The sequence below is a fragment of the Streptomyces sp. NPDC022910 genome, from assembly GCF_055561075.1.
In genome coordinates this window covers 1-57,671 of sequence record NZ_JBVHHL010000027.1, presented here as the reverse complement: position 1 = coordinate 57,671, position 57,671 = coordinate 1, and the positions used below count along the sequence as shown (strand labels likewise).

Here is a 57,671-nt window from a genome sequence, read left to right as displayed (position 1 = left end):
TGGCGAAGAAGAAGCCCGGTGGGCGTCGTCGATCCGAACGAGACGGCGCGGGTCTTCAGCGTCCCCGTGGCGGATCTCACGGACCCGGCCAACCGAGCCACCACCGTCCACCCCAGCGGCCACCGGGGCCCGGCATTCCTGGTCGAATCGGCCCTTGTCTGGGGTTTTACGGCCGGTGTCATCGACCGCCTGCTGCACTACGCGGGCTGGGAGCGCCCCTGGGACCGCGACAAGCAGGTCCCGCTCGACTGGCGCGCATGACAAGGTGGCCCCCGTGCTGTCTGTTCCCGGGGGACGCCGTGCCCCGTTGCCGCTGCGTGACGGGCCGGATCCCCGGCCGGACGAGGGCGACCCGAACGTGATGAGGCGAGGCTTGAAGCAGTGAACGTGCTGGACATCCTGTTGCTGGTCGCCGCCGTGTGGTTCGCGATCGTCGGCTACCGCCAGGGTTTCGTCGTCGGCATCCTGTCGGTGATCGGCTTCCTGGGCGGCGGACTCGTCGCGGTCTATCTGCTGCCCTTCCTCTGGGACAGGGCGACGGGCGACCACAAGGTGAGCACGACCGTCGCCGTCGTAGCCGTCGTCGTGGTGATCGTCTGTGCCTCCGTCGGACAGGCCCTGACCACCCACCTCGGCAACAAACTGCGCCGGTACATCACTTGGTCCCCGGCCCGCGCCCTGGACGCCACGGGCGGCGCCCTCGTCAACGTGGTGGCGATGCTCCTGGTCGCCTGGTTGATCGGTTCGGCCCTTGCCGGTACGACGCTGCCGACGCTCGGCAAGGAGGTCCGCGGATCCAAGGTGCTTCTCGGTGTCTCCCGCGCCCTGCCCGCGCAGGCGGACACCTGGTTCGCCGACTTCTCCTCCGTCCTCGCGCAGAACGGCTTCCCGCAGGTCTTCAGCCCGTTCGCGAACGAACCCATCACCGAGGTCCAGCCCCCCGACCCGGCCCTCGCCAACAGCACGGTGGCCACGCGCGCACAGCGGTCCATCGTCAAGGTCATGGGCACCGCACAGAGCTGCGGCAAGGTCCTCGAAGGCACCGGCTTCGTCTTCGGCAACCACCGTGTGATGACCAACGCGCACGTGGTCGGCGGAGTCGACGAACCCACCGTCCAGATAGGCGGTGAGGGCAGGAAGTACGACGCGAAGGTCGTTCTCTACGACTGGCGGCGCGACATCGCCGTACTCGACGTGCCCGACCTGAACGCGCCGGCACTGCAGTTCACGCCCAGGGACGCGGCCGGGGGCGGCAGTGCGATCGTCGCCGGCTTCCCGGAGAACGGGTCGTACAACGTTCAGCCCGCGCGTGTCCGCGGTCGCATCACGGCCAACGGTCCGGACATCTACCACCATGGCACCGTCCGCCGTGACGTGTACTCGCTGTACGCGACCGTCCGCCAGGGCAACTCCGGCGGCCCGCTGCTCACGCCCGAGGGAAGGGTCTACGGGGTGGTCTTCGCCAAGTCCCTCGACGACCCCAACACGGGCTACGCGCTCACCGCGGACGAGATCCGTGAGGACGTCACCAAGGGTCGTACGGCCAACCAGCAGGTGGACAGCGACAACTGTGCGCTCTGATTCCGCAGAGCGGGGGCAGCCGCTTTCCGGAAGGCGGGGTCAGCCGCGCGGGTGACGCAGAAGTACCGAGACCCAGCGAGCCCGGCGGCGCAGAATATGCGGGATGCCCACTCGGGGGTCCGTACCCGGCAGCTGCGGGGTACCCCTCTGGTGGGAGCTCGGAACGGTGGCCGAGCGGCGGTTGCGTGCTGCGTCACTGTAGTCGTGCGTCCAGCCCATACCCCGACGTCTGCCCCTGCCCCAAGGTCGATAACCGCCCTCGCGCCCCCCAATTGGCTTATGCGGCAGGCATGTGGCTGTTCGGGGAACAGGCGTTCCCGTTCGGATACCGGTCGCATCCGTGAGGTCACCGACCGGGGTCGAATTCTTCCGGCCCACCGGCCGGTTCCGGGGAGCCCGGGCGTCGGGTCAGCCGTGGAGGGTCAGCGGTCGGGCTCGGGATCCTTGAGCCAGTTGATCAGCTCCGAGGAGAACGCCACCGGGTCCTCCTCGTGGGGGAAGTGTCCCAGCCCGTCGAACAGCCGCCAGCGGTACGGTGCCTCGACGTACTCGCCCGATCCGGCCGCGCTCCTCGTCCGCATCACGGGATCCAGCGAGCCGTGCAGATGCAGCGTGGGCACCCGTACGGGCCGTTTCATGCGCCGGTTGAACTGGATGCCGTCGGGCCGGGCCAGGGAGCGCACCATCCAGCGGTACGGCTCGATCGAGCAGTGTGCCGTGGAGGGGATGCTCATGGCGCGCCGGTACATCTCCACGGCCTCGTCGTCCGGCAGTCGCGGCCCCGACCAGTCCCGGATCAGCCGTCCCACCAGGGCGGCGTTGTCGGCGGTGAGTCTGCGCTCGGGAATCCAGGGTCGCTGGAACCCCCAGATATAGGAGCCCGCGGCCGTCTGTTTGACGTCGCCGAGCATCGCCGAGCGCCAGCGCCGCGGGTGCGGCATCGAGGCGACCACGAGCCGCCGGACGAGCTTGGGGCGCATGACAGCGGCCGTCCAGGCGAGGTATCCGCCCAGGTCGTGGCCGACGAGCGCGGCGTCGGGCTCGCCCAGGGACCGTACGACCCCTGTGATGTCGAGCGCCAGGTTCGCGGGGTCGTACCCGCGCGGCGTACGGTCGCTGCCGCCGACCCCGCGCAGGTCCATCGCCACGGCCCTGAATCCCGCGTCGGCGAGCGCCACCACCTGGTGCCGCCAGGTCCACCAGAACTGCGGGAAGCCGTGCAGCAGCAGCACCAGCGGCCCGTCGCCCAGCTCCGCGATGTGGAAGCGTGCGCCGTTGGCCGCGACGTCCCGGTGCGTCACCTTTTTCCCGCCGGGCACGTCGAGCCGTACGACCGAGGTGGGTTGGGCCGAAGGGGTGGCGGGGTCCGTCATGAGGACGAGCGTGCCACAGCCTCGGCAGCCTTGTCGGTCGGACTCGGCTGACGGGGGTGCGGCTTGGCGTGCTGCAGGACGCCTGCGGTCTCCTTCATCGACGCGGCGACCTTCTGCGGGCCCTTGCTCTTCTTGGCCTTCTTCGCGAAGACCATGCCGATGAGCGCGAGCAGCCCGGCGACGAGCACATTGGCGGCGAAGGACAGCAGGAAACAGACGGCCATGTTCCAGCCGCTCCAGGTCCGGATCCCGTACGCCAGCGCGAAGTTGAGCATGGGCAGGGAGAACAGCAGCACGGCCCCCGCGGCCGAGAACGCCCCGCCGCTCGTGGCGCCACGCTTGACGTCCTGCTTGAGCTGGGCCTTGGCCAGCGCGATCTCGTCGTGCACCAGCGCGGACAATTCGGTCGTCGCCGAGGCGAACAGCTGGCCGATGCTGCGTTCGGCGCCGACCGGGCTGCCGTCGGGTGCGCTCATCGCGGTCTCCCTGCTCTCTGCGTACGTGCTCCGCGGACGCTGCGGAGTTTTGTGGACGTGTCAGATCATGCCGGACGGTCGTTCTCCTCGCTTGCCCTGCCCACTACTTCGGCAAGCGTGCCGTTTCGGACCACGGGCAGGCGGGCGGTTCCTGCGTCCGTCGGGTGCGTCGTTGCCGGAGCCGGGTGGGCGTGCCGTCCTGGACTCCGGTCGGTGGGCCGTCCTGGTCTCCGGCGCGTGTGCAGTTGCCGGAGTCCGGCGGGTGGGACGTCCTAGCCTCCGGCGGGTCTGCCGTTCCCGGCGTCGGTCCGCGTCCCGCTCTCGGCGGCCCTCAGTGCGGCGAGCCTGCGGTGCTCGGCTGCCTTGCGCTCGAGGATCTCGGCCATGCGCAGGTGGTACGCCGGGTCGTCCTCCTCATAGACGTCGGGGACGCCGTCCAGGTCCTCGTCGCGCTCCTCGTCCGCGCACAGGGCGCGGTACTTGGCGTTGCGTACCTTGAGCAGAACGGTCGCGCACGCGGCCGCGATCAGCGAGGCGGTGAGGACCGCGGCCTTGACCCCGTCGGTGAGTACGGCGTTGCCCTCGAACGCGAGTTCGCCGATGAGCAGTGAGACGGTGAAGCCGATTCCCGCCAGGGTCGCGACCGCGACCACGTCCGCCCAGGCGAGGCCCTCGCTGAGCGAGGCCCGGGTGAAGCGGACCGTCAGCCACGTACCGCCGAAGATGCCGACGGCCTTGCCGACGACGAGGCCGAGCACGACGCCGAGCGTCTCCGGCTTGGTGAACACGTCCCCGAGCGCCCCGCCCGAGATCGCGACGCCCGCGTTGAACAGGGCGAACAGCGGTACCGCGAGACCCGCCGAGAGGGGCCGTACGAGATGTTCGATGTGCTCACCGGGGGAGTGTTCCTCGCCCTCGTGGCGGTGGCAGCGCAGCATCAGCCCCATGGTCACGCCGGCGATGGTGGCGTGGACGCCGCTGTTGCGCATCAGGCCCCAGATGACGAGCGCGAGCGGGATGTACACGTACCAACCGCGGACGCCCTTGCGCAGCAGCACCCAGAACACCGCGAGCCCCGCGACGGCGCCGCCGAGGGCCACGAAGTTCAGATCGGCCGTGAAGAAGACGGCGATGATCAGGATCGCGAACAGGTCGTCGACGACGGCGAGGGTGAGCAGGAAGGCGCGCAGGGCGGAGGGCAGGGAGGTGCCGATGACCGCGAGGACCGCGAGTGCGAAGGCGATGTCCGTGGCCGTGGGGACCGCCCAGCCGGCGAGAGAGCCGCCGCCGACGGTGCTGGTGAGGACGTAGACGGCCGCAGGTGCGGCCATGCCGCAGAGCGCGGCGACGACGGGGAGCATGGCGGCGCGGGGATCCCGGAGATAGCCCGCGACCAGTTCGCGCTTGAGCTCGATCCCGGCGACGAAGAAGAAGATCGCGAGGAGCCCGTCGGCGGCCAGGTGCTGGACGGACAGATGGAGGCCGAGCGCGGCGGGCCCGAGGTGGTAGTGACTGACGCTCTCGTAGCCGGTGTGCAATGCGGGTATGTTCGCCCAGATCAGCGCGGCGACTGCGGCGAGCAGAAGCAGCACACCACCGACGGTCTCCATGCGCAGCGCATCCGCGATGAAGGTCCGCTCGGGCAGGGAAAGGCGTCCGAGGAACGTGCGGTTACGGGTGGTGCGGTGCGCGGCCACGGTGGAGACCTCCGGGTCGGTTCGACATGCTCACGACCGTCACGAGAACTCGCGGACGGCTTGCCGACCAGACTTCCCGGCACACCTTGAGCTCACCACTTTACCCGAGCCTTACGATCGGGGAATTCGCTTGTCGGGCGAACGGGGTGCGGGCGAAAGGGGTGAGGTGCGCGCAGGGCGGGAGGGGCGCGGGACCCGAAGGGCACGAGCATGAAGGAGCCACGAACGCGAAAGCGGGGCGCCCGGCGTGCTGCCAGGCGCCCCGTCGGGGACCAGCGGGCTTCTCAGTCTTCGCTCGGCGCCTCCGGCAGCTTCGCCTGGATCAGGTCCATCACGGTCGAGTCCGTCAGCGTCGTGACATCCCCGAGCTGGCGGTTCTCTGCGACGTCGCGCAGCAGGCGTCGCATGATCTTCCCGGAGCGGGTCTTCGGCAGTTCGGCCACCGGAAGGATCCGCTTGGGCTTGGCGATCGGGCCGAGCGTCGCGCCGACGTGGTTGCGCAGCTCGCCGACCAGGCCCTCGTCCTCGGACGCCGTGCCCCGCAGGATCACGAACGCCACGATCGCCTGCCCCGTGGTCTCGTCCGCGGCACCCACCACCGCCGCCTCGGCGACCGACGGGTGCGACACCAGCGCCGACTCGACCTCGGTGGTGGAGATGTTGTGCCCGGACACGAGCATCACGTCGTCGACGCGTCCGAGGAGCCAGATGTCCCCGTCGTCGTCCTTCTTCGCGCCGTCCCCGGCGAAGTACTTGCCCTCGAACCGCGACCAGTACGTGTCGATGAACCGCTGGTCGTCGCCCCAGATGGTGCGCAGCATCGACGGCCACGGCTCGGTGAGCACGAGGTAGCCGCCGCCTCCGTTCGGCACCTCGTTCCCCTCGTCGTCGACCACGGTCGCCGAGATGCCCGGCAGCGGCGTCTGGGCCGACCCCGGCTTGGTCTCGGTCACGCCCGGCAGCGGCGAGATCATCATCGCGCCGGTCTCGGTCTGCCACCAGGTGTCCACGATCGGCGTGCGGTCGGCGCCGATGTGTTTGCGGTACCAGATCCACGCCTCGGGGTTGATCGGCTCACCGACCGACCCGAGCACGCGCAGGCTGCTCACGTCGAACTTGGCAGGGATGTCGTCGCCCCACTTCATGAACGTACGGATGGCCGTCGGCGCCGTGTAGAGGATCGTCACGCCGTACTTCTGCACGATCTCCCAGAACCGGCCCTGGTGCGGGGTGTCCGGCGTGCCCTCGTACATGACCTGGGTCCCGCCGTTGGCCAGCGGTCCGTACACGATGTACGAGTGCCCGGTGACCCAGCCGACGTCCGCGGTGCACCAGTACACGTCGGTTTCCGGCTTGAGGTCGAAGACGGCGTGGTGCGTGTACGCCGCCTGCGTGAGGTAGCCGCCGGAGGTGTGCAGGATGCCCTTCGGCTTCCCCGTCGTCCCGGACGTGTACAGGATGAACAGCGGGTGCTCCGCGTCGAACGCCTCGGGGGTGTGCTCGGCCGGCTGCCGCTCGACGATCTCGTGCCACCACACGTCCCGGCCCTCGGTCCAGGCGACTTCCTGGCCCGTGCGGCGCACGACGAGCACGTGCTCGACGTTGTCCACACGTTCGATCGCGTCGTCGACGGCCGGCTTGAGCGCGGACGGCTTGCCACGCCGGTAGCCGCCGTCGGAGGTGATGACGACCTTGGCGTCGGCGTCCTGGATACGGGTGGCGAGGGCGTCGGCCGAGAAGCCACCGAAGACCACGGAATGCGCGGCGCCGATGCGGGCGCAGGCCAGCATCGCGATCGCGGTCTCGGGGATCATCGGCATGTAGACCGCGACCCGGTCGCCCTTGCGGACGCCCAGCTCCAGCAGAGCGTTCGCGGCCTTGGAGACCTCGTCCTTGAGCTCGGCGTAGGTGATGGCGCGGCTGTCGCCGGGCTCGCCTTCGAAGTGGATGGCGACGCGGTCGCCGTGGCCCGCCTCGACGTGCCGGTCGACGCAGTTGTAGGCGACGTTGAGCTTGCCGTCCTTGAACCACTTGGCGAAGGGCGGGTTCGACCAGTCGAGGGTCTCGGTGGGCTCCACGGCCCAGGTCAGCCGCCGGGCCTGCTCGGCCCAGAAGCCGAGCCTGTCAGCCTTGGCCTGTTCGTACGCCTCTGCCGTGACGTTGGCGCCCGCGGCCAGGTCGGCGGGGGGCGCGAACCTGCGCTCTTCCTTGAGCAGGTTGGCCAGGCTTTCGTTGCTCACGACATCTCCCTTTCCCGGGGTGTCCGTTGTGTCCCAAGCCACAGCTCATCAGACCGGGGGGCTCGGTGACAAGGGTCGGCCGAAAATTGGTTTAGACCTGTTCGGGCTGTCGCCGGCCGGCTCTACTGAGGTCACGTATGCGTCGCCACCCCGGTTCATCCAGCGATGCTGCTCACACCCAGCCGAGTGTGCGTGAGACGTCGCGCCCGTCGACGGCGCGTCCCCCGAAGAGCCGGCGCGACTTCGGCCCGGCCTCCTGCCGACAGGCGATGCGCGGTCCGGCCGACCGGACCGCGCACCGCCGCTGGGTCACGCCGGGCTGCGCAGATCCCCGGCCGCCGCCACCCGTCCGAAGACGTGGCCCTCGTCGGACGGGTCGAGCAGGTACGCCTGCGCCTCGCCGACGTGGAAGTACATCCCGTGCAGTTCGAGCGCGTCCTCGCCGAGCGCCCGGACCACGGACTCGTGCGCCCGCAGATGCTCCAACTGCTGCACCACATTGGTCAGACAGAGCTGTTCGACCGTGTCGGCCGGCTGCCGTCCGGTGATTCGCGGCCGGGGCCGCTCCTCGTCGGCCATCCGCTCAACGCTCGGCAGCCCGTGCCGCAGCCACCGCTCGAGCGGGGTCTGCGCCTTGCCCTCCGAAGTGATCAGGGCCTGCATCGCACCGCACCCGGAATGCCCGCATACGGTGATCGACCGCACCTTCAGGACTTCGACCGCGTACTCGATGGCGGCCGCCACCGAGTCGTCCCCGCTCTCCGCGCCGGGCAGCGGGACCAGGTTGCCGACGTTGCGGACGACGAACAGGTCGCCCGGACCGCTGGAGGTGATCATCGAGGTGACGAGCCGCGAGTCGGCGCAGGTCAGGAAGAGCTGCGATGGCCGCTGCCCCTCGCGCGCCAGACGGGCCAGCTCAGCGCGTACCAGCGGAGCCGTGTTCCGCTGGAAGGCGCTGATACCGCGAGCGAGTTGCTGCCCACTCGCTCCGGACCCGTCGGCCCGCCCCGCCTGGCGACTGCCGGTCGGCGCGGTCGGCGGACGCTCGCACTGGTGGTTGCGCCACGGTGTCCAGGGCCGGCACCGGCACGCGGACGCCTCCGCGGACTCCCGGTCTCCCTCGAGCGTGGGAACGCCGAGCGCCGACATCGCGATGCGGGTTCCGGCCCGGCCGGTGAGGTCGATCTTGCCGCCGTGCGCGAGGTGCGTCTTCTGCCAGTGCTGCAGGGACTCGTACGCCGCGTGGTCCATGAACGACCCGTCCAGCTCCACGACGGCGTCCGACCCTGCGGGCACCAGGTGCAGCGCCCGGCTGAGCCGGGGCACCGCGAGGAAGGTCAACTGCCCTCGCACTCGTACGTAATGGACTTCCCCCTTCTCTTCGTGCGTGATGCGGGTGCGGGCGAGGCGGTGCAGGGCGACGGCGACGGCCACGCCGACCCCCAGCATCACGCCCTCCAGGACGCCCAGGAAGACGACGCCGAGCGCGGTGACGGCATACACCAGCACCTCTCGGTGGCGGGTGACCGTGCGGATGTGGTGCAGGGACACCATCTGGATGCCGACGGCCATCACCAGGGCGGCGAGCGAGGCGAGGGGAATCAGCTCGAGCACCTGGACCATCAGCAGCGCGGCTACCACTACCCAAACGCCGTGCAGCATCGTGGAGTTCCGGCTGACGGCACCGGATTGCACGTTCGCCGAACTACGCACCGCGACTCCGGTGATCGGCAGTCCGCCGAGGGCGCCGGAGACCACATTGGCGGCGCCCTGGCCGCGCAGCTCCCGGTCGAGGTCCGGGCGAGGGAGGTGTACATCGCCGCGGGCGGTGGCGAGTTTGTCGACGGCTACAGCGGAGAGCAGGGACTCGATGCTGCCGACCAGGGTGATGGTGAGCACAGCGGTCGCGATGCCCAGCACGGGCCCGTCGGGCAGCTGTGGCAGAGCATGGCTGGACCAGGAGGGCAGATTCACCCTGGCCAAGTGCAGCCCGGTGAGCGAGGCCGCCACCGTGGCCCCCACGACGGCAACCAGGGCGGCAGGGACCCTGCGCAGGAGGCGCCCGGGCCGCCCCGGAATCCGCGGCCAGGCCAGCAGGAGGGCCAGGGTCAGCGCGCTGATCGACACGGCGGCCGGGTGCAGGTTCGCCAACTGGGCAGGCAGCGCATGGAGATTTTCGAGGACGGCGCTCTGTGGCGTGCCGCCGAGCACGATGTGCAGCTGGGCGACGGCGATGGTGACGCCGATGCCGGCGAGCATGCCGTGCACGATCGCGGGGCTGACGGCGAGCGCCGTACGCGCCACGCGTAGCCAGCCGAGGCCGAGTTGGGTGAGGCCGGCGAGGACGGTGATGGCGCACGTCGTACGCCATCCGTAGCGGTGGATGAGGTCGGCGGTGACCACGGTGAGTCCGGCGGCGGGGCCGCTGACCTGGAGCGGGGAGCCGCCGAGCCGGCCGGCGACGATGCCGCCGACGGCCGCGGCGACGAGGCCCGACTGGAGCGGGGCCCCGGTGGCGAGCGCGATGCCGAGGGACAGGGGGAGGGCGATCAGGAAGACCGCGATCGAGGCCGACAGGTCGGCGCCCGCGACGTGGAAGCGGCGGGGCGGGGTCGGCGGGGGGCTGTGGGGCTGGTGTACGCGCTTCGTCCGAGTCGAGTCGGCGGCGCGTGCGGGGACGCAGGCGGGCATGGTTCCCGTCTCCTCCGGTGTGGCGCGGTCGCGGAACTGGTGGTCCCCGGCGGGGCCGGGGTCGGGCGCGGCCGTGGGTCACGGCGTACAGCGGCGGGATCTCAACACTTGGTAAATGGATCGTAATGCTGAGTAAAGGAGGTGTATCTGATATGAGGGCAAATAGGGCAACAAATCACTCGGTGGGGTGAACGGTTAGTTTCATCGGCTTGTCCTACAAATTCCATCGACGCTCCATGCGACCTTGGCCGGGCTGCGCGTGGCTGCGGGCTTCACCCGCACGGCACCGCAGAGCACCTGATCAGCGTGGCCCCGACTGAAGGAAGAAGGTGGGCCGAGATGGCCACCACCCAGAGGATCACTGCGGGCGTCGCACTAGCCGTGGCCTGCGCCACCGCGCTCGCCGGCTGCTCGATGGGCCGGAGCCGCTCCGAGGAAGGCGCGAGGAAGGTCCCCGGTGCTCACGCGCCGGGGAGTGCGGTCCGCCTGATCGGCGACGGCTCCACCGCGTACACCGGCGCCCAGCCCCATCTGCCCAGACCCCAACGGCTCAAGCCCGGTCAGCGGCCCCCTCAGTTCGTGGTCTTCTCCTGGGACGGGGCCGGCGAGGACAGTCAGGGGCTGTTCTCGCACTTCCGCAAGGTCGCCAAGGCCAACAACGCGACGATGACGTACTTCCTGAGCGGTGTGTACATGCTGCCCGAGGAGAAGCGCGAGTTGTACAAGCCGCCGGAACACTCCCCGGGCCGCTCGGACATCGGCTTCAACGACGAGAAGGGCATCAAGGACACCGTCGAGCAGTTGCGTCTGGCGTGGTTGGAAGGCAACGAGATCGGCACCCACTTCAACGGCCACTTCTGCGGCAACGAGGGCGGGGTCGGCCAGTGGTCGGTCGAGGAGTGGAAGGACGAGATCGCCCAGGCGAAGGCGTTCGTGAAGTCCTGGAGGAGCAATTCCGGTCTGAAGCAGGAGCCGCCGCTGCCCTTCGACTACGACAAGGAACTCATCGGCGCCCGCACGCCCTGCCTGCAGGGACAGAAGAACTTCGTGAAGGCTGCTCGGGAACTGGGCTTCCGCTACGACACCTCCGGCGTCAACGAGCAGGTCTGGCCCAAGAAGAAGGAAGGCCTGTGGGACCTGTCGCTGCAGCTCGTACCCTTCCCCGGGCACACCTATGAGCAGTTGACCATGGACTACAACTTCATGGCCGACCAGTCGGGCACCAAGACCCAGGGCGACCCCGACAAGTTCGGGGAGTGGGGCGATCAGGTGCGTGACGGCCTGCTGCAGGGTTTCCAGCGGGCGTACGACGGAAACCGGGCGCCCCTGGTCATCGGCAGCCACTTCGAGTCCTGGAACGGCGGTACCTATATGCGTGCCCTCCAGGAGGTGATCGAGCACGTCTGCACCCAGCCCGAGGTGCGCTGCGTCTCCTTCCACCAGCTCGTCAACTGGCTGGACGCGCAGGACCCGCAGGCCCTGGAGAAACTGCGCACACTCAAGGTCGGCCAAGCCCCGGCGGAGGGCTGGGAGTCCTTCCTTCGCGCCGCGCCCGCCCCGGCACCGCACGGCCCCCCGGGGGCGCCATCGGTCAGGCCATAGGCGCTGCGCGGTCGTCGCTCACACGGCGGCCGCCAGACCTTCGCCGAGGACGAATCCGGGGTCGATCTGCGCCGCCAGGTCGGCTCCGGTGCGCTCGTTGCCCCAACTGGTCGCATTCTTCAGGTGGAAGTGCACCATCTGGTGCGTGTAGCGCTTCCAGTCACGCAGTTCGTACGCGGCGTCGGCGGCGTCCTGAAGAGCACGCAGAGAGTGACGGTTGGCGTTCTCCAGGAGCTCGAACCGGGGCGGGCGGCCCTTCTCCATGGAACGCACCCAGTCCGAGTGCCCGACCGTCACCAGCAGGTCGTCACCGACCTCGGTGCGCAGGAAGTCGATGTCGTCGGGGCCCTGCACCTTGTTGCCGACGACCTTCAGGACGACCCCGAAGTCGCGGGCGTACTCCTTGTACTGCCGGTAGACGGAAACCCCCTTCCGGGTCGGCTCGGCGACGAGGAATGTGATGTCGAAGCGGGTGAACATCCCGGAGGCGAAGGAGTCCGAGCCCGCCGTCATGTCGACCACCACGTACTCGTCGCGGCCGTCCACCAGGTGGTTGAGACACAACTCCACCGCTCCCGTCTTGGAGTGGTAGCAGGCGACGCCCAGGTCGGCGTCCGTGAAGGGGCCGGTGACCATCAAACGCACGGAGCCGCCGTCGAGTTCCACCGGACGCGCGCAGGCGTCGTACACCGGGTTGTCCTCCCGCAGGCGCAGCAGCCGTGAGCCCGCTCCGGGCGGGGTGGTCTTGATCATCGTCTCGGCGGAGGTGATCCGCGGATTGGAGCCGCGCAGATAGTCCTTGATCAGGCGAAGCCGCTCGCCCATGGCGGGCAGTGCCGCGGCCTCGTCCTCGTCGAGCCCGAGCGCGGCTGCGAGGTGCTGGTTGATGTCGGCGTCGATGGCGACGACGGGCGCACCGACGGCGGCGAGGTGGCGGATGAACAGGGAGGACAGGGTCGTCTTGCCGCTGCCGCCCTTCCCGACGAAAGCAATTTTCATGTTCACAAAGCGTAGTGTCGACATTGCTGTACGTGACAGTCGGGCGTGAGGAAGACCACTCCATCGAAGGAGGGGGCGCGGGGGTGCGTAGTGTCGTACTCATGAGTACGACAGGTGCGACCGCTGATCCGCTCGCGGCCCTGGGGGCGCTGCCCGGGGTGTCCGAGTCCGTGGAGTCCGTACGCAAGGCCGTGGACCGGGTCTACGGGCACCGGATCATGCGACGCCGCAGCAACGAGATCACCTCGGAGGCGGCGCTGCGCGGCGCGCGCGGTTCGGCGTCGCTGTCAGGCGCCGACTGGGCTCTCGAGGAGGTGCGCCGACGCACCGACTTCAGCGGTGACGACGACGCCCGTACGGTCGGCGCGGCTCTCAGGCTGACCGCCGAGGCGGGGCAACTGCTGTCCATCTGGCGGCAGTCGCCGCTGCGGGTGCTGGCGCGGTTGCATCTGGTGGCGGCCGCGGAAGCCGACCCCCGCGTGGGACGCCCGCGGCAGGCCGGCGAGCCGGTCCACGAGCCGCTCGTGGAGCTGCCGCTGCCGGACGCGGCCGAGGTCTCCGGCCGCCTCGAAGGGCTCTCCCAGCTGATCATCGTCGGTGGTTCGGCCCCTGCCCTCGTGACCGCTGCTGTCGTGCACGGCGAGTTGCTCGCGTTGCGTCCCTTCGGCTCTCACAACGGCCTTGTCGCCCGCGCGGCCCAGCGCATCGTCCTGGTGGGCAGCGGTCTCGATCCGAAGGCCGTCTGCCCTGCTGAGGTCGGCCACGCGGAACTGGGCCGTGCGGCCTACGTCGCCGCCCTCGACGGTTATGTGTCCGGCACCCCGGAGGGTATGGCGGCGTGGATCGCCCACTGCGGGAAGGCGGTCGAACTGGGGGTCCGTGAGTCGACGGCGGTCTGCGAGGCGCTGCAGCGCGGGGCGGCGTAGCTCCCGGGTGGGTGGTGCTCGGGCGGGTGTGCTCGGGCGCGAGAAAAGGCCTCTCTGAGGGCCTGTCACATAGTTGCGGCGGTACGAGGGCTCGTACCGCCGCTGGCATGCCCGCAGAGTTACCAGGCGTCCTCGAAGTGTCGCCCATCAGGTCGGGAACTCTTGCCCGTCACCTGGTGCGGCTGGCCCGTAATCGACGGGTCGACGTTGCGTGGGTGCCCTGTGTTCATGCTCGGTCCGTGGGGCCAATTGCGTTCTTAAAGGCGATCCTTTCGGATGATTTCCTTTGGTCTCGCGGGCCTTACTCCTTTTGTACTCCAGGGCCGTGCCAAGCGGAAGCCCTGTATGCAGTTCTTTACTTTTGGGTTCAAAGGGGCGTGAAACAGCGCAAGTGCCTCGGGTGCGCCAGGATTCAGACGGCTGATGTGCGGCGGCGGCTGGCGTACCAGACGAGCCCCGCCGTGGCGGCTGCCGCACCTATCGCGGCCGCCGCGATGAGCGCCGGCCGGGGCGGCACGGACAGTCGTTGCTTCAGCCGGACCGGACGGTGGAAGTCCAGAATCGGCCAGCCACGTGCGAGGGCCTCGCGCCGCAGTACCCGGTCCGGATTCACGGCGTGCGGGTGGCCGACGGCCTCCAGCATCGGCAGGTCGGTGGCCGAGTCGCTGTAGGCGTAGCAGCGTGCGAGGTCGTACCCCTCGGACTCGGCGAGCTCTTTGATCGCCGCGGCCTTCGTGGGCCCGTACGCGTAGTACTCCACCTCGCCCGTGAAGCAACCGTCCTCGCCCACGACCATGCGGGTGGCGATCACCCGGTCCGCGCCGAGCAGCTCGCCGATCGGCTCGACCACCTCGGCGCCCGACGTGGACACGATCACAACGTCGCGCCCGGCGGTGTGGTGCTCCTCGATGAGGGAGGCGGCCTCGTCGTAGATGATCGGGTCGATCAGGTCGTGCAGGGTCTCGGCGACGATCTCCTTGACCTGCTGGACGTTCCAGCCTCGGCACATCGCGGACAGGTACTCGCGCATCCGCTCCATCTGGTCGTGGTCCGCGCCGCCTGCCAGGAACACGAACTGGGCGTATGCGGTGCGCAACGCGGCCCTGCGGTTGATCAGTCCGCCTTGGTAGAAGGACTTGCTGAAGGTGAGCGTGCTGGACTTCGCAATGACCGTCTTGTCCAGGTCAAAGAAGGCCGCTGTGCGGGGCAAGGGGTGGTTTTCCACGGGCCAGAGCATATGCGCCCACCATTCGGCGTAAGGTGGGGCGCGTGGGTTTGCCTGAGAGGGCTCTCGGGTACACCATGGAAGTCACGGATCGTTCGCGACCGTGCTAACCCGGTCCGACTCCTCCCCCCCCGAGTCGGCCGTGGGGACGACCCCCGCTCTCCCCCCCGGCGGGGGTCGTCGCATGTCCGGGTGGGTTTTCCTCAGTTTCCGTGCGCTCCCGGGGCCTTGCCGCGACCTCGTGGGCGTCGCTTCGGTATGCCCACGCTTCATCACTCTGCGTAGCTGAAGCGCTGCTCTGAGGAAGTCGCCGAGGCCTCGCCCGTATGGGTGAAGGCGATATTCACAACCACTGAGTTGTCCACAGTTATCGACCAAGATCCACACGATTTCCGGGATCGCCGCACCGTGATTCCAGCGCGTCCGGCCTGAGGCGAGTTCACGGCCGGTTCCGTTTCTCGGACGCGCATGGCCGGTTCGTATCGGCCGTTCATATGGAGACCGGTTGCCGGTTCTTCACACGAGCGGGAAGCGCGGGGCCGCAGTGGGCCCCGCGGACCGTGCGGAAGAAGCAGCGAAGGGGGCTGGAGACCGTGGCGGGAGCCATCACACACCACGGGCCGGCCGTCGCCGAGGGGCGACGGAGCGGCCCGCTGATCGTCACCGAGGACGCCGAACTCCTCGACGACCTGCTACGCCTGTGCGCGGCAGCAGGCGCCAGACCGGAGGTCCACCCCGGGGTGCCGCAGCACCGGGGCAGCTGGGAGGCGGCGCCGCTCGTCCTCGTCGGCGACGACGCGGCGCGTCGAGTACGGGGAGCCACGCGCAGGCGCGGAGTGGTGCTGGTCGGGCGGGATCAGGACGATTCCGGTGTCTGGCGCCGCGCCGTGAAAATCGGTGCCGACCACGTCCTGCTGCTGCCCGACGGAGAGCAGTGGCTGGTCGACCGCATCGCCGACGTGGCCGAGGGGGTCGGTCGGCCGGCGCTCACGGTGGGCGTCATCGGCGGCCGCGGCGGGGCGGGCGCGTCCACGCTCGCCTGCGCCCTGGCCGTCACCTCCGCGCGTGAGGGCAGGCGCACGCTCCTCGTGGACGCGGATCCTCTGGGCGGCGGACTCGGCGTACTCCTCGGCGGAGAGACGACCGACGGGCTGCGCTGGCCGGCGTTCGCCGCCTCCCGAGGCCGGGTCGGCGGCAGTGCCTTGGAGGAGTCCCTGCCCGAGCTGCACGCCCTGCGGGTGCTGAGCTGGGACCGCGGCGACACCGTGGCGGTGCCGCCCCAGGCGGTCCGCGCGGTGCTCGCCGCGGCCCGCCGACGCGGCGGCGCGGTCGTCGTCGACCTCCCACGCCGTGTCGACGAGGGTGTGGCCGAAGCCCTCGCGCAGGTGGACGTCGGGGTCCTGGTGGTCCCTGCCGAGCTGCGCGCCGTGGCGGCCGCTCGGCGGGTGGCGTCGGCCGTCGGCATGGTCCTCGGCGACCTGCGGATCGCGGTACGGGGGCCGTACGCGCCCGGTCTCGACGACCGTGGGGTGGCTCGTCTGCTGGGGCTGCCACTGGTCGGCGAAGTGCCCTCCGAGACACCACCCCCGGACGGCTCAGTACCGCCCGGGGGAGCGGCGCGGGGGCCGCTCGCCCGGTTCTGCTCGGCCTTCTGGGAGCGGGCGTTGGCCGAGGCGGGTGACTGACCCATGAACACGGTCTGGGGTCCGGCGGCAAGGACGGACCACGGCGCGGCACTTGGTTCGGGGGCGAGCGGAGCGCCCGATCGCACGGCCGGGCTCGGCGAACGTACGGGGCTGCTGGACGGAGTGCGCCAGTGGCTGGCCGAGAGCGGGGCCGAGCCGACTCCCGCGCGCGTGGCACAGGCGCTGAGGGAGCAGGGGCGGGTGCTCGGGGATGCGGAAGTGCTGGGCGCGGCGCGGCAATTGCGCTCCGAACTGGTCGGCAGTGGCCCCTTGGAGCCCTTGCTCGTCGATCCGTCGGTGACCGATGTCCTGGTGTCGGCGCCCGACCGGGTGTGGGTGGACCGGGGTGGAGGACTGGAGCTGACGGCCGTGTCCTTTCCGGATGCGGCGGCCGTACGACGCCTCGCGCAGCGACTGGCGGCCGTGGCCGGGCGGCGGCTCGACGACGCCAGACCGTGGGCCGACGCCCGCCTGCCGGACGGCACCCGGCTGCACGCGGTGCTGCCGCCGGTCGCGGTCGGCTCCACGTGTCTGTCTCTTCGGGTCGTGCGGCCGCGGGCGTTCACGCTCGACGAGCTGGTGGCGGCGGGGACGGTGCCCCCGGGTGGGGACCGGGTGCTGCGGGCGCTGATCGCCTCCCGGCTCTCCTATGTGATCAGCGGCGGGACCGGCTCGGGAAAGACCACGCTGCTGAGCGCGCTGCTGGGCGTGGTGGGGCCGTCGGAGCGGATCGTGCTGGCCGAGGACTCGGCGGAGCTGCGGCCCGATCATCCCCATGTGGTGCGCCTGGAGGGACGGCCCGCCAACCAGGAAGGCGTGGGGCTTGTCGAGCTCCAGGACCTGGTGCGGCAGGCACTGCGGATGAGGCCCGACCGGCTCGTCGTCGGCGAGGTGCGCGGCCCAGAGGTCGTGTCCCTGCTGGCCGCGCTCAACACTGGCCACGAGGGCGGGTGCGGCACCCTCCACGCCAATGCGGCGGGCCAGGTGCCCGCCCGGCTGGAGGCGCTGGGCACCGCGGCGGGCCTGGACCGGGCAGCGCTGCACAGCCAGCTGGCGGCCGCGCTCTCGGTGGTCTTGCACCTCGTGCGCGACCGGACCGGGCGGCGCCGGATCGCGGAGGTGCACGTGCTGGAGCGGGACGCGTCCGGGCTCGTGGTGACGGTGCCCGCGCTGCGATGGGGCCCGGAGGCGTTCACGCGGGAGCGGGGCTGGGAGCGGCTGCGGGAGCTGCTGGTGCACGGAAGCGGTGACTGCGACGGAAGCGACACAAGCGATGGGGGTGAGGTGCTGTGACGGGGATCGGCCAGGCGTCGGTCGGTGTGGGACTGGCGTGTGCCGGCGCGGCGGCCTGGATGATGAGCGGCTCGAACACGGGGGCACGCCGCGTCCGGTTGCTGTTCGCGGGCGGCGGCACGGCGGCGGGAGGAGGGCCGCCCTCGTGGGAACGGGCGCTCGTACGGGTGCGGCGGTTGCCGGCCGAGTGGTGGTCGGTCGCCGTGGGCGCGTTGATCGCGGTGCTCGGCGCATCCGTCCTGCCCTTGGTGGCCGGCGCCATCGGCGTGCCCGCGCTGCGCCGGATGCGGCAGGCACGGGAGGCACGGCGGGCGCGGGAAGTGCGTGGTGAGGCGGTGATCGCGCTGTGCGGGGCGCTCGCCGGGGAGGTGCGTGCTGGCCGCCAGCCGGGCGAGGCGCTGCTCCGTGCGGCGCGAGACTCGGGCGGGCTCGGCGAGGTCCACGCGGCGGTGGTCGCGGCGGCACGGTTCGGCGGGGACGTGCCGGGTGCGCTGGCGGACGCGGCACGGCAGCCCGGAGCCGACGGCTTGTCGGGACTCGCCGCGTGCTGGCGGGTGGCCGTGGACCGGGGCGCGGGCCTGGCGGCTGGGCTCGATCGGCTGGAGGCGGCCCTGCGGGCCGAGCGCGACCAGCGGGCAGACCTGCGCGCCCAGTTGGCGGGCGCCCGTTCGACGGCGGTGCTGCTCGCGGGGCTGCCGGTCCTCGGCCTGCTGCTGGGCACCGCGCTCGGCGCCCACCCGCTGCACGTTCTGCTGCACACCGGCGCGGGACTGGCCTGCCTCGTGGTCGGCGGTGTGCTGGAGGGGGCGGGCCTGTGGTGGGCCATGCGGATCGTGCGAGGAGCGGAGGCGGCATGAGCGCCGACGTTGTCCACAGGCTGGGGATGTTGTGCGGGGCGCTGGGGCTGTGGTGGCCGGCGTGGGCGCTCGCCGCCGCGCGGCGCGAGCGCAGGGTGCGGCGGCGGATGGGCGCTGTGCTGGGCCGGAACGGTGTGCCCGAGGAGCGGAGGGCTCGGGCGTTCGAGATACGGCCTGGGCAGCAATTCGCTGCGGCCGCCGAGCCGGACGGGCGGCTGCGCGGCGCGCGGGGTGTCGCACCGGAGGAGCGCCTGAACGGAGTGCCGGGTGCCGTGTGGCGGCGTGCCGGGGCGCGGGACGCCGGGCGGCGGTGGCTGTCGGTCGCGGGGGCGCTGTGTGCCGGTTGGGTGATGATCGGGGGGCTCGGTGGGATGGGAGTCGGGCTGATCATCGGGCTCGGCGTGGCCCGATGGAGAGCCCGGCAGGAGCGCGACCGCCTCGCCGAGGAGTACGACCCCGATGTAGCGGTTCGTCAGCTTCCGCTGGCGGCCGACCTGCTGGCGGCGTGCATCGCGGCGGGCGCAAGTCCCGTCTCCGCCGCACAGGCGGTGGGCGAGGCACTGGAGGGGCCGGTCGGGGAGCGGCTGGCACGGGGCGCGGCCGAGGTGCGGCTCGGGGCGGAACCGTCCGACGCATGGCGGCGGCTCGCCTCTCTCCCCGGTGCCGGAGCACTGGCGCGGCTCCTGGAGCGGGCGGGCTGTTCCGGCGCACCGGCGGCTGCACCGGTCGGGCACCTGGCGACGGAGGCCCGCGCCGAGTGGGGCCGGGCGGCGACGGCACGGGCACGCCGCGCGGGGGTCATGGTCACCGCACCGGTGGGGCTGTGCTTTCTGCCCGCGTTCATCGCGGTCGGGGTGCTGCCCGTCGTGATCGGGCTCGCGGGAGGGCTGCTGGGAGGGGGTGGCGGATGACGGCGCGCGGCACGCGGTGAACAGACCGGAATGCACCGAACAGATCGAACAGATCAACAGGACGAGAACCTCACGGGGGTTGGCATGAGCAAGGTGGTACGAGTACGAGCCCGGGTGCATGCGCTGGTACGCCGGGTACGGGCGGCGGTACGGGGGGACGCGGGCATGGTCACGTCCGAGTACGCGGTGGGAATCATCGCCGCGGTGGCCTTCGCGGCGGTTCTCTACAAGGTGCTGACGAGCGGGCAGGTCAGTGCCGAACTGCAGGACATCGTGAAACAGGCGCTCCATGTCCGGATGTGACGGGGCCGGGTGGCGCCAGGGAACCGGACCCGGCCGGGACCGCGGGTTCGTGACGGCGGAGACCGCGGTCGTCCTGCCCGCCTTGGTGCTCTTCGCGATGGCCCTTGTCTGGGCCCTGCTGGCCGCGTCCGCGCAGATCCAGTGCGTGGACGCGGCCCGGGCCGGGGCTCGGGCCGCGGCCCGGCAGGAGCCACCGGGTGTGGTGCAGGAGGTGGCCCGGCAGGCGGCCCCGGACGGCGCGAGAGTCAGGGTGAGCCGACAGGGCGACTTGGTGCATGTGCTGGTCGTCGCGTATCCGCCGGGTCCCGATGCGCTGCCACTTGAACTGCGCCACGAGGCCGTGGCGTTGGCCGAGGACACCGTGGGGGTGAATCGGTGAGCAGACGTGAACCGGCGGACCGGGCCGGACCGATGAAGGGGTGTGGGCCGAAGGAGGCGTACGGGCGAAAAGGGTGTACGGGCTGGGCAGGAGGTGGGGCGGTGAGGTTCCGTCAGCTGATGGAGAGATCGGTGTCGCGTCGTCAGCTGGCGGGTGACCGAGGCTCGGCGACGGTCTGGGTCGTCTGGGTGATGGGCGCCCTCTGCGCCGTGTTCGGGGTGCTGCTGGCCCAGGGAGAGGCCGTGCTGGTCCGGCACCATGCGGCCGGTGCGGCCGACATGGCGGCGCTCGCGGCCGCCGACCACTGGATGGAGGGAAAGGAGGAGGCATGTGACAGGGCGGTGCGCGTCGCGGTGGCCCAGGGCAGCCGGCTCGTGCGCTGCGCCGTCGTGGGCGAGGTCTCCGATGTCACGGCGGCGTCGGTCTCGGGACCGTTCACCGCTGAGGTCAGGGCGAGGGCGGGCCCGGGGGACCCGACGGTGCCGGCGCCGTCGGGACCTGTGGAGCCCCCGCCGGGTTCTCCTTCTCGTCCGTAGCCACCGCGTCACCTTCACCCCGCTTCAGATCTTCGGTCCTGCTTGCCGTCGACTCCGGCGCCCCGCGCAACAGCACCGTGAGGAGCCGCACGGCCCCCCTCTTGTGCAGCGGATCGTTGCCGTTGCCGCACTTGGGGGACTGGATGCAGGACGGGCAACCCGCCTCGCACTCGCAGGACGCGATGGCCTGGCGGGTGGCGCTCAGCCAGGCACGGGCCGTGTGGAAGGCGCGCTCCGCGAAGCCCGCGCCGCCCGGGTGGCCGTCGTACACGAAGACCGTGGGGAGCAGGGTGTCGGGGTGGAGCGGGATGGATACGCCTCCGATGTCCCAGCGGTCGCAGGTTGCGAAGAGCGGGAGCATGCCGATCGAGGCGTGTTCGGCGGCGTGCAGGGCGCCGCCGAGGATTTCGGGGTTGATCCGGGCCTGGTCCAGCTGGTCCTCGGTGACCGTCCACCACACGGCACGGGTGCGCAGCGTACGGGGAGGGAGGTCGAGCTTCGTCTCGCCCAGCACTTCACCGGTGATGACACGCCGACGCAGAAAGGAGACGACCTGGTTGGTGACCTCGACGGAGCCGTAGCACAGCCGGCCCTCGCCCCAGGGCACCTCGATGTCCGTCTCCAGGACGGAGATGGAGGTCGTGTCGCGGGCGACCGTCGAATACGGCGGGTTGGCTTCCTCGACGAGGGCGACGGAGTCCTCCAGGTCGAGCGACCGCACGAGATACGTACGGCCTTGGTGCAGATGGACGGCGCCCTCGTGCACCGTCGTGTGCGCGGAGCCCGCGTCGACCGTGCCGAGCAGTCGTCCGGTGCCGACCTCGACGATCTGGACGGGGCGCCCTCCCTCCCCACGGATGTCCGTGAGGTCGGCGGCCCGCTCGCGGCGGGTCCAGTGCCAGGCCTTCGTCCGGCGGCGCAGCAGCTTCGCGGCCTCCAGCTGCGGCAGCAGCTCCTCACTGGCGGGACCGAACAGCTCCAGGTCCTCCTCTGTCAGCGGCAGTTCGGCCGCCGCCGCGCACAGGTGCGGGGCCAGGACGTACGGGTTGTCCGGGTCGAGGACGGTGGACTCCACCGGTTGGTCGAAGAGGGCCTCGGGATGGTGGACGAGGAACGTGTCCAGCGGGTCGTCCCGGGCGACCAACACCGCGAGGGCACCCTGTCCGGCGCGGCCGGCGCGGCCCGCCTGCTGCCACAGCGATGCCCTGGTCCCCGGGTACCCGGCGATGAGGACGGCGTCCAGACCAGAGACGTCGACGCCGAGCTCGAGCGCGGTGGTGGCGGAGAGGCCGAGCAGTTCTCCGGAGTGGAGGGCGCGCTCCAGGGCGCGGCGCTCCTCGGGAAGGTAGCCACCGCGGTAGGCGGCCACACGCCGGGCCAGGGAGCGGTCGACCTCCGCCAGGCGCTCCTGGGCGATCACCGAGATCAGCTCGGCGCCGCGGCGGGAGCGGACGAAGGCGACCGAGCGGACGCCCTGCACGGCCAGGTCGGTCAGCAGATCGGCGGTCTCGGCGGTGGCCGTACGCCGGACGGGTGCGCCTTTCTCGCCGTGGAGCTCGGTGAGCGGGGGTTCCCAGAGGGCGAAGACCAGTTCGCCACGGGGGGAGGCGTCGTCGGCGACCTCGACGACCGGGAGGCCTGTGAGGCGGCGTGCGGCGACCGAGGGCTCGGCGGCGGTCGCGGAGGCCAGAAGGAAGACGGGCGAGGCGCCGTAGCGGGCGCAGAGGCGGCGCAGACGGCGCAGGACTTGGGCCACGTGGGACCCGAAGACGCCGCGGTAGGTGTGGCACTCGTCGATGACGACGTACTTCAGGGCACGGAGGAAGGAGGACCAGCGCGGATGTGAGGGCAATATGCCGCGGTGCAGCATGTCGGGGTTGGTGAGGACGTAGTTGGCGTACTGGCGCACCCATTCGCGTTCCTCGGGTGGAGTGTCGCCGTCGTACACCGCGGGGCGGATCGCCGTGCCCAAGGGTTGTGAAAGTTCCTTCACGGATCGGCACTGATCCGCCGCGAGGGCCTTCGTAGGGGCGAGGTAGAGGGCGGTCGCCCCACGCCCGTTCGGGGCCTCTGCGCCGTCCAGCAGACGGGAAAGTACGGGCACGAGGTAGGCGAGCGACTTCCCGGACGCCGTGCCCGTGGCGACGACCACCGAGTCGCCGTCCAGGGCGTGCTCGGCGGCGGTCGCCTGGTGGGCCCAGGGGTGTTCGATGCCCGCGGCCTGCACGGCGGCGATGACCTCGGCGCGGATCCGGTCCGGCCAGACGGCATGGCGGCCCGCTCGCGGGGGCAAGTGCTCCGTATGAGTGATGCGCGCAGCCCGGCTCGGCCCGGAGGCGAGCCGGTCCAGGACCGTGCCCGGCGAGAGGCGGGACACGGGGCCTGCCGAGGGTCGATCGGATCGGTGATTCTTGGCCATCGGCATCGAGTGTGTCACTGGCGTGACGGACAATGGGCCCAAGGCGTCGTACACGCCTGCCGGTAAGTGATTGAATGCCATCGCGGCTGGCGAACCGTCCCGGGGGCTCTGCCGAGGTGTCCCGAGGGGCGACCGCTCGATAGCAAGGTGCTGGAGGATCCGTGGACCTGTCCCTGTCGACCCGTACCGTCGGCGATCGTACGGTCGTCGAGGTCGGTGGCGAAATCGACGTATATACCGCGCCCAAGCTGCGCGAGCAGCTGGTCGAGCTGGTGAACGACGGGAATTTCCACCTCGTCGTCGACATGGAGGGCGTCGACTTCCTCGACTCCACCGGGCTCGGCGTGTTGGTGGGCGGCTTGAAGCGCGTTCGGGCCCATGAGGGCTCCCTGCGCCTGGTGTGCAACCAGGAGCGCATTCTCAAGATCTTCCGCATCACCGGTCTCACCAAGGTGTTCCCGATTCACACCTCGGTCGAGGAAGCGGTGGCGGCCACCGACTGACCCCGTTCCGGGCCGTAGTGCCCGGACGGCAGAAGTAAGACGGAGGACCGGGTCATTGCGGCCCGGCCCCCTGACCGCACGCCCGAAGTTCCGAGGGGGATGCATGGCCACCGTTGAACTCCTCTTCAGCGCGCTGCCCGAACACGTCAGGACCGCCCGACTGGTGGCGGCGGCGGTGGCGCGCCGGGCTGGAGTGGAGGAGGCCGTACTCGACGAGGTCAGGCTCGCCGTCGGCGAGGCCTGCACCCGTGCCGTCGGACTGCACCAGAGCAACGGCATCTCGGCGCCGGTGCGGGTGCTGCTGACCGAGGAGGAGAAGCAGTTCTCCATCGAGGTCGGCGACGAGGCGCCACACGCGGTGCCCGGCGAGAGGACGCCGGGTGCCACGAGCGCGGACGAGGCGGACGCGGAGGCCGAGGAGGACGAGATGGGCCTCGCGGTCATCAGCGGTCTCGTCGACGACGTCGAGGTCACCGCCGGGGAGAACGGCGGACAGATCAGGATGAGCTGGCCGACCATGCCGCCCGCCACGCTCCCGGCCTGACCTTCCTCGTACGCCTCCCTCTCCTCGTACCTCTCGTACGGTTTCGAAGGGCCCTGCCTGTGCAGGGCCCTTCTTTTTGTACAGGCGCACGGGCAATTCGTGAATTGCTTCACGATCAATCGCGCGATAATTTGATCAAGGGTCAATCGAGTCAATGGTTTTGGGGCGTTACCTCTTTCGGGTTCCGTGACTCGTGTGCGATCTTTTGTTGAAGAGCATGTGAAGGCTAATTCCGCTTACCGCGCACTGTTTTGATCGAGGTTCGACTACCTACAATCCGTCCACATCTTGAGCTCAGCCCAAGCGTCAAGGAGGACGAATGGCGGGGCTTTTTACCCCTCAACAGTTTGATCACCCCACATCCCTCGCAGCCGCAGTACTGACCGACAGCAACCGCATGATCGTCGTGGTCATCGGAGCCGTCGCCCTCGCGGCCCTCGTGGTCGCCGGGATTTTGGTACGCCAGGTGCTCGCGGCGGGCGAGGGCACCGACAACATGAAGAAGATCGCCGCGGCGGTCCAGGAAGGCGCGAACGCCTACCTGGCCCGGCAGCTGCGCACGCTCGGCGTTTTCGCCGTGGTGGTGTTCTTCCTGCTCATGCTGCTGCCCGCGGACGATTGGAATCAGCGCGCCGGACGGTCAGTGTTCTTCCTGATCGGTGCGGCGTTCTCGGCGGCCACCGGCTATATCGGCATGTGGCTCGCGGTACGGAGCAATGTGCGGGTTGCCGCGGCGGCGCGCGAGGCGACTCCGGCGGAGGGCGAGCCGGAAAAGGATCTCACCGCTGTCTCGCACAAGGCGATGAAGATCGCTTTCCGTACGGGTGGCGTAGTCGGCATGTTCACGGTGGGGCTCGGTCTGCTGGGCGCCTCCTGTGTGGTGCTGGTGTACGCGGCGAACGCGCCGAAGGTCCTGGAGGGCTTCGGTCTGGGCGCGGCGCTGATCGCCATGTTCATGCGTGTCGGCGGCGGCATCTTCACCAAGGCCGCCGACGTCGGCGCCGACCTGGTCGGCAAGGTCGAGCAGGGCATTCCGGAGGACGACCCGCGCAATGCCGCGACCATCGCCGACAATGTGGGCGACAACGTCGGCGACTGTGCGGGCATGGCGGCCGACCTCTTCGAGTCGTACGCCGTGACGCTCGTCGCCGCGCTGATCCTCGGCAAGGCGGCGTTCGGCGACTCGGGGCTGGCGTTCCCTCTGATCGTGCCCGCGATCGGAGTCGTGACCGCGATGATCGGCATCTTCGCGGTGGCTCCACGCCGGGCCGACCGCAGTGGCATGTCCGCGATCAACCGGGGCTTCTTCATCTCCGCGGTGATCTCGCTGGCACTCGTCGCCGCGGCCGTCTACAGCTATCTGCCGTCGTCGTACGCCGCCCTCAAAGGCGTCTCCGACGCGACGATCCGGGCCAAGGACGGCGATCCGCGGGTCCTCGCGCTCGTCGCGGTGGCCATCGGCATCGTGCTCGCGGCCCTGATCCAGCAGCTGACCGGCTACTTCACCGAGACCACGCGCCGTCCGGTGCGGGACATCGGCAAGACCTCGCTGACCGGCCCGGCCACCGTGGTGCTCGCCGGTATCTCCGTGGGTCTCGAATCAGCCGTCTACACCGCGCTGCTGATCGGGCTCGGCGTGTACGGGGCGTTCCTGCTCGGTGGCACGTCGATCATGCTCGCGCTGTTCGCGGTGGCGCTGGCCGGCACTGGTCTGCTGACCACGGTCGGCGTGATCGTCGCCATGGACACCTTCGGTCCGGTCTCCGACAACGCGCAGGGCATCGCCGAGATGTCCGGCGACGTCACGGGCTCGGGCGCCCAGGTGCTCACCGACCTGGACGCCGTGGGCAACACCACCAAGGCGATCACCAAGGGCATCGCCATCGCCACAGCTGTCCTCGCGGCCTCGGCGCTCTTCGGGTCGTACCGCGACGCGATCACCACGGCCGCGCAGGACGTGGGCGAGAAGGTGGGCGACGGCGGACCGATGAACCTGGTGATGGACATCTCGCAACCCAACAACCTGGTCGGCCTCATCTTGGGCGCGGCGGTCGTCTTCCTCTTCTCGGGGCTGGCGATCAACGCGGTGTCACGGTCCGCGGGTGCGGTGGTCTTCGAGGTGCGGCGGCAGTTCCGGGAGAAGCCCGGGATCATGAACTACACGGAGAAGCCGGAGTACGGCAAGGTCGTCGACATCTGCACCAAGGACGCCCTCAGGGAGCTGGCCACACCCGGTCTGCTCGCCGTGATGGCGCCCATCGCGCTCGGGTTCACGTTCGGTGTCGGCGCGCTCGGCGCGTACCTGGCGGGCGCGATCGGCACCGGCACGCTGATGGCGGTCTTCCTCGCCAACTCCGGCGGTGCGTGGGACAACGCCAAGAAGCTGGTGGAGGACGGCCACCATGGCGGCAAGGGCAGTGATGCGCACGCCGCGACGGTGATCGGTGACACGGTCGGCGACCCGTTCAAGGACACCGCGGGACCGGCGATCAACCCACTGCTGAAGGTGATGAACCTCGTGTCGCTGCTCATCGCGCCCGCGGTCGTCAAGTTCTCGTACGGCAGTGACAAGAGTCTCGCCGTGCGGATCCTGATCGCCGCACTCGCGATCCTCGTGATCGTGATCGCGGTCTACATCTCCAAGCGGCGCGGGATCGCCGTGGGTGATGAAGACAACGCCGAGCGGGTGTCCAAGTCGGCGGATCCGGCGGTGGTTTCCTAGCCGGATTCCGCAGCACTCGCTCTTCCACCTGGTCAGGCACGGGTCAATGGGCGGGCGTACGGCCCTCTTGGAGAGGCCCGTGCGCCCGCCCTGTGCGTGTTCATGTCCCTCTTCGTGAGCCTTCTCTCGCTTGGGGCAAATGGCTGCACTGGCTGACATAAGTAGTATTCGGCATGCGGCTGTGGCCCGGTTGGCGTGTATGTTCCGGGGCCGAGAGAGCCATGGAAGGGACCAATCCGGTGAACAAGAAGCTCGCGGCCGCACTGTCCGGCGGTGCGGTACTGGTACTGGCGCTGTCGGGGTGCACCAGCGGCGACAGCGGCGCAAGCGACGACAAGCTGGTCTCCTGGGCCAAGCAGGTCTGTGACGCGGTGCAGCCGCAGGCCAAGAAGATCGCGGCTGCCAGCACCGCGATCCAGAAGGAGACCTCGGACAACAGCACGCCGGAGCAGGTCCAGAAGACCGACTCCACGTCCTTCCAGGACATGTCCGACGCCTACAAGGCGATCGGGGCGGCCGTCGACAAGGCCGGCGCGCCGAACGTCGACAACGGCGCGACGAAGCAGAAGAACGCGGTCAAGGAGCTCAACGACATCTCCACCGCCTACGCCGATCTGAAGAAGCAGGTGGACGGGCTCGACACGAAGGACCAGGCGAAGTTCGCCGACGGCCTCAAGGGCATCGCGACCCGGCTCGACAAGCTGAGCAAGAGCGGGAACGACGCGCTGAAGGAGCTGGAGGCGGGCGACGTCGGCAAGGCGATGGCGCAGCAGGCGAGCTGCAAGTCCACGCCCGCCTCGGCTTCGGCGACGGCCGGCTGAGCGGCGCGTCGGATCCCTGCCCGCGACACAATGGGGGCGTGAGTAACTCCAGTCCGGCCACCCTGCCCTCCACCGACCGCACCGACGTCACCGCGCGGCTGCGGGACGCTCTCCTCGCAGCCTCCTTCACCGCCGACGGGCTGCTCGACCTGCTCGGTGCGCCCGCGTACGCGGCACTCGCGCGGAGCGAGACCGTGCCCGCGCTCCGGGCGACGCGCGGCGACACGCCACTGGAGACGCTCGTACGGCTGTTCCTGCTGCAACAGCCCGTGCCGCACGCGCGCGTGGCGGATGTCCTGCCCGTCGGCGCGTGCCTGGACGCCGGCTGGCTGGTCCGCACCGGTGGCGACGAGGTGGCAGCCACCGTGGACGTCCGTCCGTACGGCGGGCCGGGCGGCGAGGACTGGTTCATCGTCTCCGACCTGGGATGCGCGGTCGGTGGGGCGGGGGGCATCGGCAGCCGGGGCCGTGAGGCGGCTACGGGAGTGGTCCTGGGGGTCGGCGGTGCCTCCACCACCCTCGCCGGAATCACCGTACGGACCCCCGTCGGTTCCGCCCTCGACCTCGGTACCGGATCCGGGATTCAGGCGCTGCACGCCGCCCGGCACGCCACGCGCGTGACCGCGACCGACGTCAACCCGCGCGCCCTCCACATCGCCGCGCTCACCCTGGCGCTGTCCGGTGCCCCGGCCGCGGACCTGCGCCACGGGTCGCTCTTCGAACCGATCCGGGACGACGAGACCTACGACCTGATCGTCTCGAACCCGCCCTTCGTGATCTCGCCCGGCGCCCGCCTCACCTACCGTGACGGCGGCATGGGTGGGGACGATCTGTGCCGCACGCTCGTTCAGCAGGCGGGGGAACGGCTGAACGAGGGCGGGTTCGCGCAGTTCCTCGCGAACTGGCAGCACGTGGAGGGGGAGGACTGGCAGGACCGGCTGCGTGCGTGGGTGCCGCGCGGCTGCGACGCCTGGATCGTGCAGCGGGAGGTCCAGGACGTGACGCAGTACGCGGAGTTGTGGCTGCGGGACGCGGGCGACCACCGCGGTGACATGGCCGAGTACCAGGCGCGGTACGACGCGTGGCTGGACGAGTTCGAGGCGCGCAAAGTGCGGGCGGTCGGCTTCGGCTGGATCGCGCTGCACAGGACGGACGCCGCCGAGCCCTCGATCACGGTCGAGGAGTGGCCGCATCCGGTCGAACAGCCGCTCGGCGACACAGTGCGCGCGCACTTCGACCGCATCGACTACCTGCGGGCGCACGACGACGCGGCCCTGCTCGCCGGGCACTTCAGGCTCGCCGCGGAAGTCGTCCAGGAGCAGGTCGGGCTGCCCGGCGCCGAGGACCCCGAGCACGTCGTGCTGCGCCAGAACCGCGGAATGCGCCGGGCCACCAAGGTGGACACGGTCGGCGCGGGCTTCGCCGGTGTCTGCGACGGCACGCTGAGCGCGGGACGGATCCTCGACGCCATCGCCCAACTCGTCGGCGAGGACCCGGTGTTGTTGCGCGACCGGACGCCCGCGCAGATCCGGCTGCTGGTCGAACAGGGGTTCCTGGAGCCTGCGCGGTAAGCCGCACAGCCGCTGAGACGATGGCTCGCCCCGCTGCGCGGCCGTTCGCGCGGGGAGACGGTGCACACCCCGGGGTGCCTCCATCGGGATGTGAAACCGGCCAACATCCGGCCGGTATCCGGCCGTTGCCGGATGCGTCGGGCGGGATCGCGCTTCAGCCGGAGTCCCGGGAGCCGCGGCACGCCCTGCCGGAACACGCCGGGGTGACCCCGCGACGCCGACGGCCTCGTCGGGAAGGTCGCCGCGACGCAGACGGCCCTGTCGGCAACGTCGGCAACGTCGCCGCGACGGTAGGCGCAAGGTGAGTTCGCGCCTCCGGTCCGCGCCGGTGAACCGGCCCGGTGCCGTACCGGCTGCGAGGGACAGGGCGGCAAGGGGTCACACTGTGCCGAGGACGATCGACTTCCCGGTCGTCTCCTTGCCCTCGGCACGGCTCACCGTGGGACCTGCCGGGTGACCCGGGGCGCGGCGCGCGGCCGCTTCCGGAGTCGGCCGACGTACGGGATCCTGGGTGAGGCATGGAAGGCCGTCCGCCGCTCGTTCACCCCAGGTTCGCCCGTCCGCTGCCCGGGCGTGTCAGCCTCCCGTCGCTGAGCGGCCCAGGGGCGGAAGGATCGGGACATGGAGAGCGGACCGGCGATCTTCGCGGGGACGGTGTTCGCCTTGTTCGGTGTCGGGCTGCTGACCTGGACGGCGACCCGGCTGCGCCGTCGCGAATCCGTCGCCGAGGGTGTGAACCGCGTCGCATCCGCCGCCGTCGCGAGCCTCACCGCCGTGGCCGCGCTCGCCGTCGGTGCGTGGTGCTTCACGCAGCTGTGACATCACGGTTCCCGGCTACCCGGTGGCTGGGACTCCAGTAACTGGGAGATCACCCTCCGGATAGGGCCGAAGGGGCTGCTCATCACTCCGGGCGGCAGGAATGCCGGTAGTCGGGTTACCGTTCGAGTGGCCGTTGCGGGCTTTTCCCGTTTGACACGGGGGCGGGATGTACCGTCACACTCCGCAGCGTGACCATGACCCGACCCCGGGACGAAGGCCTGGGGAGGCCCCAGTCGACCGGAGAGAAGAGCGAAGTTGTCCCCGACCAGCGAGACCGCACAGGGCGGCCGCCGACTCGTCATCGTCGAGTCGCCTGCCAAGGCGAAGACGATCAAGGGCTACCTCGGCCCCGGCTACACCGTCGAGGCGAGTGTCGGGCACATCCGCGACCTTCCGAACGGCGCCGCGGAGGTGCCGGAGAAGTACACGGGTGAGGTGCGCCGCCTCGGCGTGGACGTCGAACACGACTTCCAGCCGATCTACGTGGTCAATGCCGACAAGAGAGCGCAGGTCAAGAAGCTCAAGGATCTGCTGCGCGAGTCCGACGAGCTCTTCCTCGCCACCGATGAGGACCGCGAGGGCGAGGCCATCGCCTGGCACCTCCAGGAGGTGCTGAAGCCCAAGGTCCCGGTCAAACGCATGGTGTTCCACGAGATCACCAAGGATGCGATCCAGCAGGCCGTGCGCAATCCGCGCGAGCTGAACCAGAAGCTTGTCGACGCACAGGAGACCCGCCGCATCCTCGACCGTCTCTACGGCTACGAGGTCTCGCCGGTCCTGTGGAAGAAGGTCATGCCGCGTCTGTCGGCGGGCCGCGTCCAGTCCGTGGCGACCCGTCTCGTCGTGGAGCGGGAACGGGAGCGCATGGCGTTCCGCTCCGCCGAGTACTGGGACCTGACCGGCACCTTCGGCACCGGCCGCGTCGGCGACTCGTCCGACCCCTCGTCCCTGGTGGCGCGGCTTGCGACGGTCGACGGCAAGCGCGTCGCGCAGGGCCGTGACTTCGACTCCCTGGGCCGTCTGAAGGGCGCGAACACGCTCCACCTCGACGAGGCGAACGCCCGCGCGCTGGCCGCCGCCCTGGAGAACACGCGGTTCTCGGTCCGTTCCGTCGAGTCCAAGCCGTACCGCCGCTCGCCGTACGCGCCGTTCCGTACGACGACGCTGCAGCAGGAGGCCAGCCGCAAGCTCGGCTTCGGCGCCAAGGCCACCATGCAGATCGCGCAGAAGCTGTACGAAAACGGCTTCATCACGTACATGCGTACGGACTCCACGACCCTGTCGGACACGGCGATCTCCGCTGCCCGCGCGCAGGTCACCCAGCTGTACGGCGCCGACTACCTGCCGCAGCAGCCGCGCACGTACGCCGCCAAGGTCAAGAACGCGCAGGAGGCGCACGAGGCGATCCGACCCTCGGGCGATCGTTTCCGCACCCCGGCGGAGACGGGTCTGACCGGTGACCAGTTCAAGCTCTACGAGCTGATCTGGAAGCGGACCGTCGCCTCCCAGATGAAGGACGCGACGGGTAACTCGGTCACGGTCCGGATCGGCGGAAGGGCCGCCGACGGACGGGACGCCGAGTTCAGCGCCTCCGGCAAGACGATCACCTTCCACGGCTTCCTGAAGGCATACGTCGAGGGTGCCGACGACCCGAACGCCGAGCTCGACGACCGCGAGCGCCGGCTGCCGCAGGTCGGCGAGGGTGACGCGCTGACCGCCGAGGAGATCACCGCCGACGGTCACTCGACCAAGCCCCCGGCCCGCTACACCGAGGCCTCGCTGGTCAAGGAGCTGGAAGAGCGCGAGATCGGCCGCCCGTCGACGTACGCGTCGATCATCGGCACGATCCTGGACCGCGGCTACGTATTCAAGAAGGGCACGGCTCTCGTGCCGTCCTTCCTGTCCTTCGCCGTGGTCAATCTCCTGGAGAAGCACTTCGGGCGACTCGTCGACTACGACTTCACCGCCAAGATGGAGGACGACCTCGACCGCATCGCACGTGGCGAGGCGCAGGCCGTGCCGTGGCTGAAGCGGTTCTACTTCGGCGAGGGCACCGGCGAGGGCGGTGCCGCGGACGCCGGGAACGGCGACGGCGACCACCTCGGCGGCCTCAAGGAACTGGTGACCGACCTGGGTGCGATCGACGCGCGTGAGGTGTCGTCGTTCCCCGTCGGCAACGACATCGTGCTGCGGGTCGGCCGTTACGGCCCGTACGTCGAGCGCGGCGAGAAGGACACCGAGCAGCACCAGCGCGCGGACATCCCGGCCGACCTGCCGCCGGACGAGCTGACCGTCGAGCTGGCCGAGGAACTGCTGGCCAAGCCCAGCGGGGAGCGCGTGCTCGGCACCGACCCGGAGCCGCCGCACCACCCGATCGTCGCGAAGGACGGCCGTTACGGCCCGTACGTCACGGAGATCCTCCCCGAGGGCACCCCGAAGACGGGCAAGAACGCCGTCAAGCCGCGGACGGCCTCGCTGTTCAAGTCGATGTCCCTGGACATGGTGACCCTCGAGGACGCGCTGAAGCTGATGTCCCTGCCGCGGGTCGTCGGCACCGACGCGGACGGTGTGGAGATCACCGCTCAGAACGGGCGCTACGGGCCGTACCTGAAGAAGGGCACGGACTCGCGTTCGCTGCAGTCCGAGGACCAGCTCTTCACGATCACGCTGGAGGAGGCGCAGGCGATCTACGCCCAGCCCAAGCAGCGTGGCCGCGCGGCCGCCAAGCCGCCGCTGAAGGAGCTGGGCGAGGACCCGGTCAGCGGGAAGCCCGTCGTCGTCAAGGACGGCCGTTTCGGACCGTACGTCACCGACGGCGAGACGAACGCCACCCTGCGCTCCGGCGACAGCGTCGAGTCGATCACCCCGGAGCGGGGCTTCGAACTCCTCGCGGAGAAGCGGGCCAAGGCGCCTGCAAAGAAGACGGCGAAGAAGGCCCCCGCCAAGAAGGCGCCGGCCAAGAAGACGGCGTCGACGGCGGCGAAGAAGACCGCGGCGAAGAAGACCACCGCGAAGAAGACGACGGCCAAGAAGACGACGGCGAAGAAGACCGCTGCCGCGAAGACGGCGGCGTCGAACGAGGCTGCCGAGGGCTGAGCGCGGGGCAGGGCAGGAGGACCGGCCGCGCGGGCCGGGCGGCGTTCTTCACATTTGGTCCGCGAAACGCACGCTCCGGCATCAGTTTGGTGTCGGGGCGTGCGTACGTTCGGGCGGCCGCCCCGGGCTGTCGGCGGCTGCCGATAGGCTGAACGCATGACGCGAGCCGAGCAGCCAACGGCCCACAACCCGGCCCCCGACGACGCCCTGGTCGCAGATTCCCGCGAGCGCGCCGTGCGCGCCCTGCTGCGCCGGCCGCAGTTGAAGCGGCTGTGGAGCGCCCAGCTCGTGAGTGGTATCGGCGACTGGCTCGGCCTGTTCGTCCTGGTCGCGCTCACCCTCCAGGCGGCCATCGCCGAGGGCTCCTTCGGCGGCGGCTACCGGGGAGTGGCGTTCGCGATCGCGACCGCCTTCGGCGCGCGGATCCTCGCCACCCTGCTGTTCGGGGCCGTCCTGCTCGGGCCGCTCAGCGCGTTGACGTGCCAGGAGGGACCGCTCGACCGCCGCTGGACCATGGTCGGTGCGGACGGCCTGCGGGCCGCCCTGCTGATCGTCGCACCCCTGTGGATCGACTGGACCCCGGACACCGCACTAGCGGTCCTGCTGGTCACCGCCTTCGTGACCGGTGTCGCCGAGCGCTTCTGGACGGTGTGCCGCGAGAGCGCGGCCCCCGCCCTGCTGCCCGCGCCGCCTCTGGAGGGCGCGACCGTGCGGCCGTTGCCGGACCACATGGACGCACTGCGGCGTCTGGCGCTGCGTACGGGCTTCGCCGCGGTGCCGATGGCCGCCGCCGGGCTCGTCGTCGTCTCGCTGCTGAACAACCTGCTGGGGGCGGGCATCGCCTGGTTCGCCCAGCACCAGGTGGCCCTCGCCTCTTACGTCGCGGCCGGGCTGTTCGCCGCGTCCCTGTCGGTGGTCACCTCCCTCGAACTGCCCGCCACCCGCACCCCCCGCGCGCGGTCCCCGCTGGAGGGACTGCGCCGCGCCAGGACGGGCACGGGCGTCGACAAGGGCCGTACGGGCGCGATCCCGCTGCTGGTCCTCGCCTGCGCGGCCGTCGCCGGGGCGGTCTCGGCGGCCGTCGCCGTCTCCGTGCTGCACGGCAAGGACCTGCGCGGCGGCCCGGTGACGTACGGCCTGCTGGTCCTGGCGCTGACCGGCGGGACCGTCGTCGGCATCCGTACGGCGCCCCGGATGCTGCCGTCGCTGTCACGGCGCCGGCTGCTCGCGCTGGCGATCGCCTTCACCGGGGTCGCGCTGCTCGCCGCCGGGCTCGTCCCGGACGTGACCACCGTGCTGCTGATCATGGCGCTCGCGGGCATCGGCGCGGGCGCCGCCGCCAACACCGGGCACACCCTGCTCGACCAGGAGGCCGAGGACGGCCGGCGGGTGCGGACGACCGAGCATCTGCACGCGGTCGTCCGGGTCGTCGTCGCCCTGGGGGCGCTGGTGGCACCGGTGGTGGCCGGCGCCATCGGGCCGCACCGGCTGGAGAACGGCAAGTTCGTGTTCGCGCACGGGGGCGCCGCCTTCACGCTGATGCTGGTCGGTGCACTGCTGCTGCCCGTGGCCGCGCTGGTCCTCGCCAAGGTCGACGACCGGTCCGGTGTTCCGTTGCGGCTCGACCTGCGCGACGCGCTGCGCGGCGGCGACGACCCCGTCGAGGCGCCCACTGCGAACGGGTTCTTCATCGCCTTGGAGGGCGGCGACGGCGCCGGGAAGTCCACCCAGGCCGAGGCGCTCGCCGAGTGGATTCGCGCCAAGGGGCACGAGGTCGTGCTGACCCGCGAGCCGGGCGCGACGCCGGTCGGCAAGCGGCTGCGGTCCATCCTGCTGGACGTCTCCAGCGCCGGTTTGTCGCACCGCGCGGAGGCGCTGCTGTACGCGGCGGACCGCGCGGAACACGTGGACACGGTCGTACGGCCGGCCCTGGAGCGGGGCGCGGTCGTGATCTCGGACCGGTACATCGACTCCTCCGTGGCCTACCAGGGGGCGGGCCGTGACCTGTCCCCGACCGAGATCGCCCGCATCAACCGGTGGGCGACCAACGGTCTCGTACCGCATCTGACCGTCCTGCTGGACGTGGCGCCGGAGACGGCGCGCGAGCGGTTCACGGAGGCGCCGGACCGGCTGGAGTCGGAGCCGGCCGAGTTCCACGCGCGCGTGCGGTCCGGTTTCCTCACGCTGGCCGCCGCCGACCCCGGGCGCTATCTGGTCGTCGACGCCGGGCAGGAGCCCGAGGCGGTCACGACCGTGATCCGACACCGGCTCGACCAGATGCTGCCGCTCTCCGAGGCCGAGGTGAAGGCCCAGGAGGAGGCGCGCAGGAAGGCCGAGGAGGAGGCCCGCCGCAAGGCCGAGGAAGAGGCCGCGCGCAAGGCCGAGGAGGAGCGGCTGGAGCGCGAGCGCCAGGAGCAGCTCGCCAAGCTGCAGGCCGAGGAAGAGGAGCGCAAGAAGCGCGAGCTGGAGGAGGCGCAGCGTCGCGAGGCCGAGCGGCAGGCGGAGGAGGCCCGTCAGCGGGCCGAGGAAGCCCGTCGCCGCGCCGAGGAGGAGCAGGCGCGGCTGCTCGCGGAGGAGCAGGCGCGGGCTGCCGAGGAGGCGCGCAGGAAGGCCGAGGAGGAACGGCGGCGCAAGCAGGTCGAGGAGGAGGCCCGGTTGCGGGCCGAGGCCGAGGCGCGCCGTCTGGACAAGCAGCGGAAGGCCGAGGAGGCGCTGCTGCGGGCGGAGGAGGCGCGCCGGGCCGCGGCCGAGGCGGCGGCTTCGGCCGCCGTGGCGGCGTCGGGTACGGCAGGCCCCGGCTCCGCGGCGTCGGGTTCAGGTGAGGCGGGGGGCGCTTCCTCGTCGGAGTCCTCGCCGGACAACGAGATGACCGTCCCCACGCCGCTGGTGACGCCGACGAACGCGTCGGGCGGGCCGGTGGACGAGACCGCCGTCCTGCCGCCGGTGCGGGCACGGGAGACCGACGCGGAGACCACGGCGAAGCTGCCGAAGCCGCCCGAGCCGCAGGGAGCGGCTGACGAGACGGCGGTGCTGCCGCCGGTGGTGCCGGGTGCCGCGGACGAGACGGCGGTGCTGCCGCCGGTGGTGCCGGGTGCCGCGGACGAGACGGCGGTGCTGCCGCCGGTACGGGACGGCGGTGCAGGTGTTCCGGCTGACCGGGTTCCGCCGGGCTTCTTCCGTGACGAGCCGCGGCCCGACGGGGCCGAGGACCGCACCCGTGAGCTGCCGCAGATGGACGCCGAGGGCCGTCCGCAGCGCCGGCCCCGCCCGGACTGGGCGGAGGAGACCCCGCTGGACGACCTCCCGACCCTGGCGGACGAACTGCTCGGCCCGCGCGAGGACGAGGACGGGGACGACGACCCGGGGCGTGGACGGCGCCGCTGAGGCCGGCCGCCGTCGAGAGCGGACACGGGCCGCCGTCGGGACGGGCGGTGTCGCGGAGGTGCAACGCGGGCCGCTGGTTGTCCGGCGTGGCGGTGACCTCCGTAGGAGCAGACGTCCTCGCCCGCACGGCAGGCGCCTTCGTCCCACCGTCATCGGTGGGTGCCGCCCCTTGTCAGTGGTGACCCGCACAATGGATCGCGATAGGGCGAAGTACGACGGAAAGGGCGGTGTCCCGTGACGGTGTGGGACGACCTGGTGGGCCAGGAGAAGGTGAGCGAGCAGCTCGAGGCGGCTGCCCGCGACGCCGACGCCCTGGTCACCGCGGCCGCCGGTGACGCCCCGCCGCCCGAGACGTCGAAGATGACGCACGCCTGGCTGTTCACGGGCCCTCCCGGCGCGGGCCGTACGCAGGCGGCGCGGGCGTTCGCCGCTGCGCTCCAGTGCGTCAGCCCCGACCGCGCGCTCGGCGGCGCCCCCGGTTGCGGCTTCTGCGACGGCTGCCACACCGCCCTGGTCGGCACGCACGCGGATGTGACCACGGTCGCCGCCGTGGGCACGCAGATCCTCGCCGACGACATGCGCGACACGGTCCGCAAGTCGTTCACGTCGCCGGCGAACGGCCGCTGGCAGGTGATCCTCGTCGAGGACGCCGAGCGGCTGAACGAGAAGTCGGCCAACGCGGTCCTGAAGGCGGTGGAGGAGCCCGCTCCCCGCACGGTCTGGCTGCTGTGCGCCCCGTCTCTGGAGGACGTCCTGCCGACGATCCGTTCCCGCTGCCGCCACCTGAACCTGCGTACGCCCTCCGTGGAGGCGGTCGCGGACATGCTCGTCCGGCGCGACGGCATCGAGCCGGAGATCGCGTCCGCCGTCGCCCGCGCCACACAGGGCCATGTCGACCGCGCCCGCCGACTGGCCATCGACGAGCGCGCCCGCGCACGCCGCGCCTCCGTACTGAAGCTCCCGCTCCGGGTGGACGACATCGGCGGCTGCCTCAGAGCCGCCCAGGAACTGGTCGACGCGGCCACGGAGGACTCCAAGCAGCTCGCGGAGGAGATCGACGTCAAGGAGACCGAGGAGATGAAGGCGGCGCTCGGCGCGGCGCAGGGCGGACGGATGCCGCGCGGCACCGCGGGCGTGATGAAGGAACTGGAGGACAGGCAGAAACGCCGGAGAACGCGTACCCAGCGCGACAGCCTCGACCAGGCGCTCACCGACCTCACGGGCTTCTACCGCGACGTACTCGCCCTTCAGTTCGGCTCCCGCATCGCCCTCGCCACCACGGACGTGGAGGACGCGTTGGAGCGTCTGGCGCGCGGCAGCACGCCCGAGGCCACGCTCCGCCGGATCGAGGCGATCGCCGCGTGCCGGGACGCCCTGGACCGCAATGTGGCCCCCCTGCTGGCCGTGGAGGCGATGACGATGGCGCTGCGTGCGGGGTGACGAGCTGCGACAGGAGAACCGGGGCTGCCGTGGGAGAGGGATACGGCTTGCGGCCGATTGACTCCGTCACTCGTATGAGGTGCCTGTGCCACCTACCGTGATCGGCCCGTCGCACAGGGTTACGCTCACGAGATGCACACCAGGCGCAATCCCGGACCGTCCCGCCGTCCCCGCCGTCCCCGATCGTTCCGCTCCCCGTCCTTCCTCCGCCCGCTGCACTTGACGCGGACGGGCGGCCCACTGCTGGCCGCCGCCGCACTGCTCGTCTCCGCCTGTTCCGCCGGCAGCTCGACGACCGCGACGGCAGAGGTGGCACTGCCGGCCCTGCCCCGGTCCACACCGTCGGCCCTGGCCCCCTACTACGTGCAGAAGCTGGCCTGGCGCGGTTGTGGGGTCCCCGGCTTCGAGTGCGCCACGTTGAAAGTGCCGCGAGACTACGCCAAGCCGGCCTCGGGCGACGTGGGGCTGGCCATGGCCCGCAAGAAGGCCACGGGCCAGGGCAAGCTGGGCTCGCTGCTCGTGAACCCGGGGGGTCCGGGCGGCTCAGCGGTCGGTTATCTGCAGCAGTACGCGGGCGTCGGCTACCCGGCGGAGATCCGCGCCCGCTACGACATGGTCGCCGTCGACCCGCGCGGGGTGGCACACAGCGAGCCGGTCGAATGCCTCAACGGCCCTCAGATGGACGCGTTCGCGCTGACCGACATCACCCCCGACGACCAGAAGGAGACGAACCGGCTGGTCGACGCGTACCGGCGTTTCTCGGAAGGCTGCGGGCGACACTCGGCGGATCTGCTACGCCATGTCTCCACGGTGGAAGCGGCCCGGGACATGGACATCCTGCGCGCGGTGCTGGGCGACCGGAAGCTGAACTACGTGGGAGCCTCGTACGGGACGTTCCTCGGGGCGACCTACGCGGGACTGTTCCCGGAGCGCGTCGGCCGGCTGGTGCTGGACGGAGCGATGGACCCGTCCCTGTCGGCCCTCAAGCTCAACGAGGACCAGACGGCGGGCTTCGAGACGGCGTTCCAGTCCTTCGCGAAGGACTGCGTCCGGCAGCCGAACTGTCCGCTGGGCGGCCCGGGCACCTCGCCCGCGAAGGTCGGCGACAGCCTCAAGGCGTTCTTCAGGAAGCTCGACGCGTCCCCCATCCCGACCGGCGACGCGGGCGGCCGCAAGCTGGGCGAGGCCCTGGCCACGACCGGGGTGATCGCCGCGATGTACGACCAGGCGGCCTGGCCCCAGCTGCGGCAGGCGCTGACCTCGGCGATGCGGGACCGCGACGGCGCCGGGCTGCTCGTCCTGTCGGACGCCTACTACGAGCGGGACGCGGACGGCAGGTACTCGAACCTGATGTTCGCGAACGCGGCTGTGAACTGTCTGGACCTGCCACCGGCGTTTTCGACCCCGGAGGAGGTGGAGAAGGCGCTCCCGGCGTTCGAGAAGGCGTCACCGGTGTTCGGGAGGGGGCTGGCCTGGTCGGCGCTGACCTGTGCGTACTGGCCGGTCGGAGCGACAGGGCAGGCGCACCGCATCCAGGCGAAGGGGGCGGCGCCGATCCTGGTGGTGGGTACGACCCGTGACCCGGCGACCCCCTATCGCTGGGCGCAGTCCCTCGCCGCCCAGCTCTCCTCCGGCAGGCTGCTCACCTATGACAACGACGGCCACACCGCGTACGGTCGCGGCAGCAAGTGCATCGACGCGGCGATCAACGCGTATCTGCTCCGGGGCACACTGCCGACGAAGGGAAAACGCTGCTCGTAGTGCGGCGGCGGAGTGCGGAGGCGGCGCTTCGGGGGCGTGGTCAGAGCGCCCCTGGAAACTGTGTAGACTTACCGACGTTGCTGATCGCACCATAGTGCGGACGGCGCGCCGCCTTAGCTCAGATGGCCAGAGCAACGCACTCGTAATGCGTAGGTCTCGGGTTCGAATCCCGAAGGCGGCTCCATTCGAACCTCAGCCCGGAGTCTCTCTGAGCTGGGGTTTTCTGTTCAGCGGACGCGGCGACGGGGGTGGGCCCGTGCGGCGCGGCTGTCTCTGGTCTCCGGCACCGGACGCTCCACCATCGCTGTCACGGCGGCCAGCGTGGGGATCAAGGCAGTTGAGACGATCTCTTCAGCGCGTGCACGGCTACCCGTTGTCGCGTTACCGAGAGCCTGTGAGGAGCTCGTCGCTGGGCGCGGCGGGTCCGTAGCGCGGAGGTCAGTTGCTGCGTTTGTGATCCGGCCGGCCGGCCGGACAAGGCGGCATGATGCGGGCATGGCGTTGTCGACGGCGTTCACGGAGAGGCTCGGCGTGCGGTACCCGATCGCGCTGGCGCCGATGGGCGGGTCGGCCGGTGGCGCGCTGGCCGCAGCTGTCTCCCGCGGTGGCGGATTCGGAATTCTTGGCAGCGGGAACGGGGACCCGGAGTGGCTGGCACGTGAGGTGCCGATCGTCGCGGGCACTGAAGGGCCGTGGGGTGTCGGATTCCTGACCTGGGGGATCGATCTCGCCGCGGTGGAGCTGGCGCTGAGCTACGGCCCCAGCGCCGTGATGCTGTCCTTCGGTGATCCGAGCCCATACGCCGAGCATGTCCGCCGGGCAGGGGCTCTGTTGATCCTCCAGGTCACCGATCTGGAGGAGGCCAAGCGGGCCGTGGACCTGGGCGCCGATGTGATCGTGGCTCAGGGAACCGAGAGCGGTGGGCACGGAGCCCTGCGCGGGCGGTCCACTTTGCCGTTCGTGCCCGCGGTGGTGGATCTCGTAGCTCCGGTGCCGGTGCCGGTGCTGGCAGCGGGCGGGATCGCGGATGGACGCGGTGTGGCGGCGGCTCTCGTGCTGGGCGCTGCCGGAGCGCTCATCGGAACCCGCTTCCAGGCCACCACCGAGGCCCTGGTCGACCCGTCGATCACCAAGGCGATTCTCGAGGGGCGAGGGCAGGACACCGAGCGCAGCACCGTGCTGGACATCGCGCGCGGCTCCCGGTGGCCTGCGGAGTACCCCGCCCGCACCCTCGGCCACCCGTACCTCGACCGCTGGCGCGGCCGGGAGGCCGAGCTCGCCGCCGATCCCCAGGCCCGTCAGGCGTACCAGGACGACGTCGCACAAGGCACCGTGCCCCCGCTGCCGGTCTGGGCGGGCGAGGCTGTCGACCTCATCACCGACCTGCCTTCGGCGGAGGACCTGGTCACCGCCATGGCCACCCAGGCCCAGGACGCCCTGAACCGAGCGGGACGCCACTGACCCATCGACCGTCAGCCGGGTTCCGGCTCGCTCGTCGCTCGCCGCGGTGACCCCACCGATCCAAGGGACCACGAGCGACCGAAGGCGCCTGCCCCGTGAACAGCCACTCACCAGCCCGGACACGGCCTGAAAGCGAACGGTCGCTGCGGTCCGGCCAGGGGCTTGACATGGGGCACGGGCATGCCTGCCGGCGCGTGGGGTGCACGCATCTCAGTCCAGGGGATTGTCAGCCGGGTCGTTGTCGCGCTGCTTCGAACTTTGTTGATCTTTGGTCGACCGGCGCCCGACTGAGAATCCGCAAAAGTAGGCCAGTATCACTGCCAGACCGATTGCCAAGACCTGCAGGCTTTCATGATCTTCTATGTAGGGCCACAAAGCTGCCCGCAGTCCCGTGAACAAGGTCAAGGTGAGCCCGAGCCCGTACCACATGCTTGCGCGCGGTTTACTGTTCATGGCATCGACCACCCCCGCCGCACCGTACGGCAAGCCGGAAACCGAGGCCCACCGGCACAGGAGAAGTCTTGATCCGTCTTCTTCTGGAAGTGGTGAGCCACGTTCCTCACGTGCGGCGAGGCACTGAACAGGATCGCTCTGCCCCGTCGGAGCGGCTCATGGTCGCGAGACGTGCCGCGTTGCGCGCACGTGTGGGCGTGGACACGACCACGGCCCGATGCGGCCCCCACCCGGCGTCGGTGAGCGTGGCCTCAGCGCTGTCCGGACGCCATGCGCTGCCGCACGGCCTCATAGGTGAAGAGAGCGGCCGACACCGCCACGTTGAGCGAGTCCACCTGACCGAACATCGGGATCTTCGCCTTGGTGTGGCTGCCGGCGAGCCACTGATCCGACAGGCCGTACTTCTCGCTGCCGACGAGGATCGCCGTGGGCCCGGTCATGTCGACGTCCGCCATCAGGACGTCGGTGTCGGGGGTCGTGGCGACGACGTTCACCGAGTGCTCAGCCAGCCACTGCACGACCTCCTTGGAGTCGGCCGAGGCGATCGGGACCGCGAAGACCGTGCCCTTGCTGGCCCGGATCACGTTGGGGTTGCCCCAGTCGGTCACGGGATTGGCCGAGATGACGGCGGTCACTCCCGCCGCGTCCGCGGTGCGCAGCATCGAGCCCAGGTTGCCGGGCTTCTCGACGCTCTCGCAGACGAGGAAGAGGGCCCCGTCGTCCACCTCGATGCGGGAGAGGTCGGTCTCGATGTCCGGCACGACGGCGAGCCAGCCGTCCGGGCCCTCGCGGTACGCGGCCTTGTCGAAGGCCTGCCGGCTGAGGCTGAACAGGGCGGCCCCGCGTTCGGCCGCACGGGCAATGACGTTCCGCGGGTCGGACCCGCCGGTCAGTGCCGGGCAGTAATACAGCTCGCGGGGACGGACGCCGGCCCGTAGGGCGAGATCCAGTTCCTCATAACCCTCCACAAGGGTCACTCCGGAATTCTGCCTGTTCCGTCGGCGGCGGAGGGCGGCGAGTTCCTTCACATGAGGGTTGCTCGGGCTGGAGATTTCCTTGGGTGGACCAACCCGCGGGATGGACGGCATCGGCGGTGGGAATCACGGTGCCTTTCCGGCTCCGATCCTCCGCCCCCTTTCTCGTGTTTTCTCGTGTTTTCTCGTGTTTCCTGCGCGCTGCGCGCGGTCGTGGCCAGGGTACCCGGTCCGGGACGATGGGCCGGTGGAGGGAATGTGGGGCTCTTCGGGCCCGCGTGACGGCGTGGGAGCGCCCCTGAGCAGGGGAAACTCTGCAGGACAGTGCACGGCGGTGCACCCCGCAGAGGGCACACGGCGGAGCACGTCGCAGAGGCGAGGCGGGTGCCGCGCAGGCGGTGACGGTCGATGTTGTGCCCGGTGGCGGCAAGGGGTGGAGGCCGAGGCGGTCGGTCCGAAAATCATCCGGAGCAAGGAGAACCGGAGGCCACCAGGAGTCCTCTCGGTGAACGGCTAGCATCACGTGCACAGTCGTCGGCCGGGTTGGGTGGGTGTCGTGTCGCAGGCGGAGAAGGAGTTGCCCCGTATCGCCGTCGCCGTCGTGACCATGGGCAACCGGCCCGCCGAGATCGACTCCCTCCTGACGTCCGTCGCCAAGCAGGACCTCGCCCCCTCCCGCATCGTCGTCGTCGGCAACGGCTGCCCTCTGCCCGAGTTCGCCGAGCGACTCGGCCTGTCGGGTGACGTCACCTGCATCGAGGTCGAGGAGAACCTCGGCTGCCCCGGCGGCCGCAACGTGGCCCTCGCCCGGCTTCGGGAGTTCGGGGACGTCGACGTCGTGGTGGAACTCGACGACGACGGGCTGCTTGTCGACGCCGACGCGCTGCGTCACGTACGGGATCTGTACGCCGCCGACCGCAGGCTCGGGATCGTCGGGTTCCGGATCGCCGACGAGTACGGCGAGACCCAGCGGCGGCACGTGCCACGGGTCGGGTCCGCCGACCCGATGCGCGGCGGACCGGTGACCGGCTTCCTCGGCGGCGGGCACGCGCTGTCCATGGCGATGCTCGCGGAGACCGGCGACTGGCCCGCGGAGTTCTTCTTCGCACATGAGGAGGCGGACCTCGCGTGGCGGGCCGTCGACGCCGGCTGGACCGTGCTGTACGCACCGGAGTTGCTGCTCCAGCACCCGAAGACCTCTCCCGCGCGGCATGCCATCTACTACCGGGTGACGGCACGGAACCGCGTCTGGCTCGTGCGGCGCAGGCTGCCGCTGGCGCTCATCCCCGTCCATCTGGGGGTGTGGATCGCCGTCACCCTCCTGCGGACGCGTTCGGTCGGCGGGCTGAAGGCCTGGTTCGGCGGGTTCGTGGAGGGACTGCGGACCCCGGCCGGTGAGCGGCGGCCCATGCGGTGGCGCACGGTGTGGCGGCTCACGAGGCTCGGCAGGCCACCGGTCATCTAGTCCATGAACGCGTTTGGTCCATGAAGTTGAACGACTGGTCCACGGGCTCGTTGAACGACTCCTCGACGGGTTCGTTGAACGACTGGTCCACGAGCTCGTGGAACGACGAAGGACCCGGTCGTTCACCTCCGCCGACCGGGCCCTTGCGTGTTCCCGGATCCGGCCACGGCGGCGACACTCCCCCGAGTTACGCGTAGACGCGCGCGCCGTCGGGCCAGATCCGAGGAAGGGATCACATCAGGCCACGCCAACAGATCGCTAACATGTGGCCAACGGCTCCTGAGGATCCGCGAGCCGGCCGGTTCACGGAGGAATCGTGTGCCGGACGGTGGGAACCCGCCGCAGGTGAAGTCGACGGCGGGACGCGGCGGTTGAGCCGTGCGACGAGGCGGCGTGCGGCAGTCGTGCCGCACGGTGGTGGAAGCACGGCGCTCGGGCCGTGCGGAAGGGCAACGGGGCGGTTATGCGGTACGGGCTGCGGTTCGGACTGCTGGGTCCGCCTGTCGTGTACGACGCCGACGGCGAGATCCGGCCCATCGGCAGTGGCAAGCTGCGCGCCCTTCTGGTGGCGCTGTTGCTGGAGCCGGGCCGTGTCGTCTCGGTCGACGCGCTCAAGGACGCGCTGTGGGTCGGGGCGCCACCGGCCTCCGCGCAGGCATCCCTGCAGAACCACGTCACCCGGCTGCGCCGCCTCCTCGGCGACGACGGCGCCGAACGGCTGTTCGCCGTGCCGCCCGGCTACCTGCTGCGCGTCGATGCGGGGGAACTGGACGTCCGTGTCTTCGAGGACCACGTCGGTACGGCCCGCGCCGCGCATGCCCGCCGCGACTGGGAACGCACGGTCCACGAGGCGTGCGCGGCGCTCGCGCTGTGGCGCGGAACTCCCCTCAGCGGTGTGCCCCTGGAGACCGGAGGGCGCGCGCTCGTGCAGCGCCTGGAGGAGGCGCGACTGCTCGCCCTGGAGTGGCGGTACGACGCAGAACTGCAGCTCGGCGGTGTCCGGCTCGGAGGCTTGGCGCCGGAGTTGGCCGCGTTGGTCGCCGAACACCCGCTGCGGGAGGGTTTTCACCGTCTGCTGATGCTGGTACTGCACCGCACCGGCCGCCCGGCCGAGGCGCTGGCCGTCCACCGCGATCTGCGCGAGCGTCTCATCGAGGAACTGGGTGTCGAGCCCGGGGGCGGAGTGCGTGAGGCCCATCTCGAGATCCTCCGCGACGACCGGGCGGGACCCGGGACCCGGTGGGGCAGCGCCGACGCTTCGCACGTGGACGGTACGCGTGCCGACCGTACGGACACAGACGCTACAGACGCTACGGATGCCGGCATGACGGGCGCGGACGGTGCGGTCCCGGACGGCACGGAAGCCGCGCGTCCGAAAGCGGACGGCACGGCAACCGGGGGCACGGCAACGAAGGGCACGGAAGTCGAGGATCCGAGAACCGGCGGAACGGCAACCGAGGGTGCGGCAATCGAGCATCCGAAAACCGACGGCACGCAAACCGGCGGCACGCACACCAAGGCACCCGGAACCAAGGCACCCGAAACCGACGGCACGGACGCCCGGCAGGAACCCGGTGCCCGCCCCGTAGGGTCCCGAGCCGCGCCCGCCGTGCCCCGGCCCGCCCAACTCCCACCCCCGCCCGCCCACTTCACCGGCCGTGCCGCCGTGTGTGAGGAACTCCTCCGCTTCCTCGGCACCGAACGCGACACGCCCGGCGTCGCCGTCCTCAGCGGCATGGCCGGCGTCGGCAAGAGCGCGCTCGCCCTGCACGTGGCGCATGGGCTGCGGGAACGTTTCGTCGACGGTCAGCTCTATGTCAATCTGCACGGAGCCACGCCCGGCATGACCCAGCTCACCCAGGAGCAGGCGCTCGCCGCACTCCTGCGCGACCTCGGCGCCGAGCCGCACCGCGTCCCCGACCACCCCGACGCCGCGGCCGCGTTGCTCCGCTCGCTGCTCGCCCCCACGCGCACCTTGATCGTGCTGGACGACGCCACGAACGCCGCCCAGGTGCGCCCGCTGCTGCCCGGCGGCCCTGGCTGCGCGGTGATCGTCACCAGCCGCTCCCCGCTCACCGCGCTCGACGGCGCCCACCGGGTCCCTCTCGCGCCCCTGTCGGATGAGGACAGCGCGGCCCTGCTCCGGGCGGTCTCGGGCCGCGACGGGCTCCACGCCGGTCATCCCCTCGTCGAACTCGCGGGCCGCCTGCCGCTCGCCCTGCGTGTCGTCGCCGCGCGGCTCGCCGCCCGCCGTGCCCTCACACCGGACGTCCTGGCAGGTCAACTGGCTGCCACCGAAGGGCGGCTGCACCACCTGGAGTACGACGACCTGAGCGTCCGCAGGTCGCTCGCCGTCGCCCACGACGCCCTGCGCGCCTCGGACCGCGAGGCCGACCGGGACGCGGCGCGTGCGCTCGGCCGCATCGGCGCGCTCGACCTCCCCGGCTACGGTGCGCCTCTTCTTGCCCGCCTCCTCGGCACGGACGAACGCCGCGCCGAGGCCGCCCTCGACCGTCTCGTCGATGTCGCCCTGCTGGAGGAGACGGCGTACGGGTGGTACGCGCCGCACGACCTCGTCCGGGACTTCGCCCGCGAGACCGCGGTGGTCGAAGGCGCCGTGGAGAGGGACGACACCGCCGCCGACGTCGCCCTGCGCTGGTACACCGCCGTGGCCACGCGGGCGTACGAGGCCATCGTCGAGCCGGGTGCCGAGCGCGAGAACAGGCTCCGGGTGACCCCGTCGCAGCCCCGGAGGCACGCCGCCGACATGGCGGCCGTGCCCGCCTTCGGCTCCGCACAGGCCGCCGCCGACTGGATCGTCCTCGAACTGGAGAACATCGTCGCGCTCGTGGAGCGCCACGCGGACACCTCGGCTCATGTGCCCCTGCTCGTCCGCAGAATCGCGCCGTATCTCCAACGCCGTGGCCGCCTCACGGAGTTGGAGGTACTCGTACAGGTGGCGCTGCGCGGGGCGCGCCGGCTGGCCGACGCGCCCGCGGAGGGGTACGCGCTGCTGGACCTGGCGGGGCTGCAGTTCCTGAAGGGTCATGTCAACGACGCCCTCGCCCTGCTGGACGAGGCACTGGAGATCTGGCGGCGACTGGATGACCTCTTCTGCCTGTGTCGTTGTCTCAACAACCGGGCGCTGCTCCTGGAGAGTCTCGGCCGGTACGAGGAGAGCGGCGAGGCGCTGCGGCAGTGCCTGGAGTACACGCGGGTTTTGAACGACCCGATGCAGGAGGCCATCACGTACAGCAATCTCGGCAACCTGTACGAGCACACGGACCCGCGGGCCGCTATCGGCCATCATCGCCGGAGCCTGGAGATCGGTGAGCGGATCGGCCACGTCGTCGTCCGCCACTCGGCGCACTGCAACATCGGGTTCGCCCATCTCACGCTCGGCGAACCCGACGCCGCCCTACCGCACTTCGAGGAGAGCCTGCGCGTCCTCGGCGGACACGGCCACTGGCAGGGCGAGTCGCAGACCCGGCTCGGGCTGGTGCGGGCGCTGCGGGGTCGGGGGGACACCGGGCGGGCCGCGCGTGAGTGCGATGGGCTGCTGACCCTCGCCACCCGCCGCGGCGACCGCTATACCGAGGGTCTGGCGCGCCACCAGCGGGGCCTGCTCCACCGGGCGGAGGGGGACGCAGAGGAGGCCCGAAGGCAGTGGGAGTCCGCCCTCGCGGCGCTGGACGGGACGGACGGTCCGGTGGCCGGGGAGCTCAGGGATCTGCTGGCGGACGGGTGAGCCCGGGCAGGGACCGCTTGCTACGGCCCGGCCAGCGGCCTCGTACGGCCCGTCACTTCGCGTCCGCATAGCACTCGGCCACGGCCGTGGTGAACGGAATCAGTACCGGCGTCTCGCCGAACGTGAGCCGCATCGCCAGGTCCGAGGCTTCCTGTATCGCCGCGACCACCGTCTCCGCCTCCTCGGCGGGGCAGTGCACGATCACCTCGTCGTGCTGGAAGAAGACCAGTTCGGCGGCGAGGTCCGCACAGGCCCGGCGCAGGGCGGCGAGCAGCAGCAGGGCCCAGTCGGCGGCACTGCCCTGTACGACGAAGTTGCGCGCGAAGCGGCCACGGGCGCGGGAGTTGGTGGAGGCGTACCCCGGCATCCACTGCTGTCCTTCCTCGGACGCGCCCGCCGGGCCGTCCTCCTGGGGGATGCCCGCCTCCTCCGTGGCGTCGTCCGACGTCCCGGCGGCCGGCGGGGACGTACGCCCGAGCCAGGTCCGCACGAGCCGGCCCTCCTCGCCCGCGCGGGCCGCGTCGTCGACATACGCGACGGCCCGGGGGAAGCGGCGGCGCAGCGCGGCGAGGTTCTTCAGGCCGTCGCCGGACGTCTGGCCGTAGATCGCGCCCAGCACGGCGAGTTTGGCCTGGGTGCGGTCACCGGAGAACGCTCGGTCCGACACCGACTGGTAGAGGTCGGCCTCTCGGCCCGCGACCTCCATGAACGCCGGGTCGCGTGAGATCGCGGCGAGCACGCGCGGTTCCATCTGGGCGGCGTCGGCCACGACCAGCCGCCAGCCGGGGTCGGCGACCACGGCGCGCCGGATGACCTTGGGGATCTGCAGGGCGCCGCCGCCGTTGGTGACCCAGCGGCCGGTGACGGTGCCGCCCGGAAGGTACTCGGGCCGGAAGCGGCCGTCGCGCACCCAGTCCTGCAGCCAGGACCAGCCGTGGGCGACCCAGATGCGGTACAGCTTCTTGTACTCCAGCAGGGGTTTCACGGCCGGGTGGTCGACAGACTCGATCTCCCAGCGGCGGGTGGAGCGCACCTTGATCCCGGCCTGCGCGAAGGCCTTGACGACGTCGGCGGGCAGGTCGGGCCGGACGCGGCGGCCGAAGGCGGCCGACACCTCGTCGGCCAGCTCGGCCAGCCGCCGGGGTTCGCCGCCGCCCGCGTACCGCTCGCCGAGCAGTTCGTGCAGCAGTTCACGGTGGACGTCCGCGCTCCATGGCAGCCCGGACCGGTTCATCTCGGAGGCCACCAGCATTCCGGCCGACTCGGCGGCGGTGAGCAGGCGCATGCGGTCCGGATGCGCGGTGGCGTCGTGCCGGCGCTGCTGGTCCGCGTACACCTCGACGAGGTCCTTGAGGGGGAGGCGGGCGGGGTTCGGTTCGAAGAGGGAGGACTGCGAGCCGGGCTCGGCGGAGCGCGGCGGGGGGTCCCGCGGTACGGGACCGCCGCGCAGCCGGGCCAGCGCGGCGGCGGCCGACCGGGGTTCGCCGAGGCGTCCCTCGTGGCCGAGGAGGAGGGTCTCGGCGGCCTCGACGTCGTAGCACCGGTCGACCCGCACCCCCGTGGCGAGCAGACGCGGATGGACGTCGGCGGTGGACCGCCACACCCACCGGGTGACCTCGGGCCGCGCCCGGACGGCCTCCCCGAGATCCCCCTCCCTGACCACCGGCCCGGCGAGCAGCCCGTCCGGGCCGAGGGCGGCGACCTCCACGCCACCGTCCTCGGCCGGAGCGAGAGCCCAGCGCCCGGTCATGCTGCGAGTGTGACAGGGGGGTCTGACAACGGGCCGGGACGTACTGTCCGAGCGGCTCAGTCTTGTTCGAGCTTCTTGCGGATCTTGTCGAGCTCCTTCACGACCTGCTCCTCGGTCGTCGCCTTGTCGATGCCGAGGCCGCTGAGCAGGCCCTCGCCGTTCTCCAGCTCGAGGAGCGCGAGGAGGATGTGCTCGGTGCCGATGTAGTTGTGGCCCAGGCGCAGTGCCTCACGGAAGGTCAGTTCGAGTGCCTTTTTCGCGGCGGGGGCGTAAGGCACGAGTTCCGGGACGTCGTCGGCGCGGGGCGGGAGTGCCGCGACCGCCGCCTCGCGCACCGCGTCCAGGGAGACGCCCTGCGCGACGAGCGCCTTGGCCGCGAGTGCCTCCGGCTCGCTGAGCAGCCCCAGTACGAGGTGCCCGGGGACGGTCTCGGCGTTGCCCGCGGCCTTCGCCGCGTTGTGCGCGGCCATCACCACGTTGCGCGCCCGGGGGGTGTAGCGGCTGAACCCCTGGTTGGGGTCGAGGTCCGCGGACTCCTTGGGTACGAAGCGTTTCTGGGCCGCCTGCCGGGTCACGCCCATGCTCTTGCCGATGTCGGTCCAGGACGCGCCCGAACGCCGGGCCTGGTCCACGAAGTGGCCGATCAGGTGGTCGGCCACGTCGCCGAGGTGCTCCGCGGCGAGCACCGCGTCCTGGAGCTGGTCGAGCGCGTCGGTGTGGACCTTCTTGATGGCTTCGATCAGGTCGTCGAGACGCACGTTCGCTGCGGTGTACGGCTTCTCCGTCATGTGTCAACCGTAGGTTGACGGCCGCCTGGTGTCAACTCGAAGTTGACACCCTTGGTGGGTGCCCGTGTCACGATCGGACGCGTGAGTACGACGACCAGCGTGGACCGCGCCTTCCGGGCCGCCCTCTACGACGACACCGACGCGGCCCTCGACACCGGCGCCTCGCTGCTCGCCGCCGATCCCGCGGCTGACGCCGAACTCGCCTGGCGCGGTGAGCAGTTCGTGGCCGCGGCCTGGCGGCGCGGTTGGCAGCCCGCCGACGTCGTACGCATCGTGCGCCGCGAACTGGACGACCTCCACGTGCGCCTCGTATCGGCGCTGATCCTCGACGAGGCAGGGGAGAGGCCGCCCCCCGGCCCGCGCTGGGCCGCCCAGCTCCAGGACCTCGACGCGGACCTTCCGCGCGTCTTGGACCGTTTCTCCCACGCCACCGCCGTCCTGGAGCTGTACCGCGTGCTGCTGCGCCTGCCCGCCCTCGAACACCTGGACGCGCCCCGGCAGTCCGCCGCCCCGCGGCAGCCGGAGTCCCGCATGCTCACCCGCATCCGCGCCCTGCTCGCCAAGGCGGAGGCGACCGGTTATCCGGAGGAGGCGGAAGCGCTCAGCGCCAAGGCGCAGGAGCTGATGGCGCGCCACAGCATCGACGAGGCGCTGCTCGCTGCCCGTACGCACACCGGCGACGCACCCGGCGCCTGCCGTATGGGTGTCGACCCGCCGTACGAGACGGCCAAGGCGGTGCTCCTGGATGCGGTGGCGACCGCGAACCGCTGCCGGGCCGTGTGGCACGAGGCCCTGGGCTTCTCCACGGTCATCGGCTTCGAAGCCGACCTGGAGGCCGTCGAACTCCTCTACACCTCGCTGCTCGTGCAGGCCACCGCCGCGATGACGAAGGCGGAGGCGGCGCAGCGCAAGGGCGGCCGGAAGCGTACGAAGACGTTCCGGCAGTCCTTCCTCGCCGCGTACGCGCATCGCATCGGCGACCGGCTGCGGGAGGCCGCCGAGGGGCAGGTGGCGGAGAGCGAGGGGGACCTGCTGCCGGTGCTCGCCGCCAGGGACGTGGCCGTCGCGGACCGCATGGAGCGGATGTTCCCGGACACGGTCACCACCCGCCTGCGCGGGGTCGGCGACGCGGCCGGCTGGGAGCAGGGGGCCGCGGCCGCCGACCGGGCCCAGGTCGCGGGACGGCCCCGGCTCCGCTGAGTGTGCGGGTCAGTCTCCTGCGACCTGGACAGGGCTCACCGATGCGTCCGGGGTGTTCGGGCTCTTCAGCGCCACATCGCCGTACGACCACGGGTAGCTGCCCGCCTCGTCGGCGCCCGGGACGGTGATCTTCACGGTCCTCATCGGGGCGCTGAGCGAGCCGCCGTCCCCGCGGACGTACGTGATGGTGAAGGTCGCCGCCTCGTCCTTCTGCAGCGTCACCTTCACCGGCTTCGCGGCCTTCTCGTCGGCGACGGTCCAGTTGGTCTTGCCGTCGTTCAGCTCGATGCCGGGGAAGCCCTCGAAGGTGCACTCCCCGGCGTCGCGGTTCGTGAGGGTGACCGGGACGTTGCCGGTGTCGCCGGCGCTGGTGGCGGCGTTGCCGGGGCCGACCTTGACGGCGACGCGGCAGACGGCGGTGTCCTTGCCGCTGTCGCCGCTCCCGCTGTCGCAGGCGGTCAGGGTGAGAGCCGCGGCGAGGGCGGTGACGGCGAGGGGGACGGGGAGCGTGCGCATGAAGGTCCTCTGGCTCGTGACGGTGTCCATGGATCATCACGCAGGTGCGCGGCGGCGCGTTCCACACCCCCTCGATGCCGCACGCTCATGCGTCTCGGATGTCGCGATCATCCCACTGTGTCTTCCTTGGGTCGGCAGGATGAGCCGGCTGCCGGCTGCTCAAGGAGGCCGCGTGTTCGGGGCTGAGGATCGAGCGGAAGCGGCTCGAGCCGCTGGTCGCGGTGCGCGGCGCGGCGGGGCTCTCGCTCGTGATCGCGGGAAGCCTGTGGCGTTCGGGCCTGCCGTCGCGGTCAGCTCCGCGTTCGGCGCGTTACAGGCGGCCATCGCGACCTTCCAGCAGGGCGCCGCCGGGGGTGGGGCGGGCCGGGAGGAGGGGGCGGGGGGACGAGGGGAAGCCCGTATGGGGGGACGGGCCGGGAGAGGCCGAGAGCGCTGGAGGGTGGGAGGGGCCCGTACGCGAGGAGGGGTGGCTGGGGGACGAGGGGAAGCCCGTATGTGGGGACGGGCCGGGAGGCGACGAGAGCGCTGAAGGTGAGGAGAGGCCCGTACGCGAGGAAGGCTCGGGGGGTGACGAAACGCCCGTATGCGAGGAAGCCTCGGGAGTGACGAAAGGCCCGTATGCGAGGAGGCCCGGAGAACGGCGCGAGTCCGTACGTGAGGAAGGGCCAAGACGCGGCGAGACCCCGACAAGGCGGGAGGCCCGTACCCGACGAGTGGTCCCCACGTGACGAGAGCCCCGGGCGTGCAGGGACGTTCCGACACGGTGACGGGCCGTGGAGTCCCGGTGATTCCACGGCCCCTTGAGCGACGTCAGGAGCCCAGGCTCGCCGTCGGCAGTCCGCTCGGGAGCTTGCCGCCCTCGGCTTTCGTGTAGGTCTCCGTGCCGATGCCGCCCTCCCACGTCACCTTCATGCTCGTGGAGTTCACGGAGTCGACCATCCCGGTACCGCGGCTCTTGCTGCTGTCCGTGCACTTGAGGCGGATCATCTGCATGCCCGCCTCCTCCCCCGCGGTCCCGCTGCACACGGTGCCGCCCGTCTCGAAGAGCCCGGCCTGCGTGCCGGTGATGACCAGCGCCACGGCCTTGCCGCCGGTCGTGGCCAGCCAGCTGCCCTCCAGCTTTCCAGCCTTGGCGCTCGATGTGCCGGAGCCGCCGCCGGTGTCCGCCGTGGACGCGGACGCGCCCGGTGTGGAGGGGTCACCGCTCGCGGAGTCACTGCCCCCGGAGTCGCTGCTGCAGCCGGTCAGCGCGAGCGCGGCCGCAAGCCCCGCGGCCGCCACGGCTGTGCGCGCCTGCCGGCGCGTGACATGGGTCGCTGTCACTGAGGTCTCCCAAGGTTGCCGATGAGGTCATGGGGACGGCCGCAGCAAGCTATCAGGAGCACTTGCGGACGCCGGGGCGGTATCCGGCGTGCGCTTGCTCACGCGGATCGACCCGGGACGCCCGAACGTACGGATGCGGCCGCGCGGCCGGCCGTCCACGCCGTCCCGGTTGCGCACCCGGGTGGCCCCGGCGTCCCGCGGCTGTCTGCGCAGCTCCTGTCGGGGTGGCGATCCGTTCGGCCGCCGTGGACGACGGGCGGCGGATGATCTCCTTCAGCTCGCCTCGCCGCTCGGCGCACCGCGCGACGACCGCCCGGCGCTTCTCGTTCTCCGCGATCTCGCTTTTCTTCGCCATACCGGCCCGTCCCCTCCCTCGGATCTTCACACCACGGGCGCGGATCCGGGCCCGCCGCTTCCACGCCGACGGCGTCGACCGTGCCGATCCCCTTGACTCAGCCGCAGCCGTACGTACCGGCCCTCGCTCGGCAGCCAGTAGCGCCGGCACGGCGACACAGGTAGGAGAATTCCTATGTTTGACGCGTAGGGAATATCCTACCTATGGTGGTCCCATGACCATCACACACGCCTCTTTCATCACCCTCCCCGTCACCGACCAGGAGCGCGCCCTGCGCTTCTACACAGATCTCCTCGGCTTCGAGGTGGCCGCGGACCTGGACCTGCCCCAGGGGCGGTGGCTCCAGGTCGCCCCCAAGGGTGCGCAGACCGTCTTCACGCTCTCCGGCCCGGGGATGGGTGATTTCGAGCCCGGCTCGACCCGGGGGATCATGTTGGTCACGACCGATGTCGACGCCGACTGTGCTCGGCTGGCCGAGGCGGGGGTTGCCGTGCAAGGTCCGGACGACCTCCCCTGGGGCCGGATGGCATCCTTCCGGGATCCCGACGGCAACGGTCTGATGCTGCTGACGGAGGCTCACGGATAGGGAGACCGGCATGACCACGACCGGGGCCGGGGCGGACACCGCGGCCGAGGACCGCGTCTTCGCCGCGCTCGCCAACGTCACGCGCCGCGAGGTGCTGCGCCTGCTGCGCGACGAGGGACCGCAGCCCGTCCAGGCCCTGGCCGACCGCTTCGACATGCGCCGCCCGAGCCTCTCGGAGCACCTCAGGGTGCTCCGAGAGGCCGGACTCGTCTCCGAACAGCGCTCCGGCCGGCAGCGCATCTATCGCCTGGAGGCGGCACCGCTCGCCGAGGTACAGGACTGGCTCCATCCGTACGAGCGGTTCTGGCGGCAGCAGTTGCGCGGGCTCGGGGAGTTGCTCGACCGCATGCACGACGATGACCGGCCATGAGCACCGCATCCGGCGACGACCTGACCACGATCCGCGTCGACCAGTTCCTGCCGCATCCGCCGGCCAAGGTCTGGCGCGCCCTCACCGAGCCCGAGCTGCTCGCCCAGTGGCAGATGCCCGGCGCCGAGAACTTCCGGCTCCAAGTCGGTCACCGGTACACGATGACCTCGGTCCCGCGACCGAACTCCAACTTCTCCGGCACCGTCTACGTGCAGGTTCTCGCGTACGAGCCCGAGCGGATGCTGTGCGTCCGGTGGGCCGACGCCGATCCCGCCAATCCCGCGGACTGGACCATCACATGGACATTGGAACAGGAAGGCCGCGGGACGCGTCTCTTCCTAGTGCATGAAGGGTTCGACCCGGACGACCCGGCACAGATGATGGCGCGGACGATCATGGACGGGGGCTGGAGGTCGCATGTATTGCGAGCTCTGGGGCAGACGCTTGACCGACTGTAGTCAGCCGGCGGTCGAGCTGTAGTCAAGGGACTGTAAAAGCTGTAATCGCAGGAACACCCCGCGTGCACGTGCATCTGCGCCTGCATCTGCATGTGAACGGAGTTATGATCCGGAGCAGTTGACCACTGCATCAATGGCCACATCAGCCAATGCACCACCCGGGGAGCGACCTGTGGACCACGACGTGTACGACGTGGACGACGTGTACAACGGCATGGCTGCGACGGAGCTGGACGGAGTGGCCTGGCAGAAGAGCCGGCACAGCAACTCCCAGGGGTCATGCGTGGAGTTCGCCCGGCTGCCGGGGGGAGACGTGGCGGTACGCAACTCGCGTTTCCCCGACGGGCCCGCCCTGGTCTACACCCGTGCGGAGATCGAGGCGATGCTGCTGGGCATCAAGGACGGCGAGTTCGACCATCTGATCGCGTGACACGCGTGGATGAGGGGCCGGTTGTGTCTCTGTCGGTCGCCATATGCGCCTGGCCTGCGGTGCGTTGACGCATCGCAGGCTGTGACACGCGTAGAACCGCGGCCTCAGAAAGCGCCGCGGGCCGTCACTCCGCGCACGCCGGCGCGGACGGCAGCCGGAACAGCGCCCAGACCACCTTGCCGCTCAGTGTGCCCGCCAGTGGGTGCCAGCCCCAGCCGTCGGAGAACGAGTCGACCAGGAACAGCCCCCGCCCCGATTCCGCCGAGAAGTCCTCGGAGTTGCCCGCGACCGGACTCTCGTGACTGGGGTCGCGCACGGCGCACACCAGGCGTGAGGTCCACCGCATGAGGTGCAGCCGCACCGGCGCGTCCTGCTCGCCCGTGCGTACGGAGGGCGAGGAGGGCAGTGCATGCCGCAGCGCGTTGGTCACGAGTTCGGAGACCACGAGGCAGATGTCGTCGAAGCGCTCGCTCACGTCCCACTGGCCGAGCGTTCTGCGGGTGAACTGCCTTGCTTCGCGCACCGCTTCGAGGCGGGCGGGCAGAGCGCAGGAGGCGGCGCTGGACACGGCCGCGGGATCGAGCGGCGGAAGTCCCTGCCGTAAGGGCTCGAGCATGGTCGATCCATTCGTCCCCATGCGAGGCACTCCCGGGTGTTCGCGGTCGTGGCGATGCAGCGGTGGCGCGGGACCATGGTTTCGGATGAGCCAGGCAGATGCAAGGGCAGATGCACGTGCACGCGCCGGAATTGGTCGTTCCCGTACCGCTTTCTGCTTGTATCTTCTGTCACTTTCTTCCCGCTTCCTTGCTCCTTCCTGACCTCTACCTGTGCCTCTCCTTTGGCTGCTTTCCATTTCTGTAACCGTATGAGTACTGCTCGAAGTGTTTTAGTGGCAGACTGCGCGATCTGAAGGACGGTTGGGGAGGCTGACGAACGTGAGCGCTGGGGACTCGAGTGGGTCGGTGGTGCGGCGCATTCTGCTGGGATCCCATCTCAGGCGCCTGCGGGAGGCGCGCGGCATCACCAGGGAGCAGGCCGGCTACTCGATCCGTGCCTCGGAGTCGAAGATCAGCCGCATGGAGTTGGGAAGGGTGAGCTTCAAGACACGTGATGTCGAGGACCTGCTGACGTTGTACGGGATCACCGACGAGACCGAACGCACATCCCTCCTCTCCCTGGCGAAGGAGGCCAATGTCGCCGGGTGGTGGCACAGCTACTCGGACGTCCTGCCGAGCTGGTTCCCGACCTACGTCGGCCTGGAGGGGGCGGCGCATCTGATCCGGTCGTACGAGGTCCAGTTCGTGCACGGGCTGCTGCAGACCGAGGCGTACGCGCACGCGGTCGTCGCCCGCGGCATGAAGGGCGCGAGCGCCGCGGACATCGACCGGCGGGTGGCGCTGCGGCTGGAGCGGCAGAAGTACCTCGTGGCCGAGAACGCCCCGGAGTTCCATGTCGTGCTCGACGAGGCGGCCCTGCGCCGCCCCTACGGCGACCGGCAGGTGATGCGCGGCCAGCTCCAGCACCTGATCGACATCTCGGAGCGCTCCAACGTACGGCTTCAGATCATGCCGTTCAGTTTCGGTGGGCACTCCGGTGAGAGCGGCTCCTTCACCATCCTGAGCTTCCCCGAGTCCGACCTGTCCGACGTGGTCTATCTCGAGCAGCTCACCAGCGCGCTGTACCTGGACAAACGCGAGGACGTCACCCAGTACGAGGCCGCGATGAAGCAGCTGCAGCAGGACAGCCCCGGCCCGGACGAAAGCCGCGATCTGCTGCGGGGGCTGCTCCAGCTTTCCTGAGAGTCTTCATGGAGTATCCCGAGGCGTTCTCCAACTCCCTTTAGACCAAGGCCATGAAGTTATGGGCTGATGGGTGCTGTCAACAGGATGTCGATGCTGATGGTGGCCTTGTAGGTGTGGCGGTCGACGCGCAGGCTCTTG

45 protein-coding genes, 1 tRNA gene and 3 pseudogenes (1 of these 49 running past the window's edge) are annotated in these 57,671 nt (G+C 70.8%); 32 read left to right on the top strand and 17 right to left on the bottom strand.

Annotated elements, in window-relative coordinates; all coding sequences use genetic code 11:
• Positions 1-261 carry the end of an NUDIX hydrolase gene (locus ACZ3TS_RS24520; RefSeq protein WP_467621535.1) on the top strand. It extends 426 nt beyond the left edge of the window, so only the last 261 of its 687 coding nucleotides appear in the window; its start codon lies off the left edge, out of view; it ends in the stop codon at positions 259-261.
• Between the two features lie 120 nt (positions 262-381).
• Positions 382-1,581 (top strand): MarP family serine protease, encoded by a 1,200-nt coding sequence (locus ACZ3TS_RS24515; RefSeq protein WP_467621532.1) that lies wholly within the window; start codon positions 382-384, stop codon positions 1,579-1,581.
• A 39-nt stretch (positions 1,582-1,620) separates the two neighbouring features.
• Here ACZ3TS_RS24515 and ACZ3TS_RS24510 read toward each other — a convergent pair whose 3' ends face one another.
• The 6 genes from ACZ3TS_RS24510 to ACZ3TS_RS24485 all read right to left on the bottom strand — a co-directional run bounded on the left by ACZ3TS_RS24510 (position 1,621) and on the right by ACZ3TS_RS24485 (position 10,058).
• Positions 1,621-1,800, bottom strand: coding sequence for a hypothetical protein (locus ACZ3TS_RS24510; protein ID WP_467621529.1), 180 nt, complete (start codon positions 1,798-1,800; stop codon positions 1,621-1,623).
• A gap of 203 nt (positions 1,801-2,003) precedes the next feature.
• Positions 2,004-2,954 (bottom strand): alpha/beta fold hydrolase, encoded by a 951-nt coding sequence (locus tag ACZ3TS_RS24505; RefSeq protein ID WP_467621527.1) that lies wholly within the window; start codon positions 2,952-2,954, stop codon positions 2,004-2,006.
• Positions 2,951-3,430: a phage holin family protein gene (locus ACZ3TS_RS24500; protein WP_467621524.1), complete on the bottom strand. Its 480-nt coding sequence runs from the start codon at positions 3,428-3,430 to the stop codon at positions 2,951-2,953. Before ACZ3TS_RS24500 ends, ACZ3TS_RS24505 begins: the two co-directional genes overlap by 4 nt.
• 272 nt (positions 3,431-3,702) lie before the next feature.
• Positions 3,703-5,127: a Na+/H+ antiporter NhaA gene (gene nhaA / locus ACZ3TS_RS24495; RefSeq protein ID WP_467621521.1), complete on the bottom strand. Its 1,425-nt coding sequence runs from the start codon at positions 5,125-5,127 to the stop codon at positions 3,703-3,705.
• A 284-nt stretch (positions 5,128-5,411) separates the two neighbouring features.
• The gene (acs, locus tag ACZ3TS_RS24490) at positions 5,412-7,409 is read right to left on the bottom strand and encodes an acetate--CoA ligase (RefSeq protein ID WP_467621519.1); all 1,998 of its coding nucleotides are present in this window, start codon (positions 7,407-7,409) and stop codon (positions 5,412-5,414) included.
• A gap of 267 nt (positions 7,410-7,676) precedes the next feature.
• Complete coding sequence (locus ACZ3TS_RS24485) at positions 7,677-10,058, bottom strand: SulP family inorganic anion transporter (protein ID WP_467621516.1); 2,382 nt, start codon at positions 10,056-10,058, stop codon at positions 7,677-7,679.
• 339 nt (positions 10,059-10,397) lie between these two features.
• Between ACZ3TS_RS24485 and ACZ3TS_RS24480 the strand changes: the two genes are divergently transcribed.
• A complete protein-coding gene (locus ACZ3TS_RS24480) occupies positions 10,398-11,660 on the top strand; it encodes a polysaccharide deacetylase family protein (protein ID WP_467621513.1) in 1,263 nt (420 codons plus the stop codon).
• Between the two features lie 18 nt (positions 11,661-11,678).
• Here the strand turns inward: ACZ3TS_RS24480 and ACZ3TS_RS24475 are convergent, their stop codons facing one another.
• Entirely contained in the window at positions 11,679-12,659 is a 981-nt protein-coding gene (locus ACZ3TS_RS24475) for an ATP-binding protein (RefSeq protein ID WP_467621510.1), read from the bottom strand.
• Positions 12,660-12,760: 101 nt separating this feature from the next.
• On the opposite strand from ACZ3TS_RS24475, the gene ACZ3TS_RS24470 reads away from it, so the two are divergent.
• Positions 12,761-13,585 (top strand): Fic family protein, encoded by an 825-nt coding sequence (locus tag ACZ3TS_RS24470; RefSeq protein ID WP_467621507.1) that lies wholly within the window; start codon positions 12,761-12,763, stop codon positions 13,583-13,585.
• Between the two features lie 412 nt (positions 13,586-13,997).
• On the opposite strand, the gene ACZ3TS_RS24465 is transcribed toward ACZ3TS_RS24470, so the two are convergent.
• Entirely contained in the window at positions 13,998-14,822 is an 825-nt protein-coding gene (locus ACZ3TS_RS24465; RefSeq protein ID WP_467621504.1) for an HAD family hydrolase, read from the bottom strand.
• A gap of 581 nt (positions 14,823-15,403) precedes the next feature.
• Between ACZ3TS_RS24465 and ssd the strand changes: the two genes are divergently transcribed.
• The 7 genes from ssd (at position 15,404) to ACZ3TS_RS24430 (ending at position 20,774) form a co-directional block, all read left to right on the top strand.
• A complete protein-coding gene (gene ssd, locus ACZ3TS_RS24460) occupies positions 15,404-16,495 on the top strand; it encodes a septum site-determining protein Ssd (RefSeq protein WP_467621501.1) in 1,092 nt (363 codons plus the stop codon).
• 3 nt (positions 16,496-16,498) lie between these two features.
• On the top strand, positions 16,499-17,788 hold the full coding sequence (locus ACZ3TS_RS24455) for a TadA family conjugal transfer-associated ATPase (RefSeq protein WP_467621498.1): 1,290 nt from the start codon (positions 16,499-16,501) through the stop codon (positions 17,786-17,788).
• Positions 17,785-18,645 carry a type II secretion system F family protein gene (locus ACZ3TS_RS24450; RefSeq protein WP_467621495.1) on the top strand — a complete coding sequence of 287 codons (861 nt, stop codon included), beginning with the start codon at positions 17,785-17,787 and terminating at the stop codon, positions 18,643-18,645. The genes ACZ3TS_RS24455 and ACZ3TS_RS24450 overlap by 4 nt, the downstream gene beginning before the upstream one ends.
• On the top strand, positions 18,642-19,556 hold the full coding sequence (locus ACZ3TS_RS24445; protein ID WP_467621492.1) for a type II secretion system F family protein: 915 nt from the start codon (positions 18,642-18,644) through the stop codon (positions 19,554-19,556). Before ACZ3TS_RS24450 ends, ACZ3TS_RS24445 begins: the two co-directional genes overlap by 4 nt.
• Before the next feature lie 84 nt (positions 19,557-19,640).
• Positions 19,641-19,859: a DUF4244 domain-containing protein gene (locus ACZ3TS_RS24440; protein WP_467621489.1), complete on the top strand. Its 219-nt coding sequence runs from the start codon at positions 19,641-19,643 to the stop codon at positions 19,857-19,859.
• Entirely contained in the window at positions 19,846-20,238 is a 393-nt protein-coding gene (locus tag ACZ3TS_RS24435) for a TadE family type IV pilus minor pilin (RefSeq protein ID WP_467621486.1), read from the top strand. The genes ACZ3TS_RS24440 and ACZ3TS_RS24435 overlap by 14 nt, the downstream gene beginning before the upstream one ends.
• Positions 20,239-20,357: 119 nt before the next feature.
• Complete coding sequence (locus tag ACZ3TS_RS24430) at positions 20,358-20,774, top strand: Rv3654c family TadE-like protein (protein WP_467621622.1); 417 nt, start codon at positions 20,358-20,360, stop codon at positions 20,772-20,774.
• Here ACZ3TS_RS24430 and ACZ3TS_RS24425 read toward each other — a convergent pair.
• Positions 20,686-23,274 carry a DEAD/DEAH box helicase gene (locus tag ACZ3TS_RS24425; protein WP_467621484.1) on the bottom strand — a complete coding sequence of 863 codons (2,589 nt, stop codon included), beginning with the start codon at positions 23,272-23,274 and terminating at the stop codon, positions 20,686-20,688. The two genes, ACZ3TS_RS24430 and ACZ3TS_RS24425, sit on opposite strands and share 89 nt — an antisense overlap.
• An 80-nt stretch (positions 23,275-23,354) precedes the next feature.
• Between ACZ3TS_RS24425 and bldG the strand changes: the two genes are divergently transcribed.
• The 12 genes from bldG to ACZ3TS_RS24365 all read left to right on the top strand — a co-directional run bounded on the left by bldG (position 23,355) and on the right by ACZ3TS_RS24365 (position 41,315).
• Positions 23,355-23,696, top strand: a complete 342-nt coding sequence (bldG, locus tag ACZ3TS_RS24420; protein ID WP_010986038.1) for an anti-sigma factor antagonist BldG — start codon at positions 23,355-23,357, stop codon at positions 23,694-23,696.
• 103 nt (positions 23,697-23,799) lie between these two features.
• Complete coding sequence (locus ACZ3TS_RS24415) at positions 23,800-24,240, top strand: ATP-binding protein (RefSeq protein ID WP_467621481.1); 441 nt, start codon at positions 23,800-23,802, stop codon at positions 24,238-24,240.
• A 319-nt stretch (positions 24,241-24,559) separates the two neighbouring features.
• Positions 24,560-26,962 carry a sodium-translocating pyrophosphatase gene (locus ACZ3TS_RS24410; protein ID WP_467621478.1) on the top strand — a complete coding sequence of 801 codons (2,403 nt, stop codon included), beginning with the start codon at positions 24,560-24,562 and terminating at the stop codon, positions 26,960-26,962.
• A 221-nt stretch (positions 26,963-27,183) separates the two neighbouring features.
• Positions 27,184-27,783 (top strand): small secreted protein, encoded by a 600-nt coding sequence (locus ACZ3TS_RS24405; protein ID WP_467621475.1) that lies wholly within the window; start codon positions 27,184-27,186, stop codon positions 27,781-27,783.
• A 38-nt stretch (positions 27,784-27,821) separates the two neighbouring features.
• Positions 27,822-29,354, top strand: a complete 1,533-nt coding sequence (locus ACZ3TS_RS24400) for a DUF7059 domain-containing protein (RefSeq protein ID WP_467621473.1) — start codon at positions 27,822-27,824, stop codon at positions 29,352-29,354.
• Positions 29,355-29,975: 621 nt separating this feature from the next.
• Positions 29,976-30,173 (top strand): hypothetical protein, encoded by a 198-nt coding sequence (locus ACZ3TS_RS24395; RefSeq protein ID WP_467621470.1) that lies wholly within the window; start codon positions 29,976-29,978, stop codon positions 30,171-30,173.
• A 255-nt stretch (positions 30,174-30,428) separates the two neighbouring features.
• Positions 30,429-33,269: a type I DNA topoisomerase gene (gene topA / locus ACZ3TS_RS24390; RefSeq protein WP_467621467.1), complete on the top strand. Its 2,841-nt coding sequence runs from the start codon at positions 30,429-30,431 to the stop codon at positions 33,267-33,269.
• Between the two features lie 156 nt (positions 33,270-33,425).
• Positions 33,426-36,653 carry a dTMP kinase gene (gene tmk, locus ACZ3TS_RS24385; RefSeq protein WP_467621465.1) on the top strand — a complete coding sequence of 1,076 codons (3,228 nt, stop codon included), beginning with the start codon at positions 33,426-33,428 and terminating at the stop codon, positions 36,651-36,653.
• Positions 36,654-36,887: 234 nt separating this feature from the next.
• Entirely contained in the window at positions 36,888-38,093 is a 1,206-nt protein-coding gene (locus ACZ3TS_RS24380) for a DNA polymerase III subunit delta' (protein WP_467621462.1), read from the top strand.
• Between the two features lie 132 nt (positions 38,094-38,225).
• A complete protein-coding gene (locus tag ACZ3TS_RS24375; protein ID WP_467621459.1) occupies positions 38,226-39,854 on the top strand; it encodes an alpha/beta hydrolase in 1,629 nt (542 codons plus the stop codon).
• 107 nt (positions 39,855-39,961) lie between these two features.
• Positions 39,962-40,038 (top strand) — tRNA-Thr (locus ACZ3TS_RS24370).
• A 311-nt stretch (positions 40,039-40,349) separates the two neighbouring features.
• Positions 40,350-41,315, top strand: a complete 966-nt coding sequence (locus ACZ3TS_RS24365) for an NAD(P)H-dependent flavin oxidoreductase (RefSeq protein ID WP_467621456.1) — start codon at positions 40,350-40,352, stop codon at positions 41,313-41,315.
• 704 nt (positions 41,316-42,019) lie between these two features.
• Here the strand turns inward: ACZ3TS_RS24365 and ACZ3TS_RS24360 are convergent.
• A complete protein-coding gene (locus tag ACZ3TS_RS24360; RefSeq protein ID WP_467621453.1) occupies positions 42,020-42,856 on the bottom strand; it encodes a TrmH family RNA methyltransferase in 837 nt (278 codons plus the stop codon).
• 442 nt (positions 42,857-43,298) lie between these two features.
• Between ACZ3TS_RS24360 and ACZ3TS_RS24355 the strand changes: the two genes are divergently transcribed.
• The gene (locus ACZ3TS_RS24355; protein ID WP_467621450.1) at positions 43,299-44,207 is read left to right on the top strand and encodes a glycosyltransferase family 2 protein; all 909 of its coding nucleotides are present in this window, start codon (positions 43,299-43,301) and stop codon (positions 44,205-44,207) included.
• A gap of 463 nt (positions 44,208-44,670) precedes the next feature.
• Positions 44,671-47,955 carry an AfsR/SARP family transcriptional regulator gene (locus ACZ3TS_RS24350; protein WP_467621620.1) on the top strand — a complete coding sequence of 1,095 codons (3,285 nt, stop codon included), beginning with the start codon at positions 44,671-44,673 and terminating at the stop codon, positions 47,953-47,955.
• Positions 47,956-48,007: 52 nt separating this feature from the next.
• Here ACZ3TS_RS24350 and ACZ3TS_RS24345 read toward each other — a convergent pair whose 3' ends face one another.
• Entirely contained in the window at positions 48,008-49,705 is a 1,698-nt protein-coding gene (locus ACZ3TS_RS24345) for a bifunctional 3'-5' exonuclease/DNA polymerase (protein ID WP_467621447.1), read from the bottom strand.
• Between the two features lie 56 nt (positions 49,706-49,761).
• Positions 49,762-50,493: a Clp protease N-terminal domain-containing protein gene (locus tag ACZ3TS_RS24340; RefSeq protein ID WP_467621444.1), complete on the bottom strand. Its 732-nt coding sequence runs from the start codon at positions 50,491-50,493 to the stop codon at positions 49,762-49,764.
• Positions 50,494-50,574: 81 nt separating this feature from the next.
• Here ACZ3TS_RS24340 and ACZ3TS_RS24335 point away from each other — a divergent pair, with 81 nt between their 5' ends.
• On the top strand, positions 50,575-51,693 hold the full coding sequence (locus tag ACZ3TS_RS24335) for a DUF2786 domain-containing protein (protein WP_467621441.1): 1,119 nt from the start codon (positions 50,575-50,577) through the stop codon (positions 51,691-51,693).
• A gap of 9 nt (positions 51,694-51,702) precedes the next feature.
• Here ACZ3TS_RS24335 and ACZ3TS_RS24330 read toward each other — a convergent pair whose 3' ends face one another.
• Complete coding sequence (locus tag ACZ3TS_RS24330) at positions 51,703-52,209, bottom strand: DUF4232 domain-containing protein (RefSeq protein ID WP_467621438.1); 507 nt, start codon at positions 52,207-52,209, stop codon at positions 51,703-51,705.
• A 155-nt stretch (positions 52,210-52,364) separates the two neighbouring features.
• Here ACZ3TS_RS24330 and ACZ3TS_RS24325 point away from each other — a divergent pair.
• Positions 52,365-52,549 (top strand): annotated as a pseudogene (locus tag ACZ3TS_RS24325) (hypothetical protein); the annotation flags it as partial.
• A 470-nt stretch (positions 52,550-53,019) separates the two neighbouring features.
• Here the strand turns inward: ACZ3TS_RS24325 and ACZ3TS_RS24320 are convergent.
• The 3 genes and pseudogenes from ACZ3TS_RS24320 to ACZ3TS_RS24310 form a co-directional block, all read right to left on the bottom strand.
• Positions 53,020-53,532: a hypothetical protein gene (locus tag ACZ3TS_RS24320; RefSeq protein WP_467621435.1), complete on the bottom strand. Its 513-nt coding sequence runs from the start codon at positions 53,530-53,532 to the stop codon at positions 53,020-53,022.
• 52 nt (positions 53,533-53,584) lie between these two features.
• Positions 53,585-53,887: pseudogene (gene rpsN / locus ACZ3TS_RS24315) on the bottom strand (30S ribosomal protein S14).
• Positions 53,888-53,908: 21 nt separating this feature from the next.
• Positions 53,909-54,033 (bottom strand): annotated as a pseudogene (locus ACZ3TS_RS24310) (50S ribosomal protein L28); the annotation flags it as partial.
• Positions 54,034-54,101: 68 nt separating this feature from the next.
• Between ACZ3TS_RS24310 and ACZ3TS_RS24305 the strand changes: the two are divergent.
• From ACZ3TS_RS24305 to ACZ3TS_RS24290, 4 genes are all read left to right on the top strand, one after another.
• A complete protein-coding gene (locus ACZ3TS_RS24305; RefSeq protein ID WP_467621432.1) occupies positions 54,102-54,473 on the top strand; it encodes a VOC family protein in 372 nt (123 codons plus the stop codon).
• 10 nt (positions 54,474-54,483) lie between these two features.
• On the top strand, positions 54,484-54,843 hold the full coding sequence (locus ACZ3TS_RS24300; RefSeq protein WP_467621429.1) for an ArsR/SmtB family transcription factor: 360 nt from the start codon (positions 54,484-54,486) through the stop codon (positions 54,841-54,843).
• A complete protein-coding gene (locus tag ACZ3TS_RS24295; protein ID WP_467621426.1) occupies positions 54,840-55,301 on the top strand; it encodes an SRPBCC family protein in 462 nt (153 codons plus the stop codon). The genes ACZ3TS_RS24300 and ACZ3TS_RS24295 overlap by 4 nt, the downstream gene beginning before the upstream one ends.
• A 172-nt stretch (positions 55,302-55,473) precedes the next feature.
• A complete protein-coding gene (locus ACZ3TS_RS24290; protein WP_467621423.1) occupies positions 55,474-55,731 on the top strand; it encodes a DUF397 domain-containing protein in 258 nt (85 codons plus the stop codon).
• 124 nt (positions 55,732-55,855) lie between these two features.
• Here the strand turns inward: ACZ3TS_RS24290 and ACZ3TS_RS24285 are convergent, their stop codons facing one another.
• Positions 55,856-56,368: an ATP-binding protein gene (locus ACZ3TS_RS24285; protein ID WP_467621420.1), complete on the bottom strand. Its 513-nt coding sequence runs from the start codon at positions 56,366-56,368 to the stop codon at positions 55,856-55,858.
• A gap of 325 nt (positions 56,369-56,693) precedes the next feature.
• Between ACZ3TS_RS24285 and ACZ3TS_RS24280 the strand changes: the two genes are divergently transcribed.
• Entirely contained in the window at positions 56,694-57,530 is an 837-nt protein-coding gene (locus ACZ3TS_RS24280) for a helix-turn-helix domain-containing protein (protein ID WP_467621617.1), read from the top strand.
• The last annotated feature ends 141 nt before the right edge of the window (positions 57,531-57,671 follow it).

Coding starts and splice junctions, on each gene's coding strand:
- ACZ3TS_RS24360 (WP_467621453.1), bottom strand. CDS start 42,856: ATGCCGTCCATCCCGCGGGTTGGTCCACCCAAGGAAATCTCCAGCCCG.
- ACZ3TS_RS24405 (WP_467621475.1), top strand. CDS start 27,184: ATGGAAGGGACCAATCCGGTGAACAAGAAGCTCGCGGCCGCACTGTCC.
- ACZ3TS_RS24480 (WP_467621513.1), top strand. CDS start 10,398: ATGGCCACCACCCAGAGGATCACTGCGGGCGTCGCACTAGCCGTGGCC.
- ACZ3TS_RS24345 (WP_467621447.1), bottom strand. CDS start 49,705: ATGACCGGGCGCTGGGCTCTCGCTCCGGCCGAGGACGGTGGCGTGGAG.
- ACZ3TS_RS24415 (WP_467621481.1), top strand. CDS start 23,800: ATGGCCACCGTTGAACTCCTCTTCAGCGCGCTGCCCGAACACGTCAGG.
- ACZ3TS_RS24445 (WP_467621492.1), top strand. CDS start 18,642: ATGAGCGCCGACGTTGTCCACAGGCTGGGGATGTTGTGCGGGGCGCTG.
- ACZ3TS_RS24375 (WP_467621459.1), top strand. CDS start 38,226: ATGCACACCAGGCGCAATCCCGGACCGTCCCGCCGTCCCCGCCGTCCC.
- ACZ3TS_RS24425 (WP_467621484.1), bottom strand. CDS start 23,274: ATGGCATTCAATCACTTACCGGCAGGCGTGTACGACGCCTTGGGCCCA.
- ACZ3TS_RS24300 (WP_467621429.1), top strand. CDS start 54,484: ATGACCACGACCGGGGCCGGGGCGGACACCGCGGCCGAGGACCGCGTC.
- ACZ3TS_RS24410 (WP_467621478.1), top strand. CDS start 24,560: ATGGCGGGGCTTTTTACCCCTCAACAGTTTGATCACCCCACATCCCTC.
- ACZ3TS_RS24510 (WP_467621529.1), bottom strand. CDS start 1,800: ATGGGCTGGACGCACGACTACAGTGACGCAGCACGCAACCGCCGCTCG.
- ACZ3TS_RS24475 (WP_467621510.1), bottom strand. CDS start 12,659: ATGAAAATTGCTTTCGTCGGGAAGGGCGGCAGCGGCAAGACGACCCTG.
- ACZ3TS_RS24295 (WP_467621426.1), top strand. CDS start 54,840: ATGAGCACCGCATCCGGCGACGACCTGACCACGATCCGCGTCGACCAG.
- ACZ3TS_RS24430 (WP_467621622.1), top strand. CDS start 20,358: ATGGAGAGATCGGTGTCGCGTCGTCAGCTGGCGGGTGACCGAGGCTCG.
- ACZ3TS_RS24505 (WP_467621527.1), bottom strand. CDS start 2,954: ATGACGGACCCCGCCACCCCTTCGGCCCAACCCACCTCGGTCGTACGG.
- ACZ3TS_RS24305 (WP_467621432.1), top strand. CDS start 54,102: ATGACCATCACACACGCCTCTTTCATCACCCTCCCCGTCACCGACCAG.
- ACZ3TS_RS24350 (WP_467621620.1), top strand. CDS start 44,671: ATGCGGTACGGGCTGCGGTTCGGACTGCTGGGTCCGCCTGTCGTGTAC.
- ACZ3TS_RS24395 (WP_467621470.1), top strand. CDS start 29,976: ATGGAGAGCGGACCGGCGATCTTCGCGGGGACGGTGTTCGCCTTGTTC.
- ACZ3TS_RS24455 (WP_467621498.1), top strand. CDS start 16,499: ATGAACACGGTCTGGGGTCCGGCGGCAAGGACGGACCACGGCGCGGCA.
- tmk (WP_467621465.1), top strand. CDS start 33,426: ATGACGCGAGCCGAGCAGCCAACGGCCCACAACCCGGCCCCCGACGAC.
- ACZ3TS_RS24500 (WP_467621524.1), bottom strand. CDS start 3,430: ATGAGCGCACCCGACGGCAGCCCGGTCGGCGCCGAACGCAGCATCGGC.
- ACZ3TS_RS24330 (WP_467621438.1), bottom strand. CDS start 52,209: ATGCGCACGCTCCCCGTCCCCCTCGCCGTCACCGCCCTCGCCGCGGCT.
- ACZ3TS_RS24285 (WP_467621420.1), bottom strand. CDS start 56,368: ATGGGGACGAATGGATCGACCATGCTCGAGCCCTTACGGCAGGGACTT.
- ACZ3TS_RS24340 (WP_467621444.1), bottom strand. CDS start 50,493: ATGACGGAGAAGCCGTACACCGCAGCGAACGTGCGTCTCGACGACCTG.
- ACZ3TS_RS24365 (WP_467621456.1), top strand. CDS start 40,350: ATGGCGTTGTCGACGGCGTTCACGGAGAGGCTCGGCGTGCGGTACCCG.
- ACZ3TS_RS24465 (WP_467621504.1), bottom strand. CDS start 14,822: ATGCTCTGGCCCGTGGAAAACCACCCCTTGCCCCGCACAGCGGCCTTC.
- ACZ3TS_RS24435 (WP_467621486.1), top strand. CDS start 19,846: ATGTCCGGATGTGACGGGGCCGGGTGGCGCCAGGGAACCGGACCCGGC.
- ACZ3TS_RS24485 (WP_467621516.1), bottom strand. CDS start 10,058: ATGCCCGCCTGCGTCCCCGCACGCGCCGCCGACTCGACTCGGACGAAG.
- ACZ3TS_RS24470 (WP_467621507.1), top strand. CDS start 12,761: ATGAGTACGACAGGTGCGACCGCTGATCCGCTCGCGGCCCTGGGGGCG.
- ACZ3TS_RS24440 (WP_467621489.1), top strand. CDS start 19,641: ATGAGCAAGGTGGTACGAGTACGAGCCCGGGTGCATGCGCTGGTACGC.